Here is a 52,397-nt window from a genome sequence, read left to right as displayed (position 1 = left end):
GAGCATGATGAGCTGTTGCCTGTGCTAGGTCCATCCTAGTCACGATACCGAGCTTTCCAGCCATCTGTTGTAACTGCATAGCAATGATGGAGGAAATCAAAATAACAAATAAGAGACTATATTTGTAGGAAGCACCACCAACCACACTGGTAATCCAGTTTCCAGGATCCATATAACCAACTGCTACAAGGGCTCCAGGTCCTAAAAATGCTTTTAGATTTTGCCAAAAATGATTGTTATTGGGAGTTTCAATAGATTGGTTGATCTCAGAAAGAGAGACTTTTTTGTAAGAAGACATCGGAATTTTACACTTTCTAATCTGTCTTTACCTATTTTCTTAATGGAATTTTTGAAAATATCATGAAAATAGTTTTCTATTTCCAATTTATTCTTATTATATCACACTTTAGAATGATTCTTAAGGAAAGAATGATAGTTAAAATAAGCAATATCTGTATTGCAAAAGCCAGCGTTTTCTGACGCTGGCTTTTTAACTGTGAAAATTCTTTCTCAACTAGATTGCTTCTGTGACAAAGCTACGGCTTTCCAGCACTTTGAGCATGGCATTAGCTGTGTCTAGGGCTGTAAAGAGGGGCACACCGTGTTCAATGGCTGAACGACGGATTTGCTCACCATCTTCGTCAGCAGTTCGTTTGGTTCCGACAGTATTGATGATCGCTTGGATTTTCCCTTTGCGAACAAAGCTTGGGATATCCTGTTCATCGTCACCAATCTTACCAACAGGTTGGGCATGCAGTCCATGACTAGCAAAGAAGGCTGCTGTCCCTTCTGTCGCGAGGATACCGTAGCCAATATTTTGGAAACGACGAGCCAAGTCCAAAGCTTCTTCTTTGGCATCATCTGCGATGGTAAAGACTACATTTCCAAAGGTTGGCAAGTGTAGGTAAGAAGCTTCAAACGCTTTATAAAGAGCTTTTTCGAGAGTTGTATCAGAACCCATAACTTCACCTGTTGACTTCATTTCAGGACCAAGCAAGCTATCTACTTTCGCTAGTTTCGTAAAGGAGAAGACTGGTGCCTTGATATGAACGCGAGTGCTTTCTGGATAAAGTCCATCTTGGTAGCCAAGTTCTTCAAGACTTTGACCAAGAATGAGCTTAGTCGCTACCTGAGCCATAGGAATATTGGTTACCTTAGAAAGGAATGGAACCGTACGGCTAGCACGCGGATTGACCTCAATAACGTAGACTTTTTCATCCTTGATGACAAACTGAATGTTCATCATCCCAAGACAGTTGAGGCCGATTGCTAGGCGTTTAGTATAGTCTGCGATGGTTTCCTGCACCTTTTGAGATAAGGTTTGTGGTGGGTAAACAGCCATTGAGTCACCTGAGTGGACACCAGCACGTTCGATATGCTCCATAATACCAGGGATGAGAACATTTTGTCCATCTGAGATAGCATCAACTTCACACTCTTGCCCAATGATGTAAGAATCAACAAGGACTGGGTGGTCTGGACTGGCCTTAACAGCGGTACGCATGTAAGAACGAAGGTCTTCTTCATTTTCAACGATTTCCATAGCACGTCCACCCAAGACATAAGATGGACGAACGAGGACTGGGAAACCAATCTTGCGAGCAGCAAGCACAGCTTCTTCTTCATTAGTTGCTGTTTGTCCTGGTGGCTGTGGAATATCCAAGTCTTTCAGAGCTTGCTCAAAGAGGTCACGGTCTTCGGCACGGTCTAGGTCAGCAACTTGTGTACCAAGAATGGTCACACCTGCTTTTGCCAATGGCTCTGCAAGGTTAATAGCTGTTTGACCACCGAACTGCACGATAACGCCTTTTGGTTGCTCCAAGTCGATAACATTCATGACATCTTCGAATGTCAATGGTTCAAAGTAAAGTTTGTCTGATACCGAGAAGTCGGTTGAAACAGTCTCTGGGTTTGAGTTCATGATGATGGCTTCATAACCAGCAGCCTGAATCGCCTTAACAGAGTGAACTGTTGCGTAGTCAAACTCAACCCCTTGTCCGATACGGATCGGACCTGAACCTAGGACTAGGACAGATTCCTTATCAGACTTGATAGACTCATTTTCCCAACCATAGGTTGAATAGAAATATGGAGTCTCTGATTCAAATTCTGCCGCACAGGTATCGACCATCTTGTATACTGGGACAATCTTGTTTTCCAAACGAAGTTGGCGAACTTGGTCAGCTGTCGTTTCCCAGAGTTCAGCAATCTTGCGGTCTGAGAATCCATTGAGTTTGGCTGTTTTCAAGACTTCTAGATCTTGTGGGTGGGCACCCAATTCTTGCTCAATTTCAAAGATGTGCAAGAGTTTATCAAGATAAAAGATATCAATTTTCGTAAGCTCAGCGATTTCTTCTGGCGTGTAACCACGGCGAATAGCTTCTGATACATAGAAGAGACGGTCATCTTGGGCTTTCACAACCTTTTCAATCAAGGCATCATCCGAAACAGATGCTAGTTCAGGCATTTCATTGTGGTGAACCCCAATTTCAAGTGAACGACAGGCTTTTAGAAGAGATTCCTCGATGTTACGACCAATCGCCATGACTTCTCCAGTCGCCTTCATCTGGGTACCCAGACGACGCTCACCTTTTTCAAACTTGTCAAATGGGAAACGTGGAATCTTAGCAACGACGTAGTCGAGAGCTGGCTCAAACATGGCATAGGTTGAACCTGTAACTGGGTTGATGACCTCATCCAAGGTCAAACCGACGGCAATCTTAGCAGCTAATTTAGCAATCGGATAACCCGTCGCCTTAGAAGCAAGGGCTGACGAACGTGATACACGAGGATTTACTTCGATGACATAATACTTAAAGCTGTGTGGATCAAGAGCCAGCTGAACGTTACATCCACCTTCAATTTTGAGGGCACGAATAATGCTCAAGCTCGCGTCACGTAGCATTTGGTTTTCATAGTCTGACATGGTTTGCGCAGGGGCAAATACAATGGAATCCCCTGTGTGAATCCCAACGGGGTCAAAGTTTTCCATGTTACAAACAACAAGGGCATTGTCAGCTGAGTCGCGCATCACTTCGTACTCAATTTCCTTGAAACCTGCAATAGAACGCTCAATCAAACATTGGGTAACAGGTGACAATTTCAAACCATTTTCAGCGATTTCGCGCAATTCTTCCTCGTTGGCACACATACCACCACCAGTACCACCTAGGGTAAAGGCTGGACGGACAATCACTGGGTAGCCAATTGACGCAGCAAAAGCAACAGCTTCTTCTACTGTGTTGACAATTTCAGATTCTGGAATTGGTTGGTTCAGCTCTTCCATCAATTGTTTAAAGAGGTCACGGTCCTCAGCTTGGTCAATGGCAGACAATTTAGTACCCAGAAGTTCGACACCAAGCTCATCTAAGATACCATTTTTAGACAATTCCATGGCCATATTGAGCCCTGTTTGCCCACCAAGAGTTGGAAGCAAAGCATCCGGACGTTCCTTACGGAGAATACGTGTCACAAACTCAAGTGTAATCGGTTCAATATAAACCTTGTCAGCAATCTCCTTATCCGTCATGATGGTTGCAGGATTTGAGTTTACTAAGACAACTTCATAACCTTCCTCTTTCAACGACAAGCAGGCCTGAGTCCCAGCATAGTCAAACTCAGCAGCTTGACCAATAATAATCGGACCAGAACCAATCACCATAATTTTTTGAATATCAGTACGTTTAGGCATAGTTTATGATACAAAGCCTGTCAAGAACAAAGTGAAAATAGGAAACTCGGTGCAGACGCCTTCAGCGTCAAGACGATGTTTATCTTTTTCACACAGTTCTTAGGGCGTGTTCACTTCCGCGAACAATGTATCTTCTCCTTTCTATTCGGCAACTCTCGGGTTGCCATTAAATAAATTCTCCGACGATTTTTTAGAGAAACGATATTTTTCGATAAAAAATCTAGTGCAGGGAGTTTTTAGTTCGCCTGATAGCGACTAAAAGAAACGACCTGCCTTTCTATTCGTCGCCTCACAGAGCGACATTAAATAAATTCTCCGATGATTTTTCAATAATAAATCGAGTGTAAAAATTTTCAGCATCTCATTGCTAAACTAAAAGAAAGGACTTGCCTTTTTATTCGACAAGTCTCTGACAGAGTTTCCTATATCAGCGATTAGCAGATTTAAACGACTCCATCATTTCGATAAATTCATCAAAGAGATAGCTTGCATCGTGCGGTCCTGGAGCTGCATCTGGGTGGAATTGCACAGAGAAACCTGGTTGGTATCTGTGACGCACACCTTCAACTGACTTGTCATTGATTTCTTCATGGGTAATAATCAAATGCTCTGGCAAATCCTCACGGCTAACCGCATAACCATGGTTCTGGCTAGTAAAGTCTACTCGGCCTGTTGCAATTTCACGCACCGCGTGGTTAAATCCACGGTGACCAAACTTCATCTTGTAGGTCTTAGCACCATTTGCCATAGCAAAAAGTTGATGTCCCATACAGATACCAAAGATCGGAATTTTCCCTTGCACACCACGAATCATATCGAGCGCCTGGGGAACATCTTCTGGGTTACCTGGACCGTTTGACAACATGACCCCGTCAGGATGGAGATGGAGAATCTCTTCTGCTGTTGTTGTGTATGGAACAACGGTCACGTTACAGTTACGCTTAGATAGTTCGCGTAAGATGGAGTGTTTGAGACCAAAGTCTACCAATACGACACTCAATCCAACTCCAGGAGCAGGATAAGCTGTCTTAGTAGAGACTTGCTTGATATTATCTGTCGGTAGAACTGTCGCTTGGAGCTGGTCTATGATATGGTCCATCGTATCACCAACATGCGTAAGGGTTGCACGCATGGTACCATGCTTACGGATAATTTTTGTCAAAGCCCGGGTATCAATTCCTGAGATACCTGGGATTTTCTTCGCTTTCAAGAATTCATCCAAGGTCATTTGATTGCGCCAGTTGCTGGCTCTACGCGCTTCTTCAAAAACTACTACTCCCTTACAGGTAGGATTGATAGATTCGTAGTCGTCACGGTTAATTCCATAATTTCCCACCAAAGGGTAGGTAAAGGTTAAGATTTGTCCATTGTAAGACTGGTCTGTTATAGACTCTTGGTAACCAGTCATCCCTGTATTAAAGACGATTTCCCCCGTTACGTCAATATCTGCTCCGAAGGCCTTGCCTTCAAATACTGTACCATCTTCTAATACTAGAAGTCGTTTTTTCATCTACTCACCTCTCGTTGATGCTCTCAGACATCTTTTAACGCTTTGTGCCTTATTTTGCTTTTCTATAGGCCAACACAGATTCTAAAATTGCCATTCTGACAAAGACACCGTTGGTCATTTGCTGAACAATACGTGATTTCGGTGCTTCTACCAAGTGATCAGCGATTTCCACATCACGATTGACTGGAGCTGGGTGCATAAGGATTGCTTTTTCTTTCAAGCGGTCATAGCGTTCTTGTGTCAAACCATGCTGGTTATGATAGTCTTCTTTTGAAAATCCTGTCACAATTTCATGACGTTCATGCTGCACACGAAGAAACATCATAACATCTACTTGATCAATCACCTCATCAATTGATACAAAGCGACCGTAATGTTCAAACTCCTCACTTCTCCATTCTTCAGGACCTGCAAAGTAAAGCTCCGCTCCCAAGCGTTTAAGGATTTGCATATTAGACTTAGCTACCCGTGAGTGGTTGAGGTCGCCGGCGATAGCCACCTTAAGACCTTCAAAATGTCCAAATTCTTCATAAATTGTCATCAAGTCAAGCAAACTTTGGCTAGGGTGTTGCCCTGAACCGTCCCCACCATTGATAATCGAAGTTGTGATGGTCGGGCTAGCAATCAATTCTCTGTAGTAGTCCACCTCTGGGTGACGAATGACACAGGCATCCACTCCTAGTGCAGACAGCGTCAAGATTGTGTCATAGAGTGTTTCACCCTTATTCACTGAACTGGTCTTCACATCGAAATCCAAAAGATCAAGTCCAAGTTTCAGTTCTGCTACCTCAAAGGATTTGTGGGTACGAGTTGAACTTTCAAAGAAAAGGTTGGAAACAATATGCTGTTCCTCATAAGAAGCACTCGCTCCGTTTTTAAATTCGATTCCTCGTTTAATCAATTTCATTACTTGTTCTACAGTAAGGTCTTCCATAGAAACGACATGTTGCAAAGCTTGTTGATTTTCTGACATTTTTTTACTCCTTTTAGTGTTTTAGGCTTGTTCTGTGATTAGTACTCTGTCTTGTCCATCTAGTTCTGTCATCTCTACGATAATTTCTTCAGAACGACTGGTTGGGATGTTTTTTCCAACATAGTCCGGACGGATTGGAAGTTCTCTATGACCACGATCAACCAAGACTGCCAAACTCACACGAGCAGGGCGACCATGGCTAACAATATTGTCAATAGCAGCTCGGATAGTCCGACCAGTGTAGAGTACATCGTCCACCAAGATGACTTCCCGATCTGTCACATCAACAGAGATTACAGAGGTATCTTCTCCACTTTTGACATCGTCACGGAAAGGTTTAGTATCTAGTTCTACCACTGGAACAGCGATATTTTCTAACTGTTCCAAGCGTTCTTGGATACGACGAGCGATAAAAACACCTCGCGTTTTAATACCAGCCAAAACGATTTTATTCAAATCTTTGTTTCGCTCAATAATCTCGTAGGTAATCCGAGTAATCGCTCGTTTGACGGTCAATTCGTCTACAACTTCTTTTGTCCTCATGACAAACCTCCAAAAAGAAAAGTCTCCTTAACAAGGAGACTTCAGAATGTATAGCCAAGCCAGCCCTACTGTAAAGAGTATAGACTTCTGCTATCTATTGATCCGACTCCTTGCCTGCCTCACGGGACAGGTTTAAAGGAATATTTTATTGTTATTACTATATCACAAAGAAAGGAGCAATGCAAGAAAAAAACATAAAATTTTCATCTTATAACGAACTAAAATCATATAATTGGGGATAGTGATCGCATTCTGGATTTTTTGGATGACAGATAGCCCGTCCAAAGTAAATCATGGCTTGATGGGCTGCCAACCATTTCTCTGGTGGCAGAATATCCATGACACGTTTTTCTACTTCAAAGGGCGTAGCTGATTTTTTAACGATATCGTGATGCTTACAGATACGCTCAACATGAGTATCCACTGCAAAGGCTGGAATTCCAAAGCCCACGCTCAAGACGACATTTGCTGTTTTGCGTCCAACACCCGCTAGACTTTCTAATTCCTCGCGAGTCTGAGGGACTTTACCATCAAAATCATCTAGTAGCTGTTGGGCACATTTTTTTAGAAACTTGGCCTTATTTCGATAAAGTCCTAGGCGGGAAATGTGTGAGGCAATTTCACTTTCAGTCGCGACAGACATGGCTTGAGGCGTTGGAAAAGCTGCAAAGAGGGCTGGCGTAGCCTTGTTGACTGCAGCATCTGTTGTCTGAGCTGACAACATCACCGCAACCAGGAGTTCAAAATGATTGGTAAAATCAAGGCTGGGTTTAGCATCTGGAAAGAGGGCAATTATTTCCTCAATGACATGACGGGCACGTTTCTTGGATAAAACCATCTACTCGTCTCCATCAAACAGTCCTTGCAAGCCAGCAAATGGACTGTTTTCTTCTTTCTTGACTGCTTGTTGGGCTTGGTATTCTTCCTCAGTCATGATTTGCCAGTCATTTCCAGACACAAAACCTTGACCAGCTTCTTCTTCTGCTGTTAAGACCTTGATTGGAATATTTAGCAAGATATTATCGGAAACGCTCTCAGCAAGGTCGATTTCCCCATTTTCGATAGGCAAGACCAAGTCATCGTCTAAAACTTCTTGATCCAGTTGGTTGGTTGCTCCTTCCATGAAGACCTCTGTCACTGGATAAGACTCCTCCAACTCAACTGGCTCCATACTGCGGCTGGAAGCAAGAACAATGGTATAAGATAGCTGATAATCTAAGAAATACAGACGGTCTTCGTACTGCACCTTCCCAACAGCAAGTATATCTTTGACATCTAAAATTTCTTGATTCCGTTTACGCAAGTCTGCTGCCAGGTCTAAAGCTTGTTCAAAGTGTAGGCCTTCAGGCTGCTTACGAATTTCTTGAATGTTTAACTTCATATTTCCTCCATAAAGATTTACTCACTTGATTATACCATGAAAAGGCTACAAGTCAGCACTCCAAACTTTGTAATTAAAATTCGAATTTTTTAACATATTTACTATGACATATTTTTGATTAGTGCTATACTATAGGCAAGCAAGGAGGATGCTCATATGGAAGACAAAGCACTCATCACTGAAGCTCACCAACTCCTTTCCGAGTTAAATAAAAGCTACCAAAGTTGCAAACAAGGTACAGCCGATGATTTCCGTCTACAAGAACTGCTGAACAGCACTCTCAAGGAACTTAAAAAAGCGGAAAAGCTTGACAACAGTATCTTAATCGACCTTGAAAAATTTTACCAACGTACCAGTCTTCTGATTGGACTGGGTAGTCTAAAACTGAATGAGCAAACACGCACTGCTTGGCGCAACTATGACAAGTTCCATTACCAGCATGTCAAACACGTGCTGAATCTCTATGGACCTGTTTTCGGATTTTAGAGTTTATAATTTTGGATTTACTATTGACAAAATTTCCTAAAAGGTATAGGATAGAGGTACTAATACTCGGAGGTAAGGGAGACATGAACAACTAATCTATCAAATAAAGAACCTTTATTTAGTAGATCTTGTTTTTGTCTCTTTTTGTGTGCTCTTTTTGTACTGGATTTTCTGGTACTTTATCCTCATTGAAAATCAAAAAACTAGAAAGCTATGCTCCTCTTGGGTTGGGTTAGGCAGCTCCAAGCTAGTTTGACGAGCTTTTCAACTAGGATGATAGAGTTTTTGACAGTGACTTTGGGCTCTACTAGGTAAAGTAGAGCTTTTTGTTATGCACTATGGACATTCTAGAAAGGGCAACAATATGATAAAAATCAATCACCTGACCATCACACAAAACAAAGATCTACGAGATCTTGTTTCTAACCTAACCATGACTATCCAAGACGGGGAAAAGGTTGCTATTATTGGTGAAGAAGGAAACGGCAAATCAACCTTGCTACGAGCTTTAATGGGAGAAGCATTGCCTGATTTCACTATCAAGGGAGACATCCAGTCTGATTGTCAAGCACTGGCCTACATTCCTCAAAAACTAGCTGGTGACCTGAAAAAGAAAACTCTACATGACTACTTCTTTTTGGATTCTGCTGATTTAGACTACAGTATCCTCTACCGCTTGGCTGAGGAGTTGCATTTTGACAGCGACCGTTTTGCTAGTGACCAAGAGATTGGGAGCCTCTCGGGGGGGCGAAGCTTTGAAAATTCAACTCATCCATGAATTAGCCAAACCCTTTGAGATTCTTTTTTTAGATGAACCTTCAAATGATCTGGATCTTGAGACGGTTGATTGGCTAAAAGGTCAGATTCAAAAGCTTAGGCAAACCGTTATTTTCATTTCCCATGATGAAGACTTTCTTTCTCATACGGCAGATACTATTGTCCACTTGCGACTGGTCAAGCACCGGAAAGAAGCAGAAACGCTAGTCGAGCATTTAGACTATGATCGCTATAGTGAGCAGAGAAAAGCTAATTTTGCCAGACAAAGTCAGCAAGCTGCTAACGACCAGAGAGCCTATGACAAAACCATGGAAAAGCATCGTCGCGTCAAGCAAAATGTAGAAACTGCCTTACGTAACACTAAAAATGATGTTGCTGGGCGCCTACTGGCCAAGAAGATGAAAAATGTTCTCTCTCAAGAAAAGCGCTACGAAAAGGCAGCTCAGTCCATGACCCAAAAGCCGCTTGAAGAAGAACAAATCCAACTTTTCTTCTCAGATATACAACCATTACCAGCTTCTAAAGTCTTAATCCGACTGGAAAAGGAAAATTTGTCCATTGGCGACCGAGTTTTAACTCAAGGACTTCAACTAACTATCCGTGGCCAAGATAAAATCGGTATCATCGGGCCTAATGGTATTGGGAAATCGACTCTGCTAGCCAAGTTGCAACAACTGCTCAGCGCCAAAAGAGAAATTTCGCTTGGTTTTATACCACAAGATTACCATAAAAAACTGCAATTGGATTTATCTCCAGTAGCCTATCTCAGCAAAACTGGGGAAAAAGAGGAACTACAGAAAATCCAATCTCACCTAGCTAGTCTCAATTTCAGCTATCCAGAGATGCACCACCAAATCCGCTCCCTATCTGGCGGGCAACAGGGTAAACTCCTACTTTTGGATTTAGTGTTGCGCAAACCAAACTTTCTCCTTCTGGATGAGCCTACACGTAATTTTTCTCCCACTTCTCAACCCGAAATAAGAAAACTCTTTGCCTCTTATCCCGGCGGTCTGATCACTGTTTCGCATGACAGACGCTTCTTAAAAGAGGTCTGTACGAGTATCTATCGTTTGACAGAAAATGGTTTGGAAGTCGTTGATTTACAAGATTTATAAATGTTGAACATAGCAAAAATCCAGAGAAATCTCTCTGGATTTTTTTACATGTGTTTCAAGCGTTCGATCCGTTCTGAGATAGGTGGGTGGGTATAAAAGAGTTTTTGAAGTCCGCCACCTTTCTTGGGATCATTGATATAAAGAGCGCTGCTGGCATCGTCGACATGGTGGTGCATTGGCTCGCTATTATCCAACTTACGCAAGGCATTGATCATCCCTTGAGGATTGCGAGTCAGCTCCACACTGGATGCGTCCGCCAAAAATTCCCTCTGACGTGAAATAGCTAGTTGTACCAAGGTTGCAGCGAGAGGTGCTAGAACAATGGCTAAGAGAGAGATGACAAGCATGATAATCTCTAGACCATTTCCATCACGATCATTATCGCTCCGTCTTCGACCTGCACCACCCCACCACATCATACGACCAGCCATACTAGATAGAAGGGTAATGGCACTAGCGAGCGCTACAGCAATGGTCGAAATGCGAATATCGTAGTTTCGGATATGACTGACTTCATGACCCATAACAGCTTCTAGCTCCTCACGGTTCATGATGGCTAGGAGACCCGAAGTGGCTGCTACTGCGGCATTCTGCGGATTAGAACCTGTTGCAAAGGCATTTAAAGAAGAATCCTCAATGATGAAAACACGTGGCATGGGAATCTGAGCGACCATGGCCATATCTTCTACTACATGGTAGAGGTCTGGTGCTGTTTGCTCATCAACCTCACGCGCCCCATTCATAGACATGACAATCTCTGTCGATTGAAAGATCATGGTCAGAGCGTAGATAAGGCCGATAATCAAGGCAATAATCATGCCGCCAAGACCTGAACGCATAAAGAGATAGCCAACCGCATAACCAACCAAGGCCAAGAGTAGGAAGAAAACCAGCAACAAAATCCAGGTTTTTCGTTTATTGCTCGCAATTTGATCAAACAACATCTTAGTCACCTAAACCGCTAAAGTCAACTTTAGGAACTGCCTTTTCCTCTTCAGGTGTTTGAAGGAAGTCTGCAGCATTAAAGCCAAATAGTCCTGCGATGATGTTACTTGGGAAGCTTTCAAGTTTTACATTGTAGTTGCTGACAACACTGTTGTAGAGTTGGCGGGAGTATGAAATTTTATTTTCTGTATTTGTCAACTCTTCTTGCAATTTGATAAAGTTAGCACTAGCTTTCAAGTCTGGGTAATTCTCTGCTAATGCAAAGATACCAGAAATCTGGCGAGTAAGGGCATCACTGGCCTTCATAGCTTCAGCTGGTGACGTTGCTGCGGCTACTTGTCTACGAAGTTCTGTTACTTTTTCCAAAGTAGAACCTTCATATTTCGCATAGCCTTTGACTGTTTCAATCAAGTTTGGGAGGAGATCATTACGACGCTTCAATTGAACATCGATCTGGCTCCAAGCCTCCTTTGTCTGCATACGATTTTTAACCAAACCGTTATAGCTAACAATCACAAAAATAACAATCAGAGCCAAAACTCCAAGAATAATCCAAGTCATAATCTTATTCCTTTCTGCTTTTAGATTAATACCAGTATATCAAAATTTTAATGAATATGGTAAAATAAGATGATACTAGAGAAGGAAAAAACTATGAAACCAGAAACATTTTACAGCCTACTGGCTGAGCAAAATCTTCCACTTTCTGACCAGCAAAAGAACCAATTTGAACGGTATTTTGAACTCTTGGTCGAGTGGAATGAAAAGATTAATTTAACAGCTATCACAGACAAAGAAGAAGTTTATCTCAAACATTTTTATGATTCGATTGCTCCCATCCTGCAAGGTTTAATTTCAAATGAAACTATCAAACTTCTTGATATCGGAGCTGGGGCAGGATTTCCTAGTCTTCCTATGAAAATCCTCTATCCTCAGCTAGATGTGACCATCATTGATTCGCTAAATAAGCGCATCAACTTCCTTCAGCTTTTGGCTCAGGAGTTGGATTTGGATGGTGTTCACTTCTACCATGGACGCGCTGAAGACTTTGCCCAAGACAAGAACTTCCGTGCTCATTTTGATATGGTGACGGCTCGTGCGGTTGCTCGCATGCAGGTCTTGTCTGAGCTGACCATTCCCTATCTTAAAGTCGGTGGAAAACTATTGGCACTCAAGGCCAGCAATGCTCCTGAGGAATTGCTAGAAGCCAAGAATGCCCTCAACCTCCTCTTTAGTAAGGTAGAGGACAACCTCAGCTATGCCCTGCCAAATGGAGATCCACGCTATATCACAGTCGTCGAAAAGAAAAAGGAGACGCCTAACAAGTACCCAAGAAAGGCTGGCATGCCCAACAAACGCCCTCTTTAATCCTATCAATAGCGCGCCCTTGTTTAAAGTTGAGTAAAAATGATTTACAAAATCATTTCTCGCTCTTACATTTCTAGGCTCGGGAAAAATTCGTTTACAAAACGAATTTTTTCTGCTATACTATCCTAAGCAAAGGTTTTTAATGTCATCCCGTGAGGTGACGAAGACGCAGAAATATATGAAATTCTTTAATGAGATACCCCTCTCTTTAAAGAAGTCTTACTCTAAGAGCCTGTTGCTGTAAAATAATGGGCTCTTTTTTGATGCCCAAAAGTGAGGTTTTTATGAAACAGGAATCAACTGTTGACTTGTTACTAGACGTTGATCAACGTCCTTCAGCTGGTAAAGGCATTCTTCTAAGCTTCCAGCACGTTTTTGCCATGTTTGGTGCAACCATTCTCGTTCCCTTAATTTTGGGAATGCCTGTATCTGTTGCCCTTTTTGCATCAGGCGTTGGTACACTCATCTACATGATATCAACTGGCTTTAAAGTTCCAGTTTATCTCGGATCATCCTTCGCCTTTATCACGGCCATGTCTCTAGCTATGAAAGAGATGGGTGGGGATGTATCGGCCGCTCAAACTGGGGTTATCTTGACTGGTTTGGTCTATGTCCTTGTAGCAGCAAGTGTTCGTTTTGCAGGTACAAAATGGATCGATAAACTCTTACCACCAATCATTATCGGACCTATGATCATCGTTATCGGTCTTGGTCTTGCTAGTTCTGCTGTAACGAATGCTGGACTTGTAGCAGATGGAAATTGGAAAAATGCACTTGTAGCTGTTGTTACGTTCTTGATTGCTGCTTTTATCAATACAAAAGGAAAAGGCTTCCTTCGTATCATTCCTTTCCTCTTTGCCATTATCGGTGGTTATATCTTCGCTATGATACTTGGTTTGGTTGACTTTACACCAGTCCTAGAAGCTAACTGGTTTGAAATCCCTGGTTTCTACTTACCATTTAGTACAGGCGGAGCCTTTAAAGAGTACAACCTCTACTTTGGTCCTGAAACAATCGCTATCTTGCCAATCGCTATCGTAACCATTTCAGAACACATCGGTGACCATACCGTCTTAAGCCAAATCTGTGGCCGTCAGTTCCTGAAAGAACCAGGTCTTCACCGTACACTTCTCGGTGACGGTATTGCAACATCTGTATCTGCTTTCCTCGGTGGACCAGCTAATACGACTTACGGTGAAAATACAGGGGTTATCGGAATGACCCGTATCGCTTCTGTCTCTGTTATCCGTAACGCAGCCTTTATCGCAATTGCACTTAGCTTCCTTGGTAAATTCACTGCCTTGATCTCAACAATCCCAAGTGCTGTACTTGGTGGGATGTCCATCCTTCTCTACGGAGTTATCGCCAGCAACGGTTTGAAAGTCTTGATCAAGGAACGTGTTGACTTCAGTCAAATGCGTAACCTCATCATTGCTAGTGCTATGTTGGTTCTTGGGCTTGGTGGAGCCATCCTCAAAGTAGGACCAGTTACCCTTTCAGGTACTGCCCTATCAGCTATGACAGGTATCATCTTAAACTTGATCTTACCATACGAAAATAAAGACTAGTCATCTATACACACAAAATCCACTCAATTGAGTGGATTTTTCTGATTCTTACCTTCCCCAGGCAATCAGGAGATACATGAGACTAGACCCAAACATGTCTGCCAGAGCATGCATGAGAAAGAACGGGAGGAGATTTTTCACCTTATACTTGTATAAAAAATAATAGAATAAGCCATAAACTACACCAATAACCAGCGCCCATACTAATCCTTGATAAGTGTGAAAAGAAATCCGAATAATGGTAGAATAAAACAAAACCCTCCACTTGTGCTTTTCTTTCACTGAGGTCAACAACCCTAGAAAGAAAAACTCTTCATAGAAGCCATTTAGCAAGGCATAGGCAATTGCTATCGGACTAAGCACTAGGAATTTCCGTATAACTTCCATGGGATCTATGTGGGCAAAAAGGGCTGGATTAAAGTAATTGTATTCACCAGTTAGTGTCGTCACCAAGTCTCCAAACAATCCCACAATGGCAAATATAAATGGAACCCAAAAGAGAAGGGACCAGGTCCAACGAATAGGAAGTTGTTTGAAATCATAATTCCGAATCAAAAGGTAAAGCAAGGTCAAGGTCAGAAATATCACTTGCAGAGTGAAGTTGCTCGAATAGGCCGCTCCTTCGCCGACAGTATCACTTGCCGTATTCATTGTAGTTGACAAACCTGTCGGAAACATACTTGCTAAAAAGAGCTCCGTTGACCGAATGGTAAACAGGCCAAACATTAGAACTGTGATAATCAAAATGTCAAACCATCTCAAGTAGCGCAGGGGCTTAGTTGGGTGAATGCTTTGTAAAATCTTCATATCTCCTCCTTCTAGCAGTTAAAGATTGGTTTATTGTAAGAAAAGAAACTTAAAATTTTATAAAATTCCACTCCTATTCCTTATCCGTAATCAATATTTCGATAGGATATTCAAACCAACCACTTTTTACGAGTAACTAGTTTCTCATTCAATCTTCCGTTTGTTTTCTAGCAGCAAATCTTTCAAAGAAATGATGGTTACCGCAAGTAAAATCATAGCCATACCGACAAAATCAATCGCGTAGAATTGCTCCTTCATAATCAGAAAAGCAAAGAAAACAGCTGAGATGGGCTCTATGGAAGCCAATAAACTGGACTTAACAGGTCCTATCAGACTAGCTCCCTTTAGAAAAGCTGTGTAGGCAAATACTGTGCCAATAATGATAATGCCAACAAATGCAAAAAGAAAATCCAAGCTGGTCGGTATACTGGCCTGCAAAACCCCTGTAAAGGGAATAGCCCCTACACCAGAAATAACCATTCCAACACCAATCACCAAAATACTGCCCCATTTCTTAATCAAAGTGATAGGAAGAATGATATAAAGGGCATAGGTCAAGGCAGAAAAGAGTCCCCAGAAAAGACCAGCAGGTGTGACAGACAACTGGTCAAGTTCCCCATGCGTCGCGATAAGAAAAGTTCCTCCAATTGCTAAAACAATCGAAACAATCTCAGCCAGAGTTGGTGCCACCCTGTCCTTGATACAAGTATAAACCAAGATCCCAACGGGGCATACATACTGGAGAACTGTCGCCGTTCCAGCATTGGTTTCTTGAATGGCAGAAAGATAGGCAAACTGGTTTAAGAAAAGTCCAAACAAGGCAAATAACAGCAGAGATAAGAGACTTTTTCTGTCTTTTAAAAAAGATAGGAGTTTATTCTTTGCGGTCACGTAGGATAAGAACACTAGTGTCAAGCCTGCAATGATAAGTCGCAAATTGGTCAAGACTAGAGCGGAAATCCCGTGTGCCATCAGGTATTGACCACTGGTTCCAGACAAGCCCCAAGCAATGCCTGCAACTACTGTGAATAGCGTTCCTTTTACGTTTTTTGACATGCTTTCCCCCCTACTCTTCCCTACGAATCATATCCATGACTTGGTTTCGATCGATTATCCACTGGGCACGCTCATCCTTCTCATACGTTCGATTGGATAAAAAGATAGCGGCTTCCTGTTTCTCTCGATTCCACATGATGAAGGTACCTGTATAGCCCGTATGGTCGAGCCAGGTTCCCTCCAGATTCCAAGCTAGCGAACGCTCTTTATCATCTAAGGGAGAGTAATTCCGGCTCAAGTCTGCAGCAAAATCATCTTTCAAGTAATGCTCCAGAAAAATTTTTAAATCATTGATAGTTGAAAACAAACCTGCACTTCCAGCGTGTTTGCCCAAAAGACGAGCTTTGGGATCGTGGATGTTTCCGACTTCCACTCCTCTCACTGTTGGTACAGCAAACTCAACGGGGCCAAACATCGTTTCCTTCATCCCCCATGGTTCCAAAACTTGTTCTTCTATAATCTGATCCAAGTCTTGTTCAAAGATTTTTTCCAAAAGAAAGCCTAAGAGTAAAAAGTGAACATCCGAATATAGAAAAGTAGGCTGACTACGTCTATTCAGGTGAAACATGGCCTCTCTTAATGCCTCAGCGCTTAACTGATCTCTGTTAGGAATAAAAGGATCTAGATCTGTTGCGTGGGTCAAGAGTTGACGAATAGTGATATCTGGGTAATCACACTCAGGCAGAAAATCTGTCACTGGTCGGTCAATATTTAATTTACCTTGTTGCCACAAGAAGGTAAAGACTGTTCCCACTCCCACAACCTTACTCACACTAGCTAGGTCATAGACCAGTCCCAACTCTGTTTTTAAGCCCCGTTCTGGATCACTCAAGCCCAGATAAGACTCTTTCCATTCACCATCCTTAAAATACGCAAAAGAGGCCCCGGGATAGACCCCTGCCTCAATTTGATCTTCTATTTTTCTTAGAATTTTTTCCCACTTCATGCTTCTTCAAACCACAATTCGATATTATTGGTATCTTTACCAAGGAAGAATTTTTCAGACTTGGGAACAAAATAGCCTATCTTTTCGAATTTATGACGAAGACTAGTTAAATCAAAATTCTTTACTAAAAATTTCAGCATAGACAAGTCCCAGGTAACATTGTTTTCAACAGTCAAATCTGGACCTTCCCCTTTGGTAAAGCTAATTGTCTTGGCTACTACTTCGGGATCAAGTATACTCTCCGTCCCCTCAGGAAAACGCAACTCCATAGAAATCTCAAATTGACTCAAGTATTTTATACTTTTATTTGAAGAAAATTCAGGAACAGTTTCCAGTGGAACCAAATCTCTTATATCATTTTCCGCATGAACAAGAATCACATCCTGTTCAGGAGAAACAATCTCAAAAGCATAACCACGGCTTCCTTTAAATAGGCGAGGAAGAGACTCCATCTGTGAAAGAAGATCCTCAATTTCAGAAGGATTCTTAACTTTTACCAAGAGTCTAGCTAGTTTCTTAAGCCCTTCAACTCTCCGAGTTCGCATACTGGGAGCCTCTTCGAGAATCAACCTCTCAACACCTGTTTGGTCACCAAGTGAAAGGAAAGCAGATTCTTCTAATAAGGGCTTCATCCCAAGAGTTTCAATGTAAAATTTTTCATTTAATTTTCGGTTATTGACCTTCAAAGTCGGAATAATTTGTATCATTTGATTTGCATTCATAGCTTCCTCCAACTCTTTTATTTTAAAGGATTTTAGGATTTTTTACAAGCTATTCCACTTAAATTCTAGAATTTTTTACAAAAATTTCCGATAAAAAAACTGGGGTTCCCCAGTTTCATTTTATTATAGGTAAAGTAGTTTAAAGACTGCTACTGCTGCAATACCAGCTGCGATTGGTGCTACAACTGGAACCCATGCATACCACCATTTTGAATCACCCTTGTGTTGACCAAGAACTGATTTTGGAAGGAGTTCGTGAAGAAGACGTGGTCCGAAGTCACGAGCCGGGTTCAAACCAGGTCCAGTAGGTCCACCAAGTGAAGTTACCAAAGCCATCACTAGGAAACCAAGTGCCAAGTGAGCAACTGAAAGTCCAGCAGCTGTGTGTGGTGCTACTTGAGCTTTTACTGCCAATTCACCTAAGTCAACAGTTTGACCAGCTTGAGTAGCCATTTGTTTCATGTATTGAAGAACCTCAGCACCGAAGAAGTTTTTAGTCAAACCAAGCGCTGCAAAGAAAAGAACAAATGAACCTACAAACTCATTTAGGAAGCCGTTAACCGTTGCTGCGAAACGTGATTCTTTTGTACCGTGGTCGATGCTTGAAATCGTTGAGAAGGTACCCAAGATATTATTTGGGTTTTCTGTTTTCAAGTAGTATGGACGGTGAGTCGCTACAACCAAAGCTTGACCAAAAATTGCCCCCAAAACTTGCGCAAGGATGTAAAACGGTACTTGATCCCAAGAGAAAAGCCCGCTAACAGCAAGTCCAAGAGTGAAAGCTGGGTTGATGTGGTTACCAGAAACGTTACCGAACATCAAGGCTGGGATCATAACCCCCATACCATAACCAACAGCGATAACGAGCCAGCCACTTTGGTGACCTTTCGTACCTTTAAGTTCAACGTTGGCAACTGCACCATTTCCAAGAATGATCAAAATAGCAGTTCCCAAAAATTCAGTGGCATATTTAATAGCCCATGCAAAATCCATTTGATAGATTCTCCTTAATTTTTTTTAGACAATCCTTATTCTATCAATTTTTAGGCCTTTTAGCAACCGATTTTCTAAAAGAATCTATGGAAAACGCTTTATTTAACGTATCTTTAAGAAAAGGACAAAAGAAGTCAAACTCCTTTCATCCTATTCCTTACTCTTGACGTTGACCAAAGTCTGCAATCATCTGCTCCATCTCTTGACGGCTTGGAGTTGTCAGCATATAAAGGTAATCCCCTTGTAGCTCTGCAAAGGCTACTGGCATGATTTTTTTGACCTTGAATTGCTGGCTGTATTTGGCAAGAAGGTCCTCTTCTGAATAAACATAGTTGGCATTGGCACGACGTGATGTAGCTAAACAGTATTGAGGTTCAAATTCTGATGCTGGGAACTCTTCTCCTGCGACAATCGCCGCATAACCTCGGTAGAGATCAAAAGAGTGGGCATAATTGTAAACATCAATGGTAAAGCCACCTGCAGGACGATTGTTGTACTCAATGGCGATATAGTCATCTCCCTCACGGAAGAATTCGATATGGAAAAAGCGTTCTCTCATTCCAAATTCCTTGACTATGGCCTCACCATACTTACGCAATTTTGGATCCATATCCTTGAGCACATAGTAGGAATTGTCCATCTTATAAATCATGAGATCAAGTGGTGTGTGGGCGTAGTCAAAAGTCGTTGAAAAGACAATCTTGCCGTCCTTGTCCACTAACCCATCAAAGGTACAGATTTCGCTAGAAGTGACAAATTTTTCAAAGAAATAAACGGTTTTATGGTCCCATTCAGCCTTGAAGTGATTTACATCTTCTTCTGTTTCAAGTTTAAAGGTTGCGGCCGCTCCCACTCCATTATCAGGTTTGGCAATCATTGGTAGACCGATTTCTTTCACTGCTTTATCCACATCTGCTTCCGTCTGGATAACAGCACCAGGTACCACAGGTACACCTGCTTTCTGGAAGAGTTTCTTCATCTCAGACTTAAACTTGGTTTTTTTAAGATCTTCGGGTTTGGCACCAAAGACATTGAATTGTTCTCTAAGTGCTGCGTCTAGCTCAAGCCAGTATTCATTGTGGGACTCGATGCGGTCGATTGGACCATGCTTGTAGAAAAGAAAGGCAACTGCACGTTTGACTTCGTCTATGTTCTCAAGATTGTCCACACGGAAATACTCGGTCAAGCTATTGCGCAAAGGTTCATCTAGTTGTTCGTAAGGCTCCTGACCAATTCCCAAGACTGTGATGCCTTTATTAGCTAACTCGATTGTAAACTGTTGGAAGTTTTGCGGATAGTAGGGAGAAATAACAAGATAATTCATAGGCAACTCCTTTTATAGATACAGGTGTCCAAGAAAATAGGGCATTTGTTTACGCCACCATTCCCAGTCGTGGGCGACATCGTGTCCCCATTCAGCAAACCAGGCTGGAATTTGTTTCTGGTCAAAGGCTTCTTTGAGCTTGTAGAAAGATGGTAGACCGTCTTGTTCCCAAGCACCAAGGCCCGTACAAACGACGATTTCTGCCTGACGGTAACGGTCGATAAACCATCCATCGTTTTGATTCCAGATATAATCTACTGGCGAGTTTTGGTAAATAGCATCGTCATTGTAGTAATCGCCAACGAAGAAACGTGCGTCGTAAACGCCGCTGAGAGCAATCACCTTGGTAAAGACATCTGGATGCTGGAGGAAGAAATTGAGTGCATGGTAGGCCCCCATCGAGCAACCTGTCGTCATCATGCCATCAAACCAACCTGTCTTATGCTTGATAAAAGGAATGGCTTCCTCAATCACATAGCGTTCGTAGGCACGATGCATCTCTGCTTGGTCGTGACCATTTTTCCAAGTAGCCAACCAGCTCTCACTGTCCACACTGGATAGAGTGAAGAACTGGACACGCCCTTCCTCGATAAAGGAAGCACAGGCATCAATCATGCCAAAATCATAGTATTCATTGTGACTGCCACCAGATGAAGCAAAAACAACAACTGGAATCCCAGCATGTCCATAACGGTTGAGGTACATTTCACGATTAAGATTGCCACTCCAGTGGCTGAGGTTTTCAATATGCATTGGCTTTCTCCTTTCTTAACTTACCATTTCTCTGCAAAAAATCGGAGACAGTCTGGTAAATTTTCCGACCATGGAATCTCACTATGGATGGCACCAGACTGAACTTTCAAGACAAGATTATCCAAGCCTACTCCACCTGCAATCAAATCATGGTAATAGCGAAGCGATGAGTCGATATAAGCTTGCTTGATATTGCCAGCCATCAAGGTCTTGTCCGTATCGTCTGCTTCTTCTGTTCCTACATAAATGAAAATGCGCTGATCAGACGACAATTTCTTACGCTCGATGTAGCGGTTAAAGGCTTCTTGGTGGAGCCAGTTAGCAGATGAAAATACACCTAGGCAACCAATTCGATCTTGGTATTCCAGTCCGATAAACTGAGTAATATTGCCTCCTAGTGACGAACCAATCATAGCAGTATGCTGGCGATCAGCTTTGGTACGATAGGTTTCATCGATAAAAGGCTTGACCACCTCCATGACAAACTCGGCATACTCCACACCCTTACCACCAAACTGCTGCCCTGGAATAGGAGATTCTTGAAACTTCCAAGCCGCATACTCATTCATCCGTCCCATACCATCATTATCAATAGCAACGACAATCATGCGACTGATATCAGGATTCCGCTTAATGGCTGGAATAATTTTCCAAGAGTGTCCAATATAGGATTCCTTGCTGTAAAAGACATTTTGCCCGTCATGAAAATAAACAACAGGGTAAAAACGGTCTGTGTCTTTCTCGTAATCCTTAGGCAGAAGAACACGCACACGACGCTCTTTTCCTGTATAAGGAACCTTGAGTTTGTGTTCTTTCATTTTTAAGTAAAAGTAGGAATGATTCATTGTCAGAAAACTCTCTATATTCAAAATTTTATCTCATTATACCATAAAAATAGAAAAAAAGTCAGTAAATGTCCATTTTAAGGATAAATAACTAACTTTTTTCATTTAATATTCTAAATTCTTCTGGTTTTTCTGATTAGAGGAGATTATCAATCAAGTTATCGACTTCATCTTTTTCAGCTTGAGGTGTGATCTTAGTAATCATAATCCCTGCTACTGCTCGCTCAACCAAACCTTCGACATCCATCCGTTTTTCATACTGCTCAGCATTTTCTATCTTAGGATTGGTCTTAGGACGGTCAGGCGCAAAAATAGTACAGCAGTCCTCAAAAGGCTGAATAGAAATTTCAAAGGTATCAATTTCCTGAGCGATATCAATGATTTCCAACTTGTCCATAGTAACTACAGGACGAATGATAGGAGTGTTGGTCACAGCGTTGATAGTCTGCATGCTTTCCAAAGTTTGGCTCGCTACTTGACCAAGACTTTCCCCATTGATGATAACTAAACCATTTCGTACCTCACGGATACGGTCGGTAATGCGCATCATAAAGCGACGAGTTAGAGTCATCAAATAAGCTTCTGGTGCCTTGGCCTTGATTTCCTCTTGAATCTCAGTAAAAGGCACTTCGATAAATTGGATATTGCCACCAAACTTGGTCAATTTACGGGTCAAATCTTGGGCTTTTTTGAGAGCGCCAGGGCTCGTGTATGGTGGGCTAGCAAAGTGAACCGCCTCGATATCTACTCCACGTTTAAGGGCTAGATAACCTGCTACAGGCGAGTCAATCCCTCCTGACAACATGAGCATACCCTTACCAGAAGTACCCACAGGCAAACCACCTGCTCCACGAATGGTTTCATAAGAAAGATAAGCAGCTTCCTCACGAATCTCCACCTGAAGAGTGATATCAGGATTTTTCATTTGAGCTTGGACATTTGGAATAGCTTCGAATACAGCTCCACCAAGTGTTTGGTTGAGTTCACGACTGTCGAGTTCAAAGTTGTGGTCGCTACGCTTACTAGAAATCTTAAAGGTCATGCCTTCCTTGTAGATGTCCTGCATAATCTCTTGGACAGCAGCCTTAAGCGTCGCAACAGATTTTTCGACCTTATAAACGGGAGAAAAGTTTTGAATCCCGAAGACTTGTTTAAGTGATTCTGCCACTGCTGTGTAGTCAGCTCCATTGAGGTAAGCGTGAGCACGGTCGCGATCAGCGATTACCTTAACTTGGGGATAGATGGACAAGACGTCCGAAATGTTATTGCGAAGTTTATTGATGAAACGCATGCGGTTTTTGCCCTTGGTTGACAACTCTCCGTAGCGAATCATAATTTCTGAATACTGCATGAATGCTCCTATCTTACTTTTCTAGTTTGATTGTAAATTAATTTTAGCTTGGTCAAAAACTGCTCGACCTGACTCATATCATTTTCCAGATCTAGACTTAGGCGCACAGCTGACTGGGCCTTATCTTTATCCACTCCCATGGCAATCAAGGTACCCGCAGGTTTTCCTGCCTTGGACGAACAAGCCGAGGTTGTGGAAATGAAAATATCATAGTCTTCAAAGGCGTGAACGATGACTTCTCCACGAACACCCTTAATCCCAAAAGTCAGGATATGAGGGGCAAAGTCTTCCTCGTCTGAAAAGACAAAAATATCCGGATAATCCAGAAGGGCTTGGCGAATGACTGCCTTCATCTGCCCTGTCTTACTAGCAAAGATATCTAACTTTTCCATAGCCAAACGGAGAGCCTTGGCTGTCGCTGCAATTCCTGCTACATTTTCAGTTGTCGAACGATAGTCTCCCTCTTGACCGCCACCTGTTAAAAGAGGCATGATCCTCTTACCAGACTTGATATAGACAAAGCCAACACCTCGGACACCATGAAACTTATGACTCGAAAAGGTTGCGAAATCCACTCGATCTGTCAGATAGTTTTCAGTCGGAATCTTAGCGAGTGCCTGAACCGCATCAACATGGAAGGAAATGGTCGGCTTATCTGCTAACAGTTTCGAAATAGCCTCAATAGGTTGGATAGAGCCAATTTCGTTGTTAACTGCCATGATGGAGACGAGAGTCGTATCAGGTCGTATCAAATTCGCTAGAGCCTCAACATCCACAAATCCTCTGCTATCAACTGGGGCAATATCCACCTCAAAACCTTGACTTTTAAGCCAAAGGGCTGATTCCTTGACTGCTGGATGTTCAATAGCTGACACAATAATGTGCTTGCCAAACTGGGCTTTTTCAAAGGCCACACCCTTGATGACCCAGTTATCTCCTTCTGTTCCACCTGAGGTAAAGAAGATTTCATCACTTTTCTTGCCAATCAAATCTGCAATTTGCTGCCGGGAAGCATCTAAAATTCGTGTTGCCTGATCTCCCAAACGATGGAGACTAGACGGATTTCCTACAATTTTTGAAGCGACCTGCATGTAAGTTTCAAGTGCTTCAGGATAAGGCTTAGTTGTCGCCGAATTATCAAAGTAGATCATGTTTTCTCACGCTTTCTAAAATCACTCCTTCTATTGTATCACGAAAAGAGACCTGCGACAAGAAAGGGAGGTTTCTCTTTTTTTAAGATTTTTTTAAAGAAATGAGGTATAATAAATCATAATCAAAGGAGAGTATCATGTCTAACTATCGTAGAACTTCTAATAAATCAAAAACAGAACACATCAAAAAGGGATTTACTGTCTTTCAAAAAACGATTGCTACCATCGGTAGTATCCTTGGCCTAATTACCGCTACTATTACCATCATGAACGCTATGGATAATAACAAAAACAACAAAAAAGAACCAACGACAACTCAAACAACTGTTGTCAAGGAAATTCAAAAAGAATCCCCTCAGGAAAATACTACACCTAACAAGGACAACACTTCTATTAAAGAAAATACCCCGCAAGAAGAAACTCCTCAATCCAACACGAAAGAGGAGAAAAAAGAAGAACAGAAAACAACAACTCAGGATTCTTCTACACCTTCCTCAACAAAAGAAACAACTGATAGTGGAAACTCGTCCAAAACGACTAGTTCCGAAAACAAAAGCAATCAATAACCACTAAAATAGCTTCCTTCCAGCTTTGGAAAGAAGCTATTTTTTATTGTTGCAATACTTTTCGCGGTTTGGTTCCTTCAGCTGGACCGATAACACCTGCCATTTCAAGTTCTTCCATAAGGCGGGTTGCACGGTTAAATCCAACCGACAAACGACGTTGAATCATCGAAGCACTGGCTTTCTGCGTCTCGATAACCAGAGCCTTAGCTTCTTCAAAGAGCGGATCGCCACCAGCTTCACCGTCAGAGACATCTCCTTCATTTTCAGGAACATCTCCTGGGTCAAAGCTTTCATCGTAGTCCGCATCCGCCTGATCCTTGATGAAGTTTACGATGCGTTCAACATCATCATCCGAAATAAAGGATCCTTGCAGACGGACTGGGTGATTTTCATCAATTGGTTTAAAGAGCATGTCTCCTCGACCAAGCAGTTTTTCAGCGCCATTCTCATCCAAGATAGTTCGTGAATCTGTACCTGAAGAAACTGCAAAAGCCACACGAGACGGGACATTGGCCTTGATAAGACCAGAGATAACATCAACCGATGGCCGCTGCGTTGCGAGAATCATGTGAATCCCTGCAGCACGCGCCTTCTGTCCGAGACGGATGATGGCATCTTCCACTTCCTTGCTGGCCACCATCATGAGGTCAGCCAACTCATCCACAATGACAACAATCAAAGGCAGGGGTACTTGTTTGTACTCAGACTGGCTATTAAATTCTTCGACCTTAGCATTGTAACCAGCGATATTTCGCACTCCAACCTTAGCAAAGAGTTCGTAACGGTTTTCCATCTCATCCACGACCTTTTGGAGAGCCTTGCTGGCCTTGCGTGGATTGGTGACAACTGGAATCAAGAGATGGGGAATATCATTGTAAACAGACAACTCAACCATCTTAGGATCGACCATCATAAACTTGACCTGGTCGGGTCTTGCCTTCATGAGAATGCTAGCGATAATGCCATTAACTGCGACTGACTTCCCTGATCCTGTCGAACCTGCAACAAGTAAGTGGGGCATTTTGGAAAGGTCAAAGGTGCGAGCAGTTCCATTGACAGCCTTACCTAGAGGTATTTCAAGGAGATTTTCTGGTTTTGTTTGAGACTGTTCCCAGAGTTCACGGAAGGAAACGGTCGCAATCTCAGAGTTGGGCACTTCAATTCCAACTAGGGATTTTCCAGGGATCGGAGCTTCAATCCGAACATCCTTAGCTGCTAGAGCTAGCGCTAAGTCGTCTGCTAGATTGGAAATGCGGTTAACCCGTACCCCAACGGCTGGCTTGACTTCATACTTGGTAACTGATGGTCCAATTTCAGCCCGTTCAACCGTTACCTTGATACCAAAGCTGGCAAAGGTTTCTTCTAGGATTTTGATATTTTCTCGAACAATCTTCTTTTCCTTGGACTGATCTTTGGGTTTATCTGGCGCAAAGAGTTGCAAGCTTGGCAGCTTGTATTCGAGGGCTTCTTTGGCAGAAAAATCAACCTGCACCTCTTCATCCTCAAAGTCTTCTTCCACATCTGGAACGTCAAAGTCAGTTTGAGGGAGGATAATCTCCGGTTCACTCCATTCCTCCCCAGGAATTGGTGGGAGATCGTAGTCTGGTACTTCTGATAAGATTTCTCCCGTTTCAGGATCTACAGGAGGAAGCGGTAGTGCATCCTGTTCTTCTTGTTCTCTCTGAATTCTGGCAGCTTCTTCAGCTTCTTGACGAGCCTTCTCTTCTTCTCTCTTGATGAAGCGTTCCTGTTTTCTCTGTTCCTGTTTTGCCATAAACGATCTGAACTGAGCTCCAATAAAGGCTGCAACATCATAAATAGACCAAGGACTAACCAAGAGTGCCCCAACTAGAATCAAAAGAACTCCAATAAAGTAGGAGCCGATATTTGAGAAAAGAAAGGCAATGGGGATATAGAGTCCAACACCAAGTAAGCCTCCACCAGCGAAGCTAGTCACTCGCATACCAGTCAAGTCCGTCAGAACTTGAGCCAAGGTTCCTTTTAAAACTGACTGCTCCAAGCCATATTTCCATACCAAGTAGGCCTCAAAAATCAAGAGTAAGCCAGCGAAGATACAGAGAAATCCTGACAGAAGTCCCTCTTTCTTGCGGATCCATTTAAATAGAAAAAGATAAATGAGAAGGGCACCAATGGCCACATAGGCTAAACTCCCGACCACCAGTCGAATGAGATTATAAAGGGTGATACCAGCCGCACCGAGTTTTAGGGCAGCAATGACCAATAATAAGGCAATTCCTAAGGAAATCAACATCCTCTGAATAGCCTGTTTTCTTTCGAGTTCTGCTTTAGACGGTCTTCGTCTTGTCTTTGTAGTATTCTTGTTTGCCATTCTTCTATTATATCATATTTCATAGCCATTTCGAATAGAGAAAAAGATTGCACCAAATGGTACAATCTTTCTATTTTGATACTTTTTTATGCTTGTGGCTTGCGTAGGTAACCATAAACCACTCCACTTACAATTGCTCCAATCAAGACAAAGACTAGGTAAAGTAGGGCATTTGAAGTAAGGGCGATGACGAAGATTCCTCCGTGTGGCGCCATGAGTTTGATACCTGCAAGACCAACGAGTCCACCTGCTACTGCCGAACCAAGGATAAAGCTTGGGATCGCACGAGCTGGGTCAGCGGCACCAAATGGAATCGCTCCCTCGGTGATAAATGACAAGCCCATGATGATGTTTGTCAAACCAGAGTTGCGTTCTTCTTTGGTAAATTTATCTTTGAAAAGAAGAGTTGCGACGAAGATGGCAAGTGGTGGCACCATTCCTCCAGCCATAACTGCCGCCATAGCTACAGAACCACCTGAAGAAACAGTCGCTGCAAGCGTACCTGTACCAAAGACATAAGCCGCTTTGTTGACTGGTCCACCCATGTCGACAGCCATCATTCCACCAAGAACAATACCAAGAAGGACAGCTGAACCTCCTCCAAGACCGCCTAGGAAGTCATTCATAGCAGTGTTGATTGCTGCCATTGGAATGTTAACAGCCAGCATGACAAATCCTGTCAAGATTGTTCCAAGAAGTGGCAAGAGAAGGATTGATTTAGCACCTTCAAGTGAACGAGGAACTTTAACGTATTTCTTGATAGCAAGAACCAAGGCACCTGCGATAAATCCACCAACAAGGGCACCTAGGAAACCAGATGATACACCTGCAAGAGTTGAAGTTGCTTCACCACCTGCGGCATAAGGAATTTTACCAAAGGCAAAACCTTCTTTGGCAATAGCACCAGCAACGAAACCAGCTACCAAACCTGGTTTTTCAGCGATAGAATAGGCTACATAACCTGCAAAGACTGGGAGCATCAAGCCAAAGGCAGCGCCACCAATTTTCATGAACATAGAAGCTAGTTCATGGTAGGATCCGAGATTGCCAAGATTTTCATTTGGAACACCCAAAGCTCCGTCGATCAAGAAAGCAAGGGCAATCATGATACCACCACCGATAACGAATGGCAACATTTGTGATACACCACTCATCAAGTGTTTGTAGAAGGCACCACCAAGGCTTTGTTTTTCATTAGATGCTGTTGCAGCTTTTGCTCCATTAGCAGCACGATAAACTTCAGCATCTCCTGAAAGAGCCAAGTTAATCAACTCTTCTGTCTTACGGATACCGTCTGCAACTGGACGATTGATCAATGGTTTGCCATCGAAACGATCCATCTCAACAGCCTTGTCTGCTGCGATGATAACAGCTTTAGCCTTGCGAATGTCCTCTGCAGTCAATTGATTCCCAACACCGCTGGCACCGTTGGTTTCGACCTTGATCCCAACACCCATTTCAGCAGCTACTTTTTGAAGGGCTTCTTGGGCCATGTAAGTGTGGGCAATACCTGTCGTACAAGCTGTAACAGCTACGATAAAGTCACCAGATTCATTGGCAGGTGCTTGAACAGGTTCCTCAGCTTTTTCTGAAGCTTGGTCAAAAAGTTCGATGACTTGGTCAGCTGATGTTACTTGACGAAGTTTGTCTGCAAAACCGTCTTTCATCAAGTATTGAGACAATTCTGCCAAGGCAGCCAAGTGAGTATCATTGGCACCTTCTGGAGCTGCAATCATGAAGAAGAGGTCAGTTGGTTGCCCATCCAAGCTCTCATAGTCAACACCCTTGTTTGACTTAGCAAAGAGAACCGTTGCTTCTTTGACAGCAGAGTTTTTACTGTGGGGCATAGCAATTCCGTCACCCAAACCAGTGGAAGTTAGAGCTTCACGCGCTAAAATTCCTTCTTTAAATATTTCAAAATCCGTCACATAATCGTGATCTACCAGGCTTTTAATCATCTCTTCGATAGCTGCTGTTTTTTCAGTTGCCTGCAAATCCAGCAACATGACATCTTTTCTCAATAAGTCTTGAATTTTCATCGTTTTTCTACCTCAATTTTTTCATATGTTTCTTTTATAAATGCTGCAGTTGCCAAGTCATCAGAGAAAGTAGTTGCTGTCCCACAAGCCACTCCCCATTTGAAGGCCTCTACTGCGTCTTTTGATTTGACAAATTCACCGGTAAATCCAGCAACCATAGAGTCACCAGCACCAACTGAATTTTTGACCGTTCCCTTGATTGGTTTAGCGAAGTAAGCTCCCTCAGATGTGACAAGAAGTGCACCATCTCCAGCCATAGAGATGATAACGTTTTGAGCACCTTTAGCCAACAATTCTCGAGCATAGTTCTCGATTTCATCTAAACTTTCGAGTTTCACTCCAAAGATAGCTCCAAGCTCGTGATTGTTTGGTTTAACCAATAGTGGCTGGTAGTCTAAACTATCAATCAAGGTCTGTCCTTCAAAGTCACAAACGACTTGCGCACCAGTCTGGCGTGTCAATGCAATCAAATCTTTGTAGATGACATTTCCTAGGTTTTTAACACTCGAACCTGCAAACACAACCGTATCATCTGCTGTCAGACTAGACAAAATAGCTTTCAATTCTTCTAGATGAGCTGGTTCCACATTTGGACCCGTTCCATTGATTTCTGTTTCTTGGTCTGCTTTAATCTTGACATTGATGCGAGTATCTTCTGCTACTTGAACAAAACGTGTCTCGATTTCCTCTTCTGCCAAAGTATCTGTGATAAATTTACCAGTAAAGCCTCCGATAAATCCAGTCGCTGTATTTGGAATACCCAAGCGTTTCAAAACACGACTGACATTGATTCCTTTTCCACCAGCAAACTTATCATCACTGTCCATACGATTGACACTGCCAACTTGGACTTGCCCCAAGCGAACGATATAGTCAATGGATGGATTGAGTGTGACTGTATAAATCATACTTCTATTACCTCCGTTTTCTTCTTAATGGCCTGCAAGAGCTCATGCCCTTGACTTGTGATGACAATAGCGCGTTTAAGTGGTGCTACCTTGGCAAAGCAAGTTTGACCAATCTTTGACGAATCGACCAAGACATAAGTCTGTTTGGCATTCTCCAAAATAGCACGTTTCACAGCTCCTTCCTCCATATCTGGAGTCGTATAATAGCCATCGTCCACACCATTCATCCCGATAAAGGCACGATCAAAGTGCAATTGATTGATTTGGTTAAGAGCAACACCGCCAATACATGCATCTGTTGCCATCTTGACACTTCCTCCAACCATGACAGTTGGAATCTGTTTTTCAACCAACTGAACCGCATGGTGAATGGAGTTAGTCACAACTGTGATATTCTTATTAACCAATTCCTTGATTAAAAAAGCAGTTGTCGTTCCAGCATCGATAAAGATAACATCTTTTTCCTTGATAAGAGAGGCCGCTTTCTGAGCCAGCAGTTTCTTTTCTTGAAGGTTTTTGATAGATTTTTCTTGGATGGTTTCTTCTTCCTGCAAGGAGTGTGGCAATTCTGCACCACCATGCACACGGCGAAGCTTGTTTTCCGCCTCCAACTCATCCAAATCTCTTCGAACCGTTGATTCTGATGTTTCTAATAGACTAACCAATTTTTCTAGGGAAACTACATGATGTTGATTTAACTCCTCTAAAATCAGTTGCTTCCGCTCAGTTTTTAACACCAAACCACCTCCTGTTATCGTTTACACTATTCATTCTAGCACATTCTCCACCAAAGTCAAGCATTTTTTGTCACTTTCTTTCAAATTCTATCATTTTTCTTATTTCCAAAATTTTTATTGCAAGATAAGTGGCTTTATGGTAGACTATTTGAGTAAGTATTGGAAGATTACTCAAGAGGCTTAAGAGGCCGTGTTGGAAACGCGGTAGGCGTGTAACAGCGTGCGTGGGTTCGAATCCCATGTCTTCCGTAGAAAAAAGAAAAACTGCACCTCAATGCAGTTTTTTTATCGCAAGCATTTAAAAATCAAATAATACAAACACTATATGATTTCATAAAACAAAAGGATATAGATTTCTAGGATACGACAAAAATGTTGTATCCTTTGTTATATCCTTTTTTAGCAAAAGAATACCAAGGAATACAAAAGGCAAAAACAAAAAACGTTGATTTAACAACGTTTTTCCAAGGTTGGTGAAAGAATAATGGAGCCGGTGGGAGTCGAACCCACGTCCAAACACCTGCCAACATATTTGTCTACAACCATAGGTTATGTATTGTTTTAACAGTCCCTCGACACATAACTCAAGCCTAGGAACTGCGAGTCTATTAATCTCTTATCAAACCACTAGACAAGGCTTGATCGTATCTCGCTAATCATAAGACCTATCATTGAACACGAGCAATCCAAATCAGGTCACGCCTGCTGGTTTTTAGGCAGCTAGAGCGTAAGAAGTGTTATTTTTTGCAGTTATATTTAACTGAGCGTTTACGTCGCCACACGGGTTGCAAAATATGCCTCATAATGCCTGTCGAATCCGTAACGACCCCAAGATTATAGAACTATTATAACCTATCTTCATAAAAAATGCAAAATCAAGCCAATTCTTTAGAAAAGATATGTTTTCAAGGCTTCTGATAGGGCCTGATAACCCGCTACACTTAGATGGAGGCCATCTGTTGTATAGGCTGATTGAAGCTGTCTTTCTGAATCTGTCAAACTATCATAAATCGACACAAAATCCACCTGCATATAGGCGGATGCTAGAGACTCATAGGCTTGATTCCATTCTCTAATCTTTTCATTGGTTCGGATATAAACGGTCTGCTTGTATTTCTCTCCCTCATTGACTGGCAAAATGGAAAGGAGCTTTATTTGTGACAACGGATAATCTCGGGCAATTGATTGGATAACTCGCTCAAGATTATCCAAGGCTTCATTCATAGGGACATCTTTTCCGATATCATTTGTCCCAATTAAGAGAACAATTTGATCCACAGCATCACCATAAAGATGGGCATCCAAATTCTCTAATAAAAGTTTCGTCTGGTAGCCTCGGATGCCACGATTGACAATCGTCTTAGCAGTCCCGAGTAACTCTTGCAGAGGGTAATACTCCACAATTGAATCTCCGATAAAGATGATATCTGGCTCTATAACAGAAACTTGATTCAATTCACGATACTTGATTTGAATCTTTTCTTGCTCCTTTAAGAGCCAATTCTCTAATAACTGTACTGCCACCTTATCCCTCTTTCTCTAGCCAATTCTCTAGGACCTGATAAACACCCGCCTGGCTGTTAGCTGGCGCTAGAGCAGTCGCAACTGCCTTAGCCTCATCATCTGCATTTTCCATAGCATAGGCAATTCCAGCCAGTTCTAGCATTTCGACATCGTTTTCGCTATCACCGAAAGCCATGATTTGTTCCGATTTTAAATTCCAGCGCTTAAGTAATTCTTCCAATCCCCAAGCCTTGTGAACACCAGCCTGTAGGATATCGATACAACCATAACCGCTGGAAACAGCTCTCACACTACCATCAAAGAGGTCATTGATTTCCTGCAAAACAGAACTGGATCGCTCTTCACCGACGACCATGCTCATTTTAAGCACTCCACCAAAGAGATCAGCTTGCAAATCTTCCACAAAATTCATTCGTTGATAGAGTCTTTCAATCATCTCTGGAGTCATAAATTTATCAAGTTCTGTAAAAACGGTTCCTTTCTTGACAAAACCTCCATTCATACTGGTGACGACGAACTGATCTCGGCACTCTCTCTCTTTAAAATGAGCTAAAGCCTTATCAACCATAGCATCATCCCAGGTCTGCGCTTGAATCAATTTATTGTTTTCAAAAATTCGCGCCCCATTGGCAACTACTAGGACTACTCGTTCAGCCAAGTGTCCCAATAGTTCTCTCATACGATGGATTTCATTTCCCGTCGCAATGACAAAACGGATGCCCCGCTGATCCAGCTGATCTAAAATCTTTTCTAAACGTGGCAAGTCCAGTTGCCCTCTTGGATCCAGCAAGGTTCCATCCATATCTGTTGCAATAATCTTAATCGTCATTTTACTTCCTCTGGATTCAAGCTAGTCCCACTTCAACCCTACATGTTCATTCATTTCTTTATAGGCCGTGTCAATTCGTTCCTTGGTCGCTTCATCCAACTTGTCACGGTGGCTGCCCCCCTCAATGAAGTCCTCTAGGATATAGGTCTGATAGAGGAAGAGCGGATAACCTTCTGGAGAGTATGTTCCTTTAGGCGTCCGATTGACCCAAGTCGGATGCGCTTTAGCCGTTTCAATCCTTGTCTTGCCATCTTTTTTCTTAATGGTCACATCCATGAGAACACCACGCTCCGTCCACTTGGCATTTTCCTCGTCTTGCATGGTTTCAATGCGCTGGTTTGAGAGGAAATTTCCCATGGAATAGATGATCAATTTTTTGTCACCATCTTTTTCAACCGTTTCAGCAGGTTCAACTACGTGAGGGTGCCCTCCAAAGATAATATCAGCTCCCCAGTCAATCATCTTGTGGTACAGTGTTTTTTGTTCTTCCGTCGGTTCTAGCTGGTACTCAATTCCCATCTGAGGCATGATGATAGTAATATCCGCTTCTTGCTCAGCGCGTTCAATTTCTGCCTTCATCTTATCTTCATTCAGATCAGAAAGATAGCGATTATAGTCCTCTTGAGAGATATACTGCTCAATGCCATTAAAGCCATAGGAATAAGCCAAGAGAGCTACCTTGATACCATTGACTTCCTTAATAACAAGGGGAGACTTGTCCCGTGGTTCCTTTGTATAAACTCCTATGGGCGTCATTCCAGCCTTTTCAATAGCTTGAGCCGTTGAAACCACTCCCTCTATCTGAGAATCCAGGATGTGATTGTGGGCCAGATCTAAAACCTGATAGCCTGCATCCTTAATCGCATCCATCACCTCACCAGGTGCATTAAAAAGAGGATAACCTGCCAAATAGTGGTCCTTGTTCACAGTTCCTTCAAAGTCGCCAATCACCAAATCCGCTTGCTTGAGCCAAGGTTTGACATACTCAAAATTTTCATGGAAATCATAGGTTCCATCTTCTTTAAGAGCTGTTCGGTAGATGGGGATATGGTAGAGAAGGTCACCATTTGCCATGATACGCGCCGTCGTTTCACCAGACTGATTTTCCTTGGATTGACTAGACGTTGTAGTCTGACTGTTAGAACTTGTTATCTTGTTACCTTGTACTGCTCGAACCAGCAAGTTCAATCCCATAGACAAGGCAACTGCAAGTAGCAATACCGTAATAAACTGAGCATTGGTCCAAGATTTATAATTTCGAAAGAAACTAACACTAGTTCTCCACACCCCATAAAGAGAACCACGAGACCGTCGATCTTGTCGCTTTTCCATCTTTATCCCTCCTTGCTTCTTGATGCAAGTCTTTTCTTTAATTATACCACAGACAAAAGGGGAATATCGTTTATTATATTATTTTTTAGAAACTTCTGCGACTTTCTTTCTGATCTATTTTGTGTTATCATGTAGAGGTAATGAAAGGAGAGAAAATGTCTGCTATAGAACGTATTACAAAAGCTGCTCATTTGATTGATATGAAAGATATTATCCGTGAGGGAAACCCAACTCTACGCGCGGTTGCTGAGGAAGTGACTTTTCCATTGAGTGATCAAGATATCATCCTTGGTGAAAAGATGATGCAATTCCTTAAACATTCCCAAGATCCTGTCATGGCAGAAAAGATGGGACTCCGTGGTGGTGTTGGACTTGCTGCTCCCCAACTCGATATCTCAAAACGCATAATCGCTGTTTTAGTGCCCAATATTGTGGAAGAAGGTGAAACTCCACAGGAAGCCTACGATTTACAAGCCATTATGTACAATCCAAAAATCGTATCCCACTCTGTTCAGGACGCTGCTCTTGGCGAAGGAGAAGGTTGCCTATCTGTTGACCGTAACGTGCCAGGCTATGTTATCCGTCATGCCCGCGTTACTGTTGACTACTTTGATAAGGACGGCGAAAAACACCGTATCAAGCTTAAAGGATACAACTCCATCGTTGTCCAACATGAAATTGATCACATCAACGGAATCATGTTCTACGATCGTATCAATGAAAAAGACCCATTTGCTGTTAAAGATGGTTTACTGATTCTTGAATAAAGAAAATTCCGTTGCAAGACGGGGTTTTATGTTATAATAGAGGCATGAAAACAAATGATATTGTCTATGGCGTCCACGCCGTTACCGAAGCCCTCCTTGCAAATACAGGAAACAAACTCTATCTCCAAGAAGATCTAAGGGGAAAGAATGTTGAGAAAGTCAAGGAACTTGCTGCTGAGAAAAAGGTCTCCATCTCTTGGACCTCAAAAAAATCCCTCTCTGAAATGACCGAAGGCGCTGTCCATCAAGGATTTGTCCTTCGAGTTTCCGAATTTGCCTATAGCGAGCTGGATCACATCCTTGCAAAAACACGACAAGAAGAAAATCCTTTTCTATTGATTCTGGACGGGTTAACTGACCCCCATAATCTAGGTTCTATCTTGCGAACAGCCGATGCGACCAATGTTTCAGGCGTCATCATTCCCAAGCACCGTGCTGTCGGAGTGACTCCTGTCGTTGCCAAAACGGCCACAGGCGCCATTGAGCACGTACCGATTGTCCGAGTGACCAACCTCAGTCAAACCCTAGACAAACTCAAGAATGAAGGATTCTGGACCTTTGGAACAGATATGAACGGTACTCCTTGCCACAAGTGGAATACAAAAGGGAAAATCGCCCTCATCATCGGAAATGAAGGAAAAGGCATCTCTAGCAACATCAAAAAACAGGTCGATGAAATGATTACCATTCCTATGAATGGACATGTTCAAAGCCTCAATGCCAGTGTTGCTGCAGCCATTCTCATGTACGAAGTTTTCCGAAACAGACTATAAAAAAGTATCCAATCACTTGATTGGAAACTTTTTTATGATTATACTCAATGAAAATCAAAGAGCAAACTAGGAAGCTAGCTGTAGACAGCTCAAAGCACTACTTTGAGGTTGTAGATAAGACTGACGAAGTCAGTAACATATATACGGCAAGGCGAAGCTGACGTGGTTTGAATTTGATTTTCGAAGTGTATTAACTATGTTCTGTGATAAATTTATAGGCTTCTTGACCAGCGATAGCCCCATCTCCAACTGCTGTTGTGACTTGGCGAAGATCTTTTTGGCGAACATCCCCAACCGCAAAGATACCGTCAACGGCAGTCTTCATGTGGTTGTCTGTCACAATCCATCCTGCCTGATCTTGAATATTCAAGTCCTTGACAAAATCACTAACAGGATCCAAACCAACATAGATAAAGACACCTCCAAAGGCTTGCTCTGTCACTTGACCCGTCTTTACATTTTCAAATACAACTGACTCTACTCGGCTTTCACCTTTGATCTCTTTGACTACAGAGTCCCAGATAAAGCTGACTTTCTCATTTGCAAAGGCACGGTCTTGCAAAACCTTTTGAGCACGAAGTTCATCTCGACGGTGAACAATGGTAACAGTCTTGGCAAAGCGAGTCAAGAATAGAGCTTCTTCTACCGCAGAATCTCCACCACCAACTACGAGCAAGTCTTGGTCACGGAAGAAAGCTCCATCACAGACCGCACAGTAAGAAACACCTCGACTATTTAGTTCTTCTTCTCCAGAAACACCTAAAAGACGGTGTTTAGACCCAGTTGCCACGATGACAGTGCGAGTTTCGTAAACTTGGTCATCAGTGATGACCTTCTTATAGTCAGAATGATTTTCAATCTTTTCAACAAATCCATAAAGGTGCTCTACTCCAAGATTTTCAAGAGGTTCAAACATCTTCTCTGCCAATTCAGGTCCACTGATATTGGCATATCCAGGATAGTTTTCGATATCAGAGGTGTTGTTCATTTGCCCACCTGGCAGACCACCTTCAATCAAAGCCACTTTCAGATTGCTTCGAGCGGCATATAAGGCAGCTGTCATTCCCGCAGGTCCAGCACCGATAATAATTGTATCGTACATTTCGATTCCTTCTTTCTTGTTGTAACTATTTTTATTCTAACTCATTCTTGCTAGTCACGCAAGGATTATGCCTTGAAAACCAAGAGCAAACTCATGACGGCAAAGGATAACACCGGAACGACCAAAACTCCAATCATAATCATATCATAGAGATGAGCTTGGCGAGCCTTAGCTGTCTTGTCCACACCAGACATGGCTCTCAATCCAATCCAAATCCCCAGAAAAATCACGACAAGAATGGTCGTTAAGATCAAACTCTCGAAATACAAAGAAAATAAATGCAGTAGCATAATCTCTCTCGTTTCTATCTTTTTTAAAGAGTAAACTCAGCTAGTCCAACTAACTGAGTTTCCCTTTTTCTATTATATCAAATATAAGTCCGTTTGTAACTAGCAAAGAATTCTTTTGTTCGTTCTTCTTTCGGATGATTGATGATGTCATCCGGTGTGCCAGACTCGATGATTTTCCCTTTATCTAGGAATAAAACCTTGTCTGCTACTTGGGCTACAAAAGACATATCGTGACTGACCAAAATCATGGTCTGACCAGACTTGGCAGCGTCTGCAATAGACTTTTCTACTTCACCGACCAACTCTGGGTCAAGGGCTGAAGTGGGCTCGTCCAAGAGCAAGACATCTGGTTTCATAGCAAGCGCACGCGCGAGGGCAACCCGTTGCTTTTGTCCACCTGATAAATGGCGAGGATAATGGTTTTCACGGTCAGAAAGACCAACCTTGGCCAACTCTTCCTTAGCGATTTTTGTTGCTTCCTCGTCCGATAATTTCTTAACGACAACCAAACCTTCCTTGACATTGTCAAGAGCAGTTCGGCGTTCAAACAAATTAAACTGTTGGAAAACCATGGACAACTTGCGACGAAGGGTTAGGATCTCTTCTTGGCTAATCTGAGAAAAATCAACTGTAAAATTGTCAATCTGAATCGTTCCACTATCTGGAGTTTCAAGGTAGTTCAAACTACGAAGAAAGGTTGATTTCCCAGCTCCAGATGAACCAATCAAAGCCACTACTTCTCCCTTTTGAATATCCAAGTTCAGATGATTCAAGACTGTCTGTCCTGAAAAGGATTTGCTTAAATTCGAAATCTTAATCATTAACGAAGGTCTCCTTTCACATCTGTAGACACTGCATCCGGCGCTGAGATAGCCATTTTTCTCTCGATGAAACGGCCGAGGCTTTCAATTCCGATATTGACTACCCAATAAACAAGAGCAACGGAGATGAAACGTTCAAAATAGCGATAATCAGCTCCACCCAAAATCTGAGCCTGGGCAAAGACCTCCACAACACCTGCGCTAAAGGCTAGAGAAGTTCCCTTGGTCAAGCCGATTAGGGAATTAATCAAGGTTGGAGTCGCAACAACAGCCGCATTTGGAATAATCACGCGACGATAAACTTGAGCACGAGTCATACCCAGACTACGCGCCGCCTCAATTTCACCTGGATTAACAGAAAGGATGGCTGCACGAATGGTTTCGCTGGCATAAGCCGCCTCATTAAAGGCAAAAGCTACAATCGCAAAGGTTGCTGCTGGAATAGCATTGATATTGAAGCTGGTTCCCCATTGTTGATTGAGTGCTTTCAGAGCAAGTGGAATCCCGTAGTAGGTCAACATAAGCTGAACCAAAATCGGTGTCCCTTTTAAAAAGCTGACAAAAAAGGCCTGCAAGGGATATAAAATCTTAACACGATTGATTTTAACAATGGCAAAAACCAAGGCCAGCACCAAACCAAAAATCGCACCTCCAAGCGTCAACATCAAGGTTGTAGGCAGTTGTTGGACAATCCTTGGAATTCCATCAAAAACCGAACGCAAGCTAAAGAGCTTACCATCCGGAATGAGCTGCATCAAACTTTGGTACCAATCTGATGCTAAAAATGTTGTAACAGTCATAAAAACATCCTCTCCTGATAATGATTCATTCTATCATACTTCTGCTCGCAAGCAAATTATTTGCTACGGGCTGCTCAGACTTTGTCTATCTTCTAGTTTATCACACTTTAAAACAGGAAGGCTATATATTTTACCTATCAAGGAGATAAATAAAAACTATCTCAAACCTAAGTCCTCATAGGGTTTTCTATAGCCGATTTGTTTAACAGCACCATTCTCCACCAGAATTGGACGTTTCAATAACATGCCATCACTCGCTAGAAGCTTGGCTGCTTCTTGCTTTGACAAACTTCCCACCTTATCTTTCAAGCCCAATTCGCGGTATTTGATCCCGCTAGTATTGAAAAATTGTTTCACTTCAAAACCGGAAGTTTCCAACCAGTTCAAAATCACGTCTTCACTTGGGGTTTCTTCTACGATGTGGACATCTTGGTATTCCAGTCCAAGTTTATCCAATTCATTTTTTGCTTTCTTACAAGTTGAACATTTTGGGTATTCGATAAATTCTAACATCTTCTTTTCTTTCTATTTTTTATTTTCTTGAAATGCTGCACCTTCATGTTGCAAGAGCCAGGCTTTCTTTTCGACTCCAGATGCATAGCCTGTCAAGCGATTTCCTGAACCCATCACACGATGACAGGGTACGAGGATGGACCAGGGATTGCGCCCCACTGCTCCGCCAATCGCTTGGGCAGAAGCCACTTGCAGGTCTTGAGCTATTTGTCCGTAAGTTACTGTTTGCCCATAAGGAATGCTCTGCAAGTAAGCCCAGACTCGCTTTTCAAAATCTGTTCCAATAGGAGCCAAAGGTAAGTCAGATAGATCCTGAACCCTGCCTTCGAAATAGGTATCTAAATAGGAAATGACTTGCTCTAATACAGGATGATTAACAACTTCTTCTATTGTTTTATCTCCTAATCCCCTCTCAAAATGCTTCTGGTCCTGTACCCAAATTCCATACAGATATTGCTCGTCAGCAACTAAGGATAAGGTCCCAATTGGCGACGGGTAGAGCATTTTTACGTACTTATTCTGCTTCATTTTTTTAATTTCTGATAGGCCAAGCGTTCCCCATCAACTGGAACTTTCCCGACCTGTTGGAAGCCTAGCTTTTCAAAAATATGCTGCATGGCCTTGTTTTCTGCATGCGTATCTGAACGAAAATCTAGATAATCAAATCCTTCAATCAAGCCTTCTAGGAAAGTCTGAGCAACTCCCTGACCTTGGACATCTGTTGCTACGGCGATACGGTGAAAGACCAGATATTCTGACTCTCTCCCTTGCCAATTTCCTTCATAAATCGCTTCATAGGCTTCTTCTGGACTCTTGATCACAGCAGCATAAGCCAGTAAGTCTCCTTCTTCCAAGGCTACATAGGCTTGACCTGAGATAATATCATCAATAATGATGTCAGCATTTGGATAGCCATTTTGCCACTGGTCACTTCCTGACTTGGCTAAGCATTTTTTGGCATCCTCCATCACCTGCATAATCGCCTCTACTTCGTTTGGAAAAGCTAAACGAATCTCCATCTTTTCTCCTCTCTTCTGACTAGTTTCTCTCATCATAGCATAATTTAGGGCTTTCTACAAGCAGTTGAAACTTGACTTTTGTTTTTTATTATTTTATAATCTAGTTATTTAAACTAGATAAAAAGGAGTTGGAAATGAATTCTAACTTTTCCTACCCAAAATGGGAAGACATCCCAAACATTGACCTCTATCTGGATCAGGTTTTGCTTTATGTCAACCAAGTCTGTGCCCCCATCTCTCCAGATAAAGAAAAGGGGCTAACAGCATCCATGGTCAATAACTATGTCAAACATGGTTACCTGACAAAGCCTGACAAGAAGAAATACCAACGCAAACAGATTGCTCGTTTAATTGCCATTACCACTCTCAAGTCTGTCTTTTCGATCCAAGAAATTGCTCAGACACTTAATACTCTGCAAACTCAAGCAAGCTCAGACCAGCTCTACGACGCTTTTGTGGACTACATGAACCATGGGATTGATCCAGAAAATCCTATTATCCAAACCAGCTGTCAAACGGTTAAACTCTATCATCAAACTCTAGACTTAATCCTTAACAAAGAAGAGGAGGTATCCCAATGAATACTAGCCTAAAACTCAGTAAAAAACTCAGTTTTGGAGAAGAAATTGCCAATAGTGTGACCCATGCTGTCGGTGCCGTTATCATGCTCATCTTACTCCCCATTTCATCCACCTATAGTTATGAAGCACACGGATTTTTATCATCTTTTGGTGTCTCTATCTTTGTTATCAGTCTGTTTCTTATGTTTCTCTCGTCAACCATTTACCACTCTATGGCCTATGGTTCAACCCACAAATACGTCTTACGAATCATCGACCATTCTATGATTTATGTGGCTATCGCAGGCTCTTATACGCCAGTCGTATTGACTTTGATGAATAACTGGTTTGGCTATCTGATCATTGCCATTCAGTGGGGAACGACCATCTTTGGCATCCTCTATAAAATATTTGCTAAAAAGGTCAATGAAAAATTCAGCCTTGCTCTTTACCTGATTATGGGCTGGTTGGTTCTAGCTATCATTCCTGCCATTATTAGTCAAACAACACCAATTTTCTGGAGTCTTATGGTAACTGGTGGGCTCTGTTACACAGTTGGAGCTGGATTTTACGCTAAGAAAAAACCATATTTCCACATGATTTGGCATCTCTTTATCCTAGCTGCGTCTGCACTCCAATATATCGCGATTGTTTATTACATGTAAAAAAGTTGAGAATCTTTTCTCAACTTTTTTCTTTACACATATTGATAAAATACTGGTGCAAGCGAGCATCATCTGTCAATTCTGGATGGAAAGAGGTTACCAGCATATTCTGTTCTTGAGCTGCAACGATTTGATCATCAACTGTTGCTAGAATTTCTACACCCTCTCCAACACTGCTGATAATAGGACCACGGATAAAAGTCATGGGAATCTGACCGACTCCCTTACATTCTGCCTCTGTATAGAAGCTTCCTAGTTGGCGTCCATAAGCATTACGCTCTACTACTATATCCATAGTCGCTAGATGACTTTCTTCCTGAGAAGTAATTTTCTTAGCCAGCAAGATTAAGCCCGCACAAGTTCCAAAGACTGGTAAGCCATTGAGAATAGCTTCTCTTAGAGGAAGCAGCATGTCCTGGTCTCGCAAGAGCTTGCCCATGGTTGTAGACTCACCGCCAGGCAAAATCAAACCAGACAAGTCACTCTGATGTTGTTGAAAATCATCTAAATTTCTGATTTCGACACTAGTGACTCCTAATTTATCTAGCACTTTTGCATGTTCTGCAAAGGCTCCTTGCAAGGCCAATATTCCGATTTTCATCTATTTTCCTCGCTCTGCCATAAGAATTTGGATTTCATTCTCATTGATACCAACCATGGCTTCCCCTAGATCTTCAGAGATTTGAGCCAAAATTTGAGGATTTTGGTAGTTGGTCACCGCTTTGACAATGGCACTTGCTCGTTTAACAGGATCTCCTGACTTGAAAATACCTGAACCGACAAAGACGCCCTCTGCCCCCAATTGCATCATCAGCGCAGCATCTGCAGGTGTTGCCACACCTCCGGCTGCAAAGTTGACAACTGGCAATCTTCCATGTTCATGGACGTATTGAACCAATTCTACAGGGACTTGCAAGTCCTTGGCAGCCACATAAAGTTCATCTTCGCGTAGATTTTGAATACGGCGAATTTCTTGATTCATCATGCGCATATGACGAACGGCTTGAACGATATCTCCTGTACCGGGTTCTCCTTTTGTACGAATCATGGAAGCTCCCTCAGCGATACGACGCAAGGCTTCACCCAAGTCCTTAGCTCCACAGACAAAAGGAACTTGGAATTCTTTCTTGTCCACATGGAAACGGTCATCAGCTGGAGACAACACTTCACTCTCATCGATATAGTCAATCTCAATAGCCTCTAAAATCTGAGCTTCAACAAAATGTCCGATTCTAACCTTTGCCATCACTGGAATACTGACCGCTTCTTGGATTTCCTTAATCATCTTTGGGTCGCTCATACGGGAAACTCCACCAGCCGCACGAATATCAGCTGGAATCCGCTCCAAGGCCATAACAGCAGCTGCACCAGCAGCCTCTGCAATACGAGCCTGTTTAGGGTTCTGAACATCCATGATAACCCCACCTTTGAGCATCTGCGCCAAATTTTTATTTAATTCATAACGATTTTCAGTCATTTCTTTTTCCTCATCATTTGTATTGGTAGCTACCATTTCATTTTAAGCTAGATTAGAATGAAGTACAAGATAGAAAAACAATATTTGTCTGGGTACAGATTGACAAAAAACTACCTGACCTTCAGTTGAGGCCAGATAGTTCATCCATTTCTATTTTTCAGCTGTAAGTGCAGCCATTGTGATATAGTTGTATGGTTTGTTAAAGTGTGGCAAGAAGAATAGGTCTGTCAATGCCAACTTGTCAATTGTCACATGCTCTTGGATAGCAAGTGAGAACATATGGATTCCCATACCGATTGATGAGTCATGAGATACCATTTGCGCACCTAGAATTTCGCGGCTGTCTTTGTCAAAGACAATCTTGATGGCAACTTCGTGGTTGTCATGTTTGATAAATTCTGGTTTTTGAAGATCGTTAAAGCCTGTTTCAGTTGCGTTGTAACCAGCAGCTTTAGCTTTTTCAAGAGTCAAACCAGTCGAAACCATGTGAAGACCGTAGATAGAGATACCGTTTGATCCTTGTACACCGATTCCTTCCAATTCATGTCCACAAGCGTTATAAGCACCAACAATACCAGTACGTACAGCATTAGATGCAAGCGCGATGTAGCTAGTGTCTTTACGAGCGTTGTCATAAACAGTCGCACAGTCACCTACTGCATAAACACCTGGGATTGAAGTTTCTTGTTTCTTGTCTACAAGGAAGGCACCGTTGCGGAAGAGTTCAATCTTACCATCAGCAAGAGCTGTGTTAGGACGGAAACCAACTGCAAGAACAACCATGTCCACATCAAATGTTTCTTTGTCTGTTACCAAGCGTTCAACTTTTCCATCACCTTGGATGGCTTTAACTGTTTGACCAAGAGCCAAGCGGATGTTGTGGTCTTCCAAGTTTTTCGCCATCATTTGAGTGAAGTCTTTGTCATAGTAGCCGTTCAAAACAGTGTCTACGATGTCAACAAGCACCACTTCTTTTCCAAGACGCTCGAAAGCTTCGGCAAGTTCTACACCAATGTAACCACCACCAACAACGGCAATGCGCTCAAGGTGTTTGCTCTTGTCTTCAAGTTTTTCAATAACTTCCTCAGCGTTTTGGTACAATTTAACAAATTGTACATTTTCAAGAGTTGCTTTGAATTCGCGGTTGCCCTTAACAATTTCAACACCTTCGATTGGAGGCAAGATTGGAGTTGAACCAGTAGCAAAGATCAATTTATCATAAGACTCTTTGTGTTCTTTACCTTCAACTTCTGCTGTCACAACTTTGTTATCGTAGTCAATTGAAAGAACTGGTGAGTTCATGTACACTTTAGCACCTTTTGCTTCCAATTTTTCTTTATCAGAGTAGAAGAGACCTTCTGGGCCATCAATTTGTTCCCCGATCCAAAGCGCCATTCCACAACCAAGGAATGAAATATTTGAGTTTTGGTCAAATACAACGATTTCATTTTCATGTCCAAAGTTGTCCAACATAGTGTTGATACATGCTGTACCAGCGTGGTTAGCACCAACTACAACGATTTTACTCATAGAATAATTCCACCTTTAAAATTTAATTTACCCTTCTAGTATATCATTTGCTGTTAGCGTTTACAAGGTATTTGCTTGGAATTCTCTTTTTTTCAGAAAAAATTATTCTTTGCTATATTATTTGTTTCATTTCCTTCCAATTTTTAAGCATATTTCTTGACTTTTGTTAAAATTTATTTGTGAAAACGCTGACTTTATGGTATGCTAGATACATGGAAAGAAAATGTAAGGGGTTAAATTTTCTATTAATCTAACTTATCTTGAATGATTTCCTACAAGAAGAAAGGAGTTGGTAGCTTGCCTCTTCGTTCACGTTCTGAACGGCTAATGGGAACAACTATCACGATTTCATTAGTAGATGAGCAGGCAGAAACCCTGCTTCAAGGTGCTTTTGACTTGCTCAAGGAGCTCGAATACCGCTTCAACGCCAACAGTCAAGAATCCGAACTGATGGAAATCAACTACCAGGCTGGAATCGCACCTGTTAAGGTTCATCCTGACCTATTTGAACTGATTGCTCTTGGACTGGAGCATAGCCTAGCTCCCTCTAGCCATCTAAATATCAGTATCGGTCCCTTGATTCAAACCTGGCGAATCGGATTTGCAGATGCACGGCTTCCAGAGTTAAACGAAATCGAAGCTGTCTTGCCTCTAGTTAACCCGCATTTTATCAAGTTAGATCCGACTAGCTCTACTGTCTTTTTAGATAAGAAAGGAATGAAGCTTGATTTAGGTTGTTTAGCCAAGGGCTATAGTGCAGATAAGGTTGCTCAGTATTTGAAAGAGCACGGTGTCACCTCTGCCTTGATCAATCTCGGAGGAAATATCCTCACCATCGGGAATAACCAAACCAAAGAAGGGAAAGCCTGGCAAATCGGTATTCAAGATCCGCGAAATCCTCGTGGCAATCATCTCCTAACCATTCCTGCTTCTAATAAATCCGTTGTCACTTCAGGTATCTATGAACGCCACCTGACAGTAGATGGAAAAGACTATCACCATATCTTTGATAGTGAGACAGGCTTTCCTGTCGAAACCGATCTTGCTAGCCTAACGATTGTCTCTGATAAATCCGTTGATGGTGAGATATGGACAACACGCCTTTTCGGAGAACGAAGCGCTTCTATCCTCTGGCAAGTCGAAAGTATAGATGGGATTGAAGCCATCATCATCGACAAAGAGGGGCACCTTGCTTGTTCTTCAGGCCTTCAAAATTGTATTATGTAAAAAGAGAAAGGAAATCTCATGCTAAAACTTATTGCCATTGTTGGAACGAACTCTAAACGTTCTACAAACCGCCAATTGCTCCAATACATGCAAAAACACTTTGCTGATAAAGCTGAAATTGAACTCGTTGAAATCAAGGATATCCCTGTTTTCAACAAACCAGCAGATAAACTTCTTCCCGCTGAAATTCTTGAGATTGCAGCCAAAATCGAAGCATCTGATGGTGTGATTATCGGTACTCCTGAGTACGACCACTCTATCCCTGCAGTTTTGATGAGCGCTCTTGCTTGGCTATCTTACGGTATTTACCCACTTTTGAACAAACCAATCATGATTACTGGTGCTTCTTACGGTACACTTGGTTCATCTCGTGCCCAATTGCAACTTCGTCAAATCTTGAATGCTCCTGAAATTAAGGCAAATGTTCTACCAGATGAATTCTTGCTCTCACACTCTCTTCAAGCATTTAACCCAAGTGGCGACTTGGTTGACCTTGACGTCATCAAGAAATTGGATGCCATCTTTGATGACTTCCGTATCTTTGTGAAAATTACTGAAAAATTGCGCAATGCACAAGAATTGCTTCGCAAAGACGCTGAAGAATTTGACTGGGAAAATTTGTAAGATAGGAGACCGAAAGAATGAAATTTGTTGGACTTGTTGGATCAAACTACGATCAATCATATAACCGCAAACTCTTGGAATTTATTCGTCGCAATTTCAAATTCAAATTTGAATTAGAAGTCCTTGAAATCGACGAAGTTCCAATGTTTAACCAAGACGAAAAATGGGACGAAAGTTTCCAATTGCGTTTCTTGTATAACAAGATTACACGTGCTGATGGTGTCATTATCGCTACTCCTGAGCACAACCACACTATCTCAGCTTCTCTCAAATCTGTACTCGAATGGCTTTCATACGAAGTTCATCCATTTGAAAACAAGCCTGTTATGATTGTGGGTGCATCATACTATGACCAAGGAACATCACGTGCCCAAGTTCACCTTCGTAAAATCCTTGACGCTCCAGGTGTTAATGCCTACACGCTTCCAGGGAATGAATTCCTTCTTGGTAAAGCTAAGGAAGCTTTTGATAACAACGGAAATATCACCAACGAAGGAACTGTTAAATTCCTTGAGACTTGCTTAGATAACTTTGTAAAATACGTAGGAGTCGTTTCGAAATTGAAAAAACCAAAACCAATCGAACCAGAAGACTTGGATTGTGGAAAACCAATCGCTACAACCATCACAGAAGTTGATCCTGACGATCCAGAATGGGTAGAAAAAGTTGCTGCAATCACTGGCGCTGTTTCTGGTGATACCTATGTCAAATTGGACCACGGTATCTTGACAGTTAACCAAATTGATATGTTCTTGAAAGCTATGCCATTTGAATTGACATATGCTGACGACAACAACCAATTCCTCTACTACAACAACGCTCACCAAGATCCAGACACCATGTTTGCCAAACGTGTGCCACCTCAATCAGGTAGCCGTATGTCGACTGTTCATGGTTCTCTTCCACCAGCACGTATGAAGAACGTAGAGTGGGTTATCGGAACACTTCGCAACGGAAACCAAGAATACGTCCGTACTATCGTTCCAGGTTCTCCTGCAGGTGTCATCAACACCCACAACTACCAAGCGATGTACTATCCTGACGGATCATACGCTGGTATCAATGAAATCGTGTTTAACTTCCAACCATGGCTTGACTGGTACCTAAAAGAAACTGGTCAACGTTTGGTAGGTGGTAGCGGACCATTTGCTCCTGCTGCTGGAGGTCATGGAGACGCCGATGCTACTTCTGGCGCTTCTGATTCAGGGGATGCTGGAGGCCACGGTGGTGACGCTGACGCTACTTCTGGCGCAAGCAACTAAGAAACCAAAAAGGAGCCACTTGGCTCCTTCTTTTTTATTGCAAAAGAAAAGGGGAATGTAAATCATCTACAACCCCTTTCATTTTATGAGTTTGGATCATCAAGACTACGGCCGTGCAAACCTTTTTCACGTTGTACCTGACGTAGTTTTTCTGGTGTGACGTCATTTCCTTCCTCATCCACAATTTTAATTCCTTCAATGTGGTGACGAACAGAACGACGATAGCCTTCGATGTACTCCTCACGAAGTTTAGCTTGTTCCACTTTTTCAGCAGAAGTTAAGCCTTCTGTTTTTTTCTTTTTGGCAAGCTCGTTGATACGAGCGATTTTTTTCGGATCCATTTCTTCTCCTTTGTGATAAGGTTTAATCCGTTTAACAGATTTTATTTTTTATTTGGTATTAATTTGATTGAAACGTGCAAGTTTAGCTGCTTTTTGAGTTAAATGAGACAAGATAGCCAAACGATTTTGACGGACATCCTGATCTTCAGCCATTACCATAGTATTTTCAAAGAAAGCATCAATAACTGGGCTAAGCGCAAAGAGTTGTTCTAATTGCTGACTTGCAGTCCCTGACAAAACGAGTGATTCTACTGCTTCTGCCAAGGCTTTCTCTTCTTCATTCTCAAAGAGAGCTGGATCAACAGTATCAGTCCCTTCGGCTTTTTCAGCCAAGTTAAAGGCACGTGAAAGGGATTCAACAGATGGTTTGAAGTCTTCTTTCTTGCTTGCTTCTACAAGAGCACTTGCTGCTTCCAACATATCCGCCACGACAAAGTTCAAACTTGCAAGGACTGCTTCCTTAATGTCTTTTGGAATTGAACCCATCATCTTATCGACACGAGCCTTGATAAAGTCCATGACCTCCGCTTTATTTTCATAAGTTAAGCTGTCGAATTTCAAAGCATAAAGGCTGTCAATCAGCTCATCCATAGCAATGTGCCAACCAAAAGCATCCAAGATACGAACTACACCTTGAGTTGCACGACGAAGGGCATAAGGGTCATTAGAACCTGAAGGAATCAAGCCTACTGAGAAGAAACTCAAAATCGTATCCAATTTGTCTGCAATGGCTAGAACTGCTCCAACCTTGCTCTCTGGAAGTTTGCCTTCGGCTGATGTAGGCATGTAGTGTTCACGAATAGCAGCTGCCACCGCTGGAGTTTCTCCAGCAAGAAGGGCATATTTTTCACCCATAATACCTTGGAGTTCGTCAAATTCACCAACCATACCTGTCAACAAGTCAAACTTGTAAATGGCTGCTGCACGAGCTAGGTCAATCGTTTCATCCACTGATAAACCAGCTTTTTCCGCCAAAAGGACGGCAATCTGACCTGTACGAATCATGTGTTCACGAAGGGAACCAATCTTTTCGTGGAAGGTCACCTGGTTCAATTTTTCAACAAGATCTGCAATCACCAATTTTTGGTCTTCACGCCAGAAAAATTCACCGTCTTCCAAACGGGCAACTAATACTTTTTCATTTCCTTTGATAACATTTTCCAAATGCTCTGCATTTCCATTACGGACTGAAATGAAGTTTGGTAAGAGTTTACCGTCTTGATTACGAACAACAAAGTAACGTTGGTGTTCCTTCATCGAAGTCACCAAAACTTCTTCTGGAACTTCAAGGTATTTAGCATCAAAACTTCCCATAAAGGCAGTTGGGTATTCAACCAAGTTCAAGACTTCGTTCAGCAAGTCGACATCAATTTCGATACGTACGCCATGTTCAGCTTCGATTGCCTTGATTTGGTCAACAATCATTTGCTCACGTTCACGAGGATCTGCGATTACAAACTGGCTACGAAGGTCTTCTTCATAGCTCAATGCTGACTGAATCTTGGTTTCTTGTCCCAAGAAACGATGACCGCGACTCACACGACCGCCCTTGATATCAAGGAAATCCAAATCGAACTCTTCTTCATCTAAAAGAACAGTCAAAGTGTGAACAGGACGGATATATTCAAAAGTATTGTTAGCCCAGTGCATGCTGACAGGGAAAGTCAGTGACTTCAATACGTCTACTACACCTGGAACAATGGCTTCAACTGGTTGGCCTATTTCTTCCTTGGTAACATAGACATATTCTTCACCCTTGATTTCACGGAATTCAATATCTTCAACTGTCAAGCCTTTCCCACGGACAAATCCTTGAGCTGCTTTGGTGAAGTTTCCATCACCATCCAAGGCAATTTTCTTTGCTGGCCCCTTGAAATCTTCTGTCAAATCAGACTGTTTGTCTGCAAGACCAGTCACACGAACAGCTAAACGACGTGGGGTTGAGAAGGTTTGAATGGCTTCAAAGGAAAGACGATTTTCTTTTAGGAAAGCTGCCATTTTTTCACCTAGTTGTTTTTCACTTGGAGTTACTACATAGGCTGGTAACTCTTCAAGACCGAGTTCTACTAATAAGTTTTTTGTCATGTTTTTTCTCCGAAAAGTATCTTTTTATTTTCCAGTTTGCCTTATGTGATCGGCACGCAAGCAACCGACTTCGTCGTTTCATTGCTAAAATTGGAGCCGAAAGTCTCCAATTTTGCCTAGTATCCTTAGCTTCACTAAGGATACCTTCATCACTACAGCAACTGGCTCAAGGCTCACTCTGTTCGCCCATTTTCGTAATTTGTCACTCTCTTTATTCTGCGTCTTCTGCTAAGAGTTTAGCTCGTGTTGCTTCATCCAAAAGTGGGTAGCCTAGGCGTTTGCGTTCTGCGACAAAGGTTTTGGCTACGACACGGGCCAGGTTACGGATACGAGCGATATAGCCTGCGCGCTCCGTTACGGATACGGCACCACGCGCGTCAAGCAGATTAAAGGTGTGTGAACATTTGAGAACATAGTCATAGGCAGGGTGAACCAAGCCCTCTTCCAAGGCACGACCAGCTTCTTTTTCGAACTTATCAAAGTTTTCTAGCAACATTTCTTGGTCCGAAATTTCAAATGAATATTTTGAGTGCTCGTACTCAGGCTGGATAAAGATTTCTCCGTATTTTACACCATCAGCCCACTCAATATCATAGACAGAGTCCACTTCTTGGATGTAAGAAGCCAAGCGCTCCAAACCATAGGTAACTTCCGCAGTCACAGGGCCAGTTGCCAATCCACCAACTTGTTGGAAGTAAGTGAACTGAGTGATTTCCATCCCATCCAGCCAAACTTCCCAGCCAAGACCAGCTGAACCAGTAGAAGGATTTTCCCAGTTATCTTCAACGAATCGAATATCGTGTTCCAAAGGATTGATTCCCAATTTTTCCAAAGACTCAAGGTAAAGTTCTTGGATGTTTGATGGAGAAGGCTTCATAACTACTTGGAATTGGTGGTGTTGGTAAAGACGGTTAGGATTTTCCCCGTAACGACCGTCAGCAGGACGACGTGATGGCTCTACATAAGCCGCATTCCATGGCTCAGGTCCGATAGCGCGAAGGAAAGTGTAAGGACTCATCGTTCCCGCACCTTTTTCATTATCATAAGCCTGCATAAGCATACAACCTTGGTCATTCCAAAATTGTTGCAAAGTAAGGATGATTTCCTGGAAAGTCAATTTTTTAGACATTGTTTACTCCTTTTTTTATAAATTACTTGCGACACGAGTCTGCCTCGTCGATTATACGAGGCAAGACGAGTTAGTACCGCGTCTAGCTCAGCCCGACTATAAGGAGGTCTCTGCCACTGACGCAGTGGAAAGTCAATTTTTTAAACATTGTTTACTCCTTTAATTTATATTATCTTTTTGGATTTACTCATCAAGCAACCAAGAAAAAGCTGGGGCCTGAAAAATATGACGTTTGGGAACAGTTTGTAAATTCTGATTGCATTCATCTACTGTACCCAATTTCAAAGCACAAACTTCTGGTACATCTTCTTGAATAGTGAAAATTTGACTGTGACAGTTCTGGCAGTAATAGCGTTGTTTCCCTGGAGATGAACTATAAGTAACTAAATTCTTTTCTCCATACAATACTAAATTTTTGCTGCTAACTTTGGCATTAACTGTATAGGCAGACGCAGTTGCTTTCCGACAGAATGAGCAATGACAAAAAACTAATTCCGACAATTCCTCATCTAAAGTATAGGTCACTGCTTTGCATAAACAAGATCCTTTAAGCATTATGCTCCTTTCTACTTAGGTATTAGACGAAATTCAAAAAGAACCGAATTTCAACACCCAAGTCTTGCGACTAGGGGCGTCTGAAACGCGGTTCCACCCTAATTTATTACTTCATTGTTTTTAAAAATACGACAGAAAGCGCCAGTTTCTTACCTTGTCCTACTTGGCTCCCACTATCCCAAGCTCGCTTGAAGAACGCCATAAGACTTTCTTTCTTGTTGATTATTATATCAGAAAGAGAGAAAATTTACAATCCTTTTTCTTACT

Annotated in this window: 51 protein-coding genes, 1 tRNA gene, 1 other RNA gene and 1 pseudogene; 13 read left to right on the top strand and 41 right to left on the bottom strand. The window is 42.2% G+C overall.

Annotated elements, in window-relative coordinates:
- From SORDD05_RS10200 to SORDD05_RS00590, 7 genes are all read right to left on the bottom strand, one after another.
- Positions 1 to 298: divalent metal cation transporter (locus tag SORDD05_RS10200; RefSeq protein ID WP_231077307.1), on the bottom strand; the 298-nt coding region annotated here is incomplete at its 3' end.
- Between the two features lie 216 nt (positions 299 to 514).
- Positions 515 to 3,691, bottom strand: a complete 3,177-nt coding sequence (carB, locus tag SORDD05_RS00615) for a carbamoyl-phosphate synthase large subunit (RefSeq protein WP_061416557.1) — start codon at positions 3,689 to 3,691, stop codon at positions 515 to 517.
- Between the two features lie 427 nt (positions 3,692 to 4,118).
- Complete coding sequence (locus tag SORDD05_RS00610) at positions 4,119 to 5,201, bottom strand: carbamoyl phosphate synthase small subunit (RefSeq protein WP_061416555.1); 1,083 nt, start codon at positions 5,199 to 5,201, stop codon at positions 4,119 to 4,121.
- A gap of 49 nt (positions 5,202 to 5,250) precedes the next feature.
- Positions 5,251 to 6,174: an aspartate carbamoyltransferase catalytic subunit gene (locus SORDD05_RS00605; RefSeq protein WP_001293859.1), complete on the bottom strand. Its 924-nt coding sequence runs from the start codon at positions 6,172 to 6,174 to the stop codon at positions 5,251 to 5,253.
- Positions 6,175 to 6,195: 21 nt separating this feature from the next.
- A complete protein-coding gene (pyrR, locus tag SORDD05_RS00600) occupies positions 6,196 to 6,717 on the bottom strand; it encodes a bifunctional pyr operon transcriptional regulator/uracil phosphoribosyltransferase PyrR (protein WP_061416553.1) in 522 nt (173 codons plus the stop codon).
- Between the two features lie 208 nt (positions 6,718 to 6,925).
- Positions 6,926 to 7,555: an endonuclease III gene (nth, locus tag SORDD05_RS00595; protein ID WP_061416551.1), complete on the bottom strand. Its 630-nt coding sequence runs from the start codon at positions 7,553 to 7,555 to the stop codon at positions 6,926 to 6,928.
- The gene (locus tag SORDD05_RS00590) at positions 7,556 to 8,098 is read right to left on the bottom strand and encodes a YceD family protein (RefSeq protein ID WP_061416549.1); all 543 of its coding nucleotides are present in this window, start codon (positions 8,096 to 8,098) and stop codon (positions 7,556 to 7,558) included.
- A gap of 156 nt (positions 8,099 to 8,254) precedes the next feature.
- Between SORDD05_RS00590 and SORDD05_RS00585 the strand changes: the two genes are divergently transcribed.
- Positions 8,255 to 8,584 carry a hypothetical protein gene (locus SORDD05_RS00585; RefSeq protein WP_061416547.1) on the top strand — a complete coding sequence of 110 codons (330 nt, stop codon included), beginning with the start codon at positions 8,255 to 8,257 and terminating at the stop codon, positions 8,582 to 8,584.
- A 331-nt stretch (positions 8,585 to 8,915) separates the two neighbouring features.
- Positions 8,916 to 10,476: pseudogene (locus SORDD05_RS00580) on the top strand (ATP-binding cassette domain-containing protein).
- A gap of 44 nt (positions 10,477 to 10,520) precedes the next feature.
- On the opposite strand, the gene htpX reads toward SORDD05_RS00580, so the two are convergent.
- Together htpX and SORDD05_RS00570 are read right to left on the bottom strand one after the other, a co-directional pair.
- The gene (gene htpX, locus SORDD05_RS00575; protein WP_061416545.1) at positions 10,521 to 11,420 is read right to left on the bottom strand and encodes a zinc metalloprotease HtpX; all 900 of its coding nucleotides are present in this window, start codon (positions 11,418 to 11,420) and stop codon (positions 10,521 to 10,523) included.
- A 1-nt stretch (position 11,421) separates the two neighbouring features.
- A complete protein-coding gene (locus SORDD05_RS00570) occupies positions 11,422 to 11,982 on the bottom strand; it encodes a LemA family protein (RefSeq protein WP_061416543.1) in 561 nt (186 codons plus the stop codon).
- Between the two features lie 93 nt (positions 11,983 to 12,075).
- Between SORDD05_RS00570 and rsmG the strand changes: the two genes are divergently transcribed.
- Positions 12,076 to 12,789 carry a 16S rRNA (guanine(527)-N(7))-methyltransferase RsmG gene (rsmG, locus tag SORDD05_RS00565; RefSeq protein ID WP_061416541.1) on the top strand — a complete coding sequence of 238 codons (714 nt, stop codon included), beginning with the start codon at positions 12,076 to 12,078 and terminating at the stop codon, positions 12,787 to 12,789.
- A gap of 284 nt (positions 12,790 to 13,073) precedes the next feature.
- Positions 13,074 to 14,357 (top strand): uracil-xanthine permease family protein, encoded by a 1,284-nt coding sequence (locus SORDD05_RS00560; RefSeq protein WP_061417770.1) that lies wholly within the window; start codon positions 13,074 to 13,076, stop codon positions 14,355 to 14,357.
- A 48-nt stretch (positions 14,358 to 14,405) separates the two neighbouring features.
- On the opposite strand, the gene SORDD05_RS00555 is transcribed toward SORDD05_RS00560, so the two are convergent.
- The 10 genes from SORDD05_RS00555 to SORDD05_RS00510 form a co-directional block, all read right to left on the bottom strand.
- Positions 14,406 to 15,164 (bottom strand): CPBP family intramembrane glutamic endopeptidase, encoded by a 759-nt coding sequence (locus SORDD05_RS00555; protein ID WP_061416539.1) that lies wholly within the window; start codon positions 15,162 to 15,164, stop codon positions 14,406 to 14,408.
- 144 nt (positions 15,165 to 15,308) lie between these two features.
- Entirely contained in the window at positions 15,309 to 16,220 is a 912-nt protein-coding gene (locus SORDD05_RS00550; protein WP_061416537.1) for a DMT family transporter, read from the bottom strand.
- A gap of 10 nt (positions 16,221 to 16,230) precedes the next feature.
- Complete coding sequence (locus tag SORDD05_RS00545) at positions 16,231 to 17,166, bottom strand: serine hydrolase domain-containing protein (protein ID WP_061416535.1); 936 nt, start codon at positions 17,164 to 17,166, stop codon at positions 16,231 to 16,233.
- A complete protein-coding gene (locus SORDD05_RS00540) occupies positions 17,163 to 17,888 on the bottom strand; it encodes a CppA N-terminal domain-containing protein (RefSeq protein WP_061416533.1) in 726 nt (241 codons plus the stop codon). Before SORDD05_RS00540 ends, SORDD05_RS00545 begins: the two co-directional genes overlap by 4 nt.
- Before the next feature lie 123 nt (positions 17,889 to 18,011).
- Entirely contained in the window at positions 18,012 to 18,881 is an 870-nt protein-coding gene (gene gla / locus SORDD05_RS00535) for an aquaglyceroporin Gla (RefSeq protein WP_061416531.1), read from the bottom strand.
- A 157-nt stretch (positions 18,882 to 19,038) separates the two neighbouring features.
- Positions 19,039 to 20,205 (bottom strand): ATP-grasp domain-containing protein, encoded by a 1,167-nt coding sequence (locus SORDD05_RS00530; protein ID WP_061416529.1) that lies wholly within the window; start codon positions 20,203 to 20,205, stop codon positions 19,039 to 19,041.
- A gap of 12 nt (positions 20,206 to 20,217) precedes the next feature.
- Positions 20,218 to 20,958: an esterase family protein gene (locus SORDD05_RS00525; RefSeq protein WP_000546816.1), complete on the bottom strand. Its 741-nt coding sequence runs from the start codon at positions 20,956 to 20,958 to the stop codon at positions 20,218 to 20,220.
- Positions 20,959 to 20,978: 20 nt separating this feature from the next.
- A complete protein-coding gene (locus tag SORDD05_RS00520) occupies positions 20,979 to 21,803 on the bottom strand; it encodes an alpha/beta hydrolase (RefSeq protein WP_061416527.1) in 825 nt (274 codons plus the stop codon).
- A gap of 136 nt (positions 21,804 to 21,939) precedes the next feature.
- Positions 21,940 to 23,154 carry a tRNA uracil 4-sulfurtransferase ThiI gene (gene thiI, locus SORDD05_RS00515; RefSeq protein ID WP_061416524.1) on the bottom strand — a complete coding sequence of 405 codons (1,215 nt, stop codon included), beginning with the start codon at positions 23,152 to 23,154 and terminating at the stop codon, positions 21,940 to 21,942.
- A gap of 8 nt (positions 23,155 to 23,162) precedes the next feature.
- Positions 23,163 to 24,305 (bottom strand): cysteine desulfurase family protein, encoded by a 1,143-nt coding sequence (locus SORDD05_RS00510; protein ID WP_061416522.1) that lies wholly within the window; start codon positions 24,303 to 24,305, stop codon positions 23,163 to 23,165.
- 137 nt (positions 24,306 to 24,442) lie between these two features.
- Here SORDD05_RS00510 and SORDD05_RS00505 point away from each other — a divergent pair, with 137 nt between their 5' ends.
- A complete protein-coding gene (locus SORDD05_RS00505; RefSeq protein ID WP_061416520.1) occupies positions 24,443 to 24,871 on the top strand; it encodes a DUF6556 family protein in 429 nt (142 codons plus the stop codon).
- Positions 24,872 to 24,914: 43 nt separating this feature from the next.
- Here the strand turns inward: SORDD05_RS00505 and SORDD05_RS00500 are convergent, their stop codons facing one another.
- From SORDD05_RS00500 to SORDD05_RS00485, 4 genes are all read right to left on the bottom strand, one after another.
- On the bottom strand, positions 24,915 to 27,221 hold the full coding sequence (locus tag SORDD05_RS00500) for a DNA translocase FtsK (RefSeq protein WP_081102433.1): 2,307 nt from the start codon (positions 27,219 to 27,221) through the stop codon (positions 24,915 to 24,917).
- A gap of 86 nt (positions 27,222 to 27,307) precedes the next feature.
- Complete coding sequence (locus SORDD05_RS00495; protein ID WP_061416516.1) at positions 27,308 to 29,260, bottom strand: PTS fructose transporter subunit IIABC; 1,953 nt, start codon at positions 29,258 to 29,260, stop codon at positions 27,308 to 27,310.
- On the bottom strand, positions 29,257 to 30,168 hold the full coding sequence (gene pfkB, locus SORDD05_RS00490; protein WP_061416513.1) for a 1-phosphofructokinase: 912 nt from the start codon (positions 30,166 to 30,168) through the stop codon (positions 29,257 to 29,259). The genes SORDD05_RS00495 and pfkB overlap by 4 nt, the downstream gene beginning before the upstream one ends.
- Positions 30,165 to 30,905: a DeoR/GlpR family DNA-binding transcription regulator gene (locus SORDD05_RS00485; protein WP_061416511.1), complete on the bottom strand. Its 741-nt coding sequence runs from the start codon at positions 30,903 to 30,905 to the stop codon at positions 30,165 to 30,167. The genes pfkB and SORDD05_RS00485 overlap by 4 nt, the downstream gene beginning before the upstream one ends.
- A gap of 161 nt (positions 30,906 to 31,066) precedes the next feature.
- On the opposite strand from SORDD05_RS00485, the gene SORDD05_RS00480 reads away from it, so the two are divergent.
- Positions 31,067 to 31,154 (top strand) — tRNA-Ser (locus SORDD05_RS00480).
- A gap of 233 nt (positions 31,155 to 31,387) precedes the next feature.
- On the opposite strand, the gene ssrA is transcribed toward SORDD05_RS00480, so the two are convergent.
- From ssrA to SORDD05_RS09750, 4 genes are all read right to left on the bottom strand, one after another.
- Positions 31,388 to 31,735, bottom strand: a transfer-messenger RNA (tmRNA) gene (gene ssrA / locus SORDD05_RS00475).
- A 58-nt stretch (positions 31,736 to 31,793) separates the two neighbouring features.
- Complete coding sequence (locus SORDD05_RS00470; RefSeq protein WP_061416509.1) at positions 31,794 to 32,429, bottom strand: SGNH/GDSL hydrolase family protein; 636 nt, start codon at positions 32,427 to 32,429, stop codon at positions 31,794 to 31,796.
- Between the two features lies 1 nt (position 32,430).
- A complete protein-coding gene (locus tag SORDD05_RS00465; RefSeq protein ID WP_061416507.1) occupies positions 32,431 to 33,258 on the bottom strand; it encodes an HAD family hydrolase in 828 nt (275 codons plus the stop codon).
- 21 nt (positions 33,259 to 33,279) lie between these two features.
- Positions 33,280 to 34,590 (bottom strand): CapA family protein, encoded by a 1,311-nt coding sequence (locus tag SORDD05_RS09750; RefSeq protein ID WP_081102432.1) that lies wholly within the window; start codon positions 34,588 to 34,590, stop codon positions 33,280 to 33,282.
- Between the two features lie 155 nt (positions 34,591 to 34,745).
- On the opposite strand from SORDD05_RS09750, the gene def reads away from it, so the two are divergent.
- Both def and rlmB read left to right on the top strand, forming a co-directional pair.
- A complete protein-coding gene (gene def / locus SORDD05_RS00450) occupies positions 34,746 to 35,357 on the top strand; it encodes a peptide deformylase (RefSeq protein WP_061416505.1) in 612 nt (203 codons plus the stop codon).
- Positions 35,358 to 35,401: 44 nt separating this feature from the next.
- On the top strand, positions 35,402 to 36,130 hold the full coding sequence (rlmB, locus tag SORDD05_RS00445) for a 23S rRNA (guanosine(2251)-2'-O)-methyltransferase RlmB (RefSeq protein WP_061416503.1): 729 nt from the start codon (positions 35,402 to 35,404) through the stop codon (positions 36,128 to 36,130).
- A 190-nt stretch (positions 36,131 to 36,320) separates the two neighbouring features.
- On the opposite strand, the gene trxB is transcribed toward rlmB, so the two are convergent.
- The 7 genes from trxB to SORDD05_RS00410 form a co-directional block, all read right to left on the bottom strand.
- Positions 36,321 to 37,232 carry a thioredoxin-disulfide reductase gene (gene trxB / locus SORDD05_RS00440; protein ID WP_061416502.1) on the bottom strand — a complete coding sequence of 304 codons (912 nt, stop codon included), beginning with the start codon at positions 37,230 to 37,232 and terminating at the stop codon, positions 36,321 to 36,323.
- Between the two features lie 65 nt (positions 37,233 to 37,297).
- Positions 37,298 to 37,522 (bottom strand): DUF4059 family protein, encoded by a 225-nt coding sequence (locus tag SORDD05_RS00435; protein WP_000924294.1) that lies wholly within the window; start codon positions 37,520 to 37,522, stop codon positions 37,298 to 37,300.
- A 77-nt stretch (positions 37,523 to 37,599) separates the two neighbouring features.
- The gene (locus tag SORDD05_RS00430; RefSeq protein ID WP_061416500.1) at positions 37,600 to 38,343 is read right to left on the bottom strand and encodes an amino acid ABC transporter ATP-binding protein; all 744 of its coding nucleotides are present in this window, start codon (positions 38,341 to 38,343) and stop codon (positions 37,600 to 37,602) included.
- Positions 38,343 to 39,143, bottom strand: a complete 801-nt coding sequence (locus tag SORDD05_RS00425; RefSeq protein WP_061416498.1) for an amino acid ABC transporter permease — start codon at positions 39,141 to 39,143, stop codon at positions 38,343 to 38,345. The genes SORDD05_RS00430 and SORDD05_RS00425 overlap by 1 nt, the downstream gene beginning before the upstream one ends.
- A 156-nt stretch (positions 39,144 to 39,299) precedes the next feature.
- Entirely contained in the window at positions 39,300 to 39,656 is a 357-nt protein-coding gene (locus SORDD05_RS00420; RefSeq protein WP_061416496.1) for an arsenate reductase family protein, read from the bottom strand.
- Between the two features lie 12 nt (positions 39,657 to 39,668).
- A complete protein-coding gene (locus SORDD05_RS00415) occupies positions 39,669 to 40,184 on the bottom strand; it encodes a methylated-DNA--[protein]-cysteine S-methyltransferase (protein WP_061416494.1) in 516 nt (171 codons plus the stop codon).
- Positions 40,181 to 40,675 carry a GNAT family N-acetyltransferase gene (locus tag SORDD05_RS00410; RefSeq protein ID WP_061416492.1) on the bottom strand — a complete coding sequence of 165 codons (495 nt, stop codon included), beginning with the start codon at positions 40,673 to 40,675 and terminating at the stop codon, positions 40,181 to 40,183. Before SORDD05_RS00410 ends, SORDD05_RS00415 begins: the two co-directional genes overlap by 4 nt.
- A gap of 134 nt (positions 40,676 to 40,809) precedes the next feature.
- Here SORDD05_RS00410 and SORDD05_RS00405 point away from each other — a divergent pair, with 134 nt between their 5' ends.
- The gene (locus SORDD05_RS00405) at positions 40,810 to 41,256 is read left to right on the top strand and encodes a DUF1836 domain-containing protein (protein ID WP_061416489.1); all 447 of its coding nucleotides are present in this window, start codon (positions 40,810 to 40,812) and stop codon (positions 41,254 to 41,256) included.
- Entirely contained in the window at positions 41,253 to 41,900 is a 648-nt protein-coding gene (gene trhA / locus SORDD05_RS00400) for a PAQR family membrane homeostasis protein TrhA (protein ID WP_001097972.1), read from the top strand. Before SORDD05_RS00405 ends, trhA begins: the two co-directional genes overlap by 4 nt.
- A 19-nt stretch (positions 41,901 to 41,919) precedes the next feature.
- On the opposite strand, the gene pdxT is transcribed toward trhA, so the two are convergent.
- The 3 genes from pdxT to nox all read right to left on the bottom strand — a co-directional run bounded on the left by pdxT (position 41,920) and on the right by nox (position 44,907).
- Positions 41,920 to 42,501, bottom strand: a complete 582-nt coding sequence (gene pdxT / locus SORDD05_RS00395; protein ID WP_061416487.1) for a pyridoxal 5'-phosphate synthase glutaminase subunit PdxT — start codon at positions 42,499 to 42,501, stop codon at positions 41,920 to 41,922.
- Positions 42,502 to 43,377 (bottom strand): pyridoxal 5'-phosphate synthase lyase subunit PdxS, encoded by an 876-nt coding sequence (gene pdxS, locus SORDD05_RS00390; protein ID WP_061416485.1) that lies wholly within the window; start codon positions 43,375 to 43,377, stop codon positions 42,502 to 42,504.
- 150 nt (positions 43,378 to 43,527) lie between these two features.
- Positions 43,528 to 44,907: a H2O-forming NADH oxidase gene (gene nox / locus SORDD05_RS00385; protein WP_000036763.1), complete on the bottom strand. Its 1,380-nt coding sequence runs from the start codon at positions 44,905 to 44,907 to the stop codon at positions 43,528 to 43,530.
- 297 nt (positions 44,908 to 45,204) lie between these two features.
- Between nox and SORDD05_RS00380 the strand changes: the two genes are divergently transcribed.
- The 3 genes from SORDD05_RS00380 to SORDD05_RS00370 are packed head-to-tail and all read left to right on the top strand — an operon-like array spanning position 45,205 to position 48,020.
- Positions 45,205 to 46,134 (top strand): FAD:protein FMN transferase, encoded by a 930-nt coding sequence (locus tag SORDD05_RS00380; protein WP_061417767.1) that lies wholly within the window; start codon positions 45,205 to 45,207, stop codon positions 46,132 to 46,134.
- Positions 46,135 to 46,152: 18 nt separating this feature from the next.
- The gene (locus SORDD05_RS00375) at positions 46,153 to 46,758 is read left to right on the top strand and encodes an NADPH-dependent FMN reductase (RefSeq protein WP_000915929.1); all 606 of its coding nucleotides are present in this window, start codon (positions 46,153 to 46,155) and stop codon (positions 46,756 to 46,758) included.
- Between the two features lie 17 nt (positions 46,759 to 46,775).
- Positions 46,776 to 48,020, top strand: coding sequence for an NAD(P)H-dependent oxidoreductase (locus SORDD05_RS00370; protein WP_000673672.1), 1,245 nt, complete (start codon positions 46,776 to 46,778; stop codon positions 48,018 to 48,020).
- An 83-nt stretch (positions 48,021 to 48,103) separates the two neighbouring features.
- Here SORDD05_RS00370 and SORDD05_RS00365 read toward each other — a convergent pair whose 3' ends face one another.
- From SORDD05_RS00365 to SORDD05_RS00350, 4 genes are all read right to left on the bottom strand, one after another.
- A complete protein-coding gene (locus SORDD05_RS00365; RefSeq protein ID WP_000371291.1) occupies positions 48,104 to 48,361 on the bottom strand; it encodes a DUF896 family protein in 258 nt (85 codons plus the stop codon).
- Positions 48,362 to 48,409: 48 nt separating this feature from the next.
- Entirely contained in the window at positions 48,410 to 50,446 is a 2,037-nt protein-coding gene (glyS, locus tag SORDD05_RS00360; protein WP_061416483.1) for a glycine--tRNA ligase subunit beta, read from the bottom strand.
- Between the two features lie 211 nt (positions 50,447 to 50,657).
- Positions 50,658 to 51,575, bottom strand: a complete 918-nt coding sequence (glyQ, locus tag SORDD05_RS00355; RefSeq protein WP_000038733.1) for a glycine--tRNA ligase subunit alpha — start codon at positions 51,573 to 51,575, stop codon at positions 50,658 to 50,660.
- A 183-nt stretch (positions 51,576 to 51,758) separates the two neighbouring features.
- Entirely contained in the window at positions 51,759 to 52,130 is a 372-nt protein-coding gene (locus SORDD05_RS00350) for a GFA family protein (RefSeq protein WP_061416481.1), read from the bottom strand.
- Positions 52,131 to 52,397: the final 267 nt, after the last annotated feature.

It is taken from the genome of Streptococcus oralis (assembly GCF_001578705.1).
GTDB classification, from domain to species: domain Bacteria; phylum Bacillota; class Bacilli; order Lactobacillales; family Streptococcaceae; genus Streptococcus; species Streptococcus oralis_J.
This window is presented reverse-complemented; position numbering and strand designations above follow the sequence as displayed.

Coding starts and splice junctions, on each gene's coding strand:
- carB (WP_061416557.1), bottom strand. CDS start 3,691: ATGCCTAAACGTACTGATATTCAAAAAATTATGGTGATTGGTTCTGGT.
- SORDD05_RS00610 (WP_061416555.1), bottom strand. CDS start 5,201: ATGAAAAAACGACTTCTAGTATTAGAAGATGGTACAGTATTTGAAGGC.
- SORDD05_RS00605 (WP_001293859.1), bottom strand. CDS start 6,174: ATGTCAGAAAATCAACAAGCTTTGCAACATGTCGTTTCTATGGAAGAC.
- pyrR (WP_061416553.1), bottom strand. CDS start 6,717: ATGAGGACAAAAGAAGTTGTAGACGAATTGACCGTCAAACGAGCGATT.
- nth (WP_061416551.1), bottom strand. CDS start 7,555: ATGGTTTTATCCAAGAAACGTGCCCGTCATGTCATTGAGGAAATAATT.
- SORDD05_RS00590 (WP_061416549.1), bottom strand. CDS start 8,098: ATGAAGTTAAACATTCAAGAAATTCGTAAGCAGCCTGAAGGCCTACAC.
- SORDD05_RS00585 (WP_061416547.1), top strand. CDS start 8,255: ATGGAAGACAAAGCACTCATCACTGAAGCTCACCAACTCCTTTCCGAG.
- htpX (WP_061416545.1), bottom strand. CDS start 11,420: ATGTTGTTTGATCAAATTGCGAGCAATAAACGAAAAACCTGGATTTTG.
- SORDD05_RS00570 (WP_061416543.1), bottom strand. CDS start 11,982: ATGACTTGGATTATTCTTGGAGTTTTGGCTCTGATTGTTATTTTTGTG.
- rsmG (WP_061416541.1), top strand. CDS start 12,076: ATGAAACCAGAAACATTTTACAGCCTACTGGCTGAGCAAAATCTTCCA.
- SORDD05_RS00560 (WP_061417770.1), top strand. CDS start 13,074: ATGAAACAGGAATCAACTGTTGACTTGTTACTAGACGTTGATCAACGT.
- SORDD05_RS00555 (WP_061416539.1), bottom strand. CDS start 15,164: ATGAAGATTTTACAAAGCATTCACCCAACTAAGCCCCTGCGCTACTTG.
- SORDD05_RS00550 (WP_061416537.1), bottom strand. CDS start 16,220: ATGTCAAAAAACGTAAAAGGAACGCTATTCACAGTAGTTGCAGGCATT.
- SORDD05_RS00545 (WP_061416535.1), bottom strand. CDS start 17,166: ATGAAGTGGGAAAAAATTCTAAGAAAAATAGAAGATCAAATTGAGGCA.
- SORDD05_RS00540 (WP_061416533.1), bottom strand. CDS start 17,888: ATGAATGCAAATCAAATGATACAAATTATTCCGACTTTGAAGGTCAAT.
- gla (WP_061416531.1), bottom strand. CDS start 18,881: ATGGATTTTGCATGGGCTATTAAATATGCCACTGAATTTTTGGGAACT.
- SORDD05_RS00530 (WP_061416529.1), bottom strand. CDS start 20,205: ATGAATTATCTTGTTATTTCTCCCTACTATCCGCAAAACTTCCAACAG.
- SORDD05_RS00525 (WP_000546816.1), bottom strand. CDS start 20,958: ATGCATATTGAAAACCTCAGCCACTGGAGTGGCAATCTTAATCGTGAA.
- SORDD05_RS00520 (WP_061416527.1), bottom strand. CDS start 21,803: ATGAATCATTCCTACTTTTACTTAAAAATGAAAGAACACAAACTCAAG.
- thiI (WP_061416524.1), bottom strand. CDS start 23,154: ATGCAGTATTCAGAAATTATGATTCGCTACGGAGAGTTGTCAACCAAG.
- SORDD05_RS00510 (WP_061416522.1), bottom strand. CDS start 24,305: ATGATCTACTTTGATAATTCGGCGACAACTAAGCCTTATCCTGAAGCA.
- SORDD05_RS00505 (WP_061416520.1), top strand. CDS start 24,443: ATGTCTAACTATCGTAGAACTTCTAATAAATCAAAAACAGAACACATC.
- SORDD05_RS00500 (WP_081102433.1), bottom strand. CDS start 27,221: ATGGCAAACAAGAATACTACAAAGACAAGACGAAGACCGTCTAAAGCA.
- SORDD05_RS00495 (WP_061416516.1), bottom strand. CDS start 29,260: ATGAAAATTCAAGACTTATTGAGAAAAGATGTCATGTTGCTGGATTTG.
- pfkB (WP_061416513.1), bottom strand. CDS start 30,168: ATGATTTATACAGTCACACTCAATCCATCCATTGACTATATCGTTCGC.
- SORDD05_RS00465 (WP_061416507.1), bottom strand. CDS start 33,258: ATGACGATTAAGATTATTGCAACAGATATGGATGGAACCTTGCTGGAT.
- SORDD05_RS09750 (WP_081102432.1), bottom strand. CDS start 34,590: ATGGAAAAGCGACAAGATCGACGGTCTCGTGGTTCTCTTTATGGGGTG.
- def (WP_061416505.1), top strand. CDS start 34,746: ATGTCTGCTATAGAACGTATTACAAAAGCTGCTCATTTGATTGATATG.
- rlmB (WP_061416503.1), top strand. CDS start 35,402: ATGAAAACAAATGATATTGTCTATGGCGTCCACGCCGTTACCGAAGCC.
- trxB (WP_061416502.1), bottom strand. CDS start 37,232: ATGTACGATACAATTATTATCGGTGCTGGACCTGCGGGAATGACAGCT.
- SORDD05_RS00435 (WP_000924294.1), bottom strand. CDS start 37,522: ATGCTACTGCATTTATTTTCTTTGTATTTCGAGAGTTTGATCTTAACG.
- SORDD05_RS00430 (WP_061416500.1), bottom strand. CDS start 38,343: ATGATTAAGATTTCGAATTTAAGCAAATCCTTTTCAGGACAGACAGTC.
- SORDD05_RS00425 (WP_061416498.1), bottom strand. CDS start 39,143: ATGACTGTTACAACATTTTTAGCATCAGATTGGTACCAAAGTTTGATG.
- SORDD05_RS00420 (WP_061416496.1), bottom strand. CDS start 39,656: ATGTTAGAATTTATCGAATACCCAAAATGTTCAACTTGTAAGAAAGCA.
- SORDD05_RS00415 (WP_061416494.1), bottom strand. CDS start 40,184: ATGAAGCAGAATAAGTACGTAAAAATGCTCTACCCGTCGCCAATTGGG.
- SORDD05_RS00410 (WP_061416492.1), bottom strand. CDS start 40,675: ATGGAGATTCGTTTAGCTTTTCCAAACGAAGTAGAGGCGATTATGCAG.
- SORDD05_RS00405 (WP_061416489.1), top strand. CDS start 40,810: ATGAATTCTAACTTTTCCTACCCAAAATGGGAAGACATCCCAAACATT.
- trhA (WP_001097972.1), top strand. CDS start 41,253: ATGAATACTAGCCTAAAACTCAGTAAAAAACTCAGTTTTGGAGAAGAA.
- pdxT (WP_061416487.1), bottom strand. CDS start 42,501: ATGAAAATCGGAATATTGGCCTTGCAAGGAGCCTTTGCAGAACATGCA.
- pdxS (WP_061416485.1), bottom strand. CDS start 43,377: ATGACTGAAAATCGTTATGAATTAAATAAAAATTTGGCGCAGATGCTC.
- nox (WP_000036763.1), bottom strand. CDS start 44,907: ATGAGTAAAATCGTTGTAGTTGGTGCTAACCACGCTGGTACAGCATGT.
- SORDD05_RS00375 (WP_000915929.1), top strand. CDS start 46,153: ATGCTAAAACTTATTGCCATTGTTGGAACGAACTCTAAACGTTCTACA.
- SORDD05_RS00370 (WP_000673672.1), top strand. CDS start 46,776: ATGAAATTTGTTGGACTTGTTGGATCAAACTACGATCAATCATATAAC.
- SORDD05_RS00365 (WP_000371291.1), bottom strand. CDS start 48,361: ATGGATCCGAAAAAAATCGCTCGTATCAACGAGCTTGCCAAAAAGAAA.
- glyS (WP_061416483.1), bottom strand. CDS start 50,446: ATGACAAAAAACTTATTAGTAGAACTCGGTCTTGAAGAGTTACCAGCC.
- glyQ (WP_000038733.1), bottom strand. CDS start 51,575: ATGTCTAAAAAATTGACTTTCCAGGAAATCATCCTTACTTTGCAACAA.
- SORDD05_RS00350 (WP_061416481.1), bottom strand. CDS start 52,130: ATGCTTAAAGGATCTTGTTTATGCAAAGCAGTGACCTATACTTTAGAT.